Below are 57,671 nucleotides of genomic sequence, written 5' to 3' on the forward strand. Positions count from 1 at the left end.
TGAGTGCCCAAAGTTCGTCGTCGAGTATGGGTTTAGCCATGTCCTTTTCGTCGTCGAAACAATGAAAAGGTTAACAGGATTCATCGAGAGTAAACAGCCCCTTTCTTTATTTTGTTAAGAGTTCTTAGGCTTAAACCACGGCCGGTCGCCATTTCAACAACCGCTGCTCGACGGCGGTCAGCAGATAGTCTGCTGCGAGAGCAACCACGGCCAACACGATCATCGCGGCGAACACGCCGCTTGCGTTGAACGCACCTTGTGCGGTTGAAATCAGCAAGCCGATACCTTGCTTCGAGCCCAGGAATTCGCCGACCACGGCACCGACCAGCGCGAAGCCGAAGCTCACATGCAAGCTTGCGAGAATCCAGCTCAGTGCGGACGGAATCACCACCGACGTCGTCACCTGACGACGCGACGCTCCGAGAATCTGTGCATTCGCGATCATGTAGCGATCGGCTTCACGCACGCCCTGAAACGCATTGGCGAACACGACGAAGAACACCATCACAACCGCAAGCGCCACCTTCGACGCCATACCGAGGCCCAGCGCAATCACGAACACCGAGCCCAGCACCACACGCGGAATCGAGTTGGCGATCTTGATGTAGAGGCTGAAAACGTCCGACAGCAGCTTGTTGCGGCCGAGCAGGATGCCGCAGAACACACCCGCGACCGAACCGATAAGGAAACCCAGCCCGGTTTCTTCCAGCGTGACCCACACCTGCGTGAGAAGCGGGCCTTGCGATGTGCCGTTCACGAACCAGTCGACGATCTGATCGAAAATCGCGGTTGGCATCGAGAAGAAGAACGGGTCGATCCACTTCAGGCGCGCGGACAGTTCCCAGCCGCCGAGCACGATCACCAGCACGGCGATACGCAGCGCAATCACCAGCGCCTGACGCTGCCGTATACGTTTTTGCGCGACCCGTTCGACTTGCGCGAGCGAAGCGGCGTCGAGGCCCGAGGGCATCATCTGTTGAGGGGTAGTAGACATATTGCCGTTCCTTGATTAACCGATCTGCACTTCTTCGCGCAGGTCGTGCCAGATGTCGCGCGAAATTTCGATGAAACGCGGGTCATAGCGAACTTCCGACGTGACGCGCGGACGCGGCAGATCGATTTCGTAGACCTTCTTCAGTGTTGCGGGGCGCGCGGTCAGAACGAACACGCGGTCGGCGAGTGCAATCGCTTCCTCGAGATCGTGCGTGACGAACACCACCGAGCCGGCGCCGCCCCACAATTGCAGCAGCTCGTCCTGCATCAACGTGCGCGTTTGCATGTCGAGTGCGGAGAAGGGCTCGTCCATCAACAGGATTTCCGGCCGGTTGATGAAGGTCTGCGCGAGCGCCACGCGTTTGCGCATGCCGCCGGACAGTTGATGCGGATAGTGCTTGCCGAACTTGTCGAGACCCACGCGGCGCAACCATTCGTTGGCTTCGTCGTACGCAGCCGATTTCGAGCGCCCGCGATACAGCGGGCCTGCCGCCACGTTGTCGATCACCGAGCGCCACGGGAACACGGCGTCCGCCTGGAACACGAAGCCGATGCGCGGATCGATGCCGTCCACGGGCGCGCCCATCACGCGCACCTCGCCGGTAGTGGGCGTCAGCAAACCTGTAATCATGCTGAGCGTGGTGGACTTGCCGCAACCCGTGGGACCGACGATCGCGACGAACTCGCCGCGCGCCACCGACATGCTGAAGTCGCGCAACGCAACGGTTGCCTTGCCGTCCGGAGAAATGAAACGGCAAGACACGTTGCGCATTTCGATAGCAGGCGTATCGCGTGACATGGGTTGGTTCATCGGCTGGTGCCTCGCAGTTCTCGTGATGGTGAAATGACGTTACTTCGCCGCGGTCTTGACCGGCGCCGCCACGAAGTCATTCGTGTAGGTCTTGGCGAGATCGATGTGCTTGCCCTTGACCGAAGGATTGAATGCCGAGAGCACCTTCAACACGGTTTCGGGGCCGTCGGCGGGCATCTTGCCGTCCTTCGTGAACATCGGCAGCGAAGCCTTCAACGCGCCGACGTACAGGTCCTTGTTGTTGCCGTAGTAGTCCTTCGGCATCTTTGCGGCGATTTCTTCAGCGCTATGCGTGGCGATGAAGTTCAGCGTCTTTGCGAAGGCGTGCGAGAGCTTGGTGGCGTCGCTCTTGTGCGACTCGGCCCACGCGCGTTGCACGTAGAAGCTCGAAGCCGGATAGGTGCCGCCGAGCGCGGCGCGCGTGCCTTCCAGTGTGCGCATGTCGACCAGTACCTTTGCGTCGCCGGTCTTCAGCAGTTGGGAGACGGTCGGCTCGGTCGTCATGCCGGCGTCGATACGGCTTTGCTTGATGGCCGCGATAAAGCTGTTGTCCGCGCCGACCGGCAGCAGCGTGTATTGCGTCGACGGCACGCCCGCGCGTTGCGCGAGGTATTGCGTGAGGAAGCTGGTCGACGAGCCGAGGCCGGTCACGCCGAGCGTCTTGCCCTTCGCGTCGGCCATGCTCTTGAACGTGTCCGCTGCTTTCGTGGCGACCATCTCCACTTCGCCCGGCACCTGACCGAAGATCACGAGCGCCTGCACTTCCTTGCCCTTGCTTTGCAGGTCGATGGTGTGATCGTAGAAGCCCACGACACCTTGCACCGCGCCCGCAAGCAGTTCGTTTTCCGCGTCGACGCCGGCCGGTTGCGAAAGGATCTCGACGTCGAGGCCTTCGTCCTTGAAGTAGCCGAGCTGTTCGGTGAGCTTGGCCGGCAGATAGATGATCTTGGTGGCGCCGCCGACCATGATCGTGAGTTTTTCGGCGTGAGCGGCGGCCGAAGCTGCGGCAAGGGCAAACGCAACACCTGACACAGCGGCAATCTGGCGCAAGGTACGCATGAAGCAGTCTCCTGGGGTTTGTTCGCGCCCAATGCAACAGGCGGCGCTTTCTGGGTGAATGACGCCGATTATAGAAATCGCAAACCTTCTGTTAGCTTTCTGGCCTGTTGGCAAATCATGGGTGTTAACCCGGAAATTGAGCCGGGCCCTGCACCGAAGGCGGTACGAGAAACATGGGGACGTATGCCGCAAACCGTACGGAATACGCGCAAAGCCTTTCTTTTACGGCACAATCGACGGCCTGACTTTCGTCGTTTCCGCCATGAAGCTGCTGCTTATCGAAGACAATCCCACGCTCGCGCACTGGCTCGCGAAGATGCTCGAGCAGGAGGCGTTCGCGCTCGACGCCGTGCAGGACGGCGACGCAGCGGACCGTTTGCTGCGCACCAATCATTACGATGTGATCCTGCTCGACCTCAATCTGCCGAAGCTGTCGGGCAAGAACGTTCTGCGCCGCCTGCGTCAGCGAGGCGACGCGACGCCCGTGCTGATCCTGACGGCGAGCGGCTCGATCGACGAGAAAGTGGAATTGCTCGGCGCCGGCGCGGATGATTACCTGGTTAAGCCATTCGAAGTGCGCGAGCTTGTCGCGCGAATCAAGGTGGCGATCCGTCGTCAGTCACCTTCGAAGGCGAGTGAAGTGGTCTGCGGCGACCTGACATTCGACATCGACACCCGCCAGTTCACATTGAAGGGCGCGCCGCTGAACGTCACGCCGCGGGAGCGCTCGGTGCTCGAAACGCTGATCCTGAGGTTAGGCAAAACGGTGACCAAGCCGGCGCTGGTCGACGCCATCTTCACGCTCGCCGATGAACCGAGCGAAGATGCGGTCGAGATCTACATCTCGCGTCTGCGCAAGAAACTCGACGGCAGTTCAGCGGCTATTGTCACGCTGCGCGGACTCGGTTATCTGCTGCGCAAGAAAGAAGATGACCAATAGTTTGCGGGTCCGTTTGTTGTGGTGGTTGCTGGTGCCGCTCGCACTCTATGTGTTCGTGACCGGCAAGGCCGAATACGACAACGCGCGGCGCACGGCGGATCTCGTGCAGGACAATCAGCTCATTTCGTCCGCGCGGATGATCGCGGGCGAAGTGGAATGGGTAGACGGTTTCCTGCGCGTGGATGTACCACCTGCCGCACTCGAAATTTTCGCGTCGCCCTATCACGATCAGGTGTTCTACAGCGTCAATGTCGACGACCGGCGGCTGCTCGCGGGTACGCCGGATTTCCCGTCGCGTCCCGTGCAAACGGCCGATACGCCCGATCACTACGACACCGCACTGTACGGCCAGGACGTGCGCGCCGTGGGCCTCGTGCGGCTCATGTACGACAACGGCGCGACACGCCGCGTGCGGGTGACTGTAGGGAAAACGGTGCGCTCGCGCGACGCCATGGCCGAGCAACTATGGCAACCGCAACTCGTGCGGCAGATCGAAATGATCGTGCTTGCCGTCGCGCTCGTGTGCATCGGTCTGACCTTCGAACTGCGTCCGCTGATGAAAGTGAAAGAGGACGTCGCGGATCGCGACCCAATGCAACTCGAACCGATTCGAGTCGAACGTCTTCATACGGAATTGCGGCCTATCGTCGAAGCGATCAATCAGTGCATCGCGCGGCTTGGCGTGCAGGTCGCCGCGCAACGCCGTTTTATCGCCGACGCTGCGCATCAGTTGCGCACGCCGCTCACGTTGCTTGGCACACAATTACAGTTCGCACGCCAGCAGGACGGCCTCAATCCGGCGCTCGACGAAGCGCTTGCCGCCATGCATCGCAGCAACCGGTCGATGGTGGGGCTCACGAACAAGCTACTCCTGCTCGCTCAGGCGGAGGCCGCGGATAACAGACAGGTCGTCGTCGAAACGGTGGATCTCGTGTCGTTGGCGATGGAAGTGGTGGAAGACCTGGCGTTGCTCGCACAGGGGCGCGAAATCGATCTTGGTGCCGATTTGTGCGGCATTGCGCCAGTGGCGGGGCACCGCGGCCTGCTCCAGGCGTTGATCGCGAACCTCGCAGAGAACGCAATCCGCTATACCGGCAGTGGCGGGCACGTTACGGTAACTGTGAGCGCCGATGCGAATACCGTCACCGTGAGCGTGCTCGACGACGGACCAGGTATTCCAGCCGAGTCTCGCAGCCGCATATTCGAGCCGTTCTTTCGCGCGTCGACGGATACGGAGGGCACTGGTCTTGGACTTGCCATCGTGCGCGAAATCGCGGATGCGCATCAGGGTGAGATCACGCTCGAACCGGGCGACGGCGGCAAGGGCGTGCATATCAGCGTGTCTTTTCCGCGCGCCGCGCCCGGCGGCGTTTAAGACTTAAAACGCAGCGTTATAAATCGCCAGCGCATCGGCCTCGCTGACTGGCCGGGGATTATTCACGAGCAGGCGCGTTTGCAACATCGCATCTCTCGCCATCCGTTCAAGCCCCTCTCGCTCGATGCCGACATCGCGCAATCGCGCCGGAATTGCTGTAGCGGCAATCATCTGTTCCAGACTTTCGATTAACGCGAGGGTTCTGTTTTCAGCGCTGCCCGTCACGCCCGGCACGACGACATCGGCCAGTTCCGCATAGAGATGTGCCGCCGGGTCAGCGTTGAAACGCAATACATGCGGTAGCACGAGTGCATTAGAAAGCCCGTGTGGCACGTGATAAATGCCGCCGATCGGATATGCAAGCGCATGCACTGCAGCCACCGGGGAGTTGGCAAAGGCCTGTCCTGCGAATGTTGCACCAAGCAGCATCGCTTCACGTGCCTCACGATTGCCGCCGTCTTCGCAGGCGCGCAGCAAGTTGCGCGACAGCAGTTCAAGCGCTTTTATCGCGAGCATGTCGGACACGGGGTTTTTCAAATGCGCGGACGTATAGGCCTCGATGGCGTGAACCATCGCGTCGATGCCCGTTGCCGCCGTGGCTGCAACGGGAAGCCCAAGCGTGAGTTCGGCGTCGAGAATCGCGACGTCGGCGATCAATTGCGGCGCGACCACGCCCATTTTCTTCGCCTCGCCGACTGTCACGATGGACACAGCCGTGACTTCCGAGCCGGTTCCCGCCGTGGTCGGCATCTGCACGAGAGGCAAGCGCGAGACGTTCACCTTGTTCACGCCGTACATCTCGCTGAGTTCCTGCTGTTCCTGCGGAGCGAGAATCGCGATCAGCTTGGCCACATCCATCGACGAGCCGCCGCCTAGCCCCAACACGATTTCGGCACCGGCAATCCGCGCGCGAATGGTCGCATCCAGCACGACGTGTTCGGGCGGATCGGCGATCACGTCGTCGATCACGGTGGCATCCCAACCATGCGCCGCAAGATCGGCGAGCGCGGGAGCGAGCAGTCCGCTCTTGTGAAGGAAGCTGTCCGTCACGACACACAAGCGCTCGAGCGATTGATATTGCGCGCGCAACAAAGCGCCGAGACGGCGCGCCGCGCCGAATTCGACCACCAGTGTCGGCACCGTTTGAAAGCGGAATGCGTTCATCATGCCGCGTCTCCCGACACCATATGACTCGACACTTCGCGCCGCTCGAGCAGTGGAATGATCGTGCCGAAGCCAAGACGCTGAAAATGTTCCGTATCGCGATGCTCGGCGAGACCGCCAGCATCGCTGTACTGCTCGAGGATCACGAAGTGGTCAGGCTCAAGCGGCGAGCGGAAAAATTCGTAATAGAGGTTCTTGGGCTCCGCGCGAGTTGCCGCGGCGAGTTCCGTGAGAGGCTTGACGAGCGCATCGCCGTTGCCGCGCGTGGCGTAATAATGCGCGATCACCTGCAGGTAGGCATTAGCCATCAGTTACTCCAGCAAGACAGTAGTCGAGGTTTTAGAGCGGAAAGCTGATTGCGCTATTCGCTGCCGCATTGCGCATGCAGTGTGTCCATGCAGCAAAGGCGCGGCGCAGGACATCAGTTTTACCAGATTTGGGCCGGTTTGCTCATTGCATCAATTACCTAGGTTGTCGGCGCGCAGCCCGTGCGAATAATATGGATTACTAATGTTGTCGCATGAAACTGACGCGGCCATGGAAATCGATCCACCGCCGATCTTCTACGCGCTCCCCGGATATGCGCCGCGAATTTATCCGACAAAACTATCGGACGCGTAGGGTCATTCCAAATGTTGATTGAGAATGATTCGCGTTTACGTTAGATTGGCGCCCTGTCTTTTGTGAAACGGAGCGATCCATGGCTCAAGTGCTCGTCCGGCGGGAATCCTCAACAGCAATACCGATGTCGGTTCTCGGCGCTGGCGGAGTGTGTCCGCCGGCGCCGCGACATGCACGGCGCCGCGCTCGTCCCGCAGATGGCGAAAATGGCGCGCTGCTCGAGGTCCTGATCGCCAACCGGCCGATGTTGGTCAATCTTGCGCGCGGTTTTGCCGGCTGTGCGAGCCTCGCCGAAGATGTCGTGCACGATGTGTTCATCAAGCTGGTCGGCTTCCCTGATCAGGATGCCGTGCGTCAGCCGGTGGCCTATGTCACGCGCATGGTGCGCAACGCGTCCATCGACGCCTTCCGGCGTCAAAGCCTGGAAAACACTTATTACGCCGACGAAAATGACGGTCTGCACGTGCCGTCGCCCGAGCCTTCGCCCGAAGCGGCGCTGCTCGTGCGCGACACGCTGCGGCATGTTTATAACGCGCTCGAACAATTGCCCCCGCGCAGCCGGGCCGCATTCGAGATGGTGCGTCTGCGTGAAGAAACGCTGCAAAGCACGGCACGCGCTCTCGATGTCTCTCAGACGCTCGTGCACTTCATGGTGCGCGACGCCGAGAAGCATTGCGCGGATTGCTTCGACGCCTGCAACCGCGGCGTCGCGAGGCCGGCATTTTGCAGCGGCCGTGCGCGTCGCCGCTAACGCGCCGCCGGTCGTCGGTAAAAAAGCGAGCGCGCCAAACGTCAACTGAATGGAAGCGCTGCGCAGGGGTATGCGGCGCCCGCATTTTCCGACGACCATCATCGACACAGTCTTCAACCGGGTCTTTCACCATGACGCAAGCACAGCAGACATCCACCGCGGCATCAGGCGACGCGGACGACCTCATCTACACCGTCGTGATCAACGACGAAGAGCAGTACTCGATCTGGCCGACGTTCCGCGCGGTGCCGGCGGGCTGGCGCGAAGTGGGCATACGCGGGCTGAAGGCCGAGTGCCTCGCTCATATCGACGCCGTGTGGACCGACATGCGCCCGGCCAGTTTGCGCCGTCACATGGACGAGGCCGCAAAGGCGCATACCGCCTGACCGGGCGCGCCCGAACCACCTTCGGCGCGCCGCTTCCGCAAAAGGATTCCGTATGACCATCCCTTCGATGCCGCGGCCCGCGCTCGCCGATCTGTCCATCGAGCCGGGACTGCCCACTATCGTTTCGCCGCGCGCGGGCGCGGAGATTTCACTGGACGAAGCGGCGCTGCTGCTGCATGCGATCGTCGACGATACGCTGGAGCGCGCCGGCGGCATGCTGTTCACAGACTTTCGAGTCGAATCGATCGACGCGTTTCAAAGTTTTGCGGCTTCGTTCGCACATCCGCTGATCGGCTATGAATTTGCGTCGACGCCGCGCAGCCAGGTTGAGGGTGCGGTGTATACGTCGACGGAATATCCGCCGCATCGCTCGATTCCTTTGCATAACGAACAATCTTACACGCGCGAGTGGCCGTTGCGGATCTGGTTTCACTGCGCGTTGGCCGCGCGTTCTGGCGGTGCAACGCCGATTGCCGATAGTCGAGCGACTTACCGCGCGCTCGATCCGGCGCTCGTTGCACGCTTTGCGAGCCGCGAACTGCTATACGTCCGCAACTTCGGGCAAGGGCTCGATTTGCCGTGGGAGCAAGCGTTCGGCTCCGACAATCCGGCCGTCGTCGAGCGAATTTGCAGGGCGCGCGGCATCGAATGCCAATGGCGCGACAGCGGAGACGGCGAACTGCTTCTGCGCACGCGCGAGCGCTGCCAGGCGGTGGCGCGGCATCCTCGCACGGGCGAGCGCGTGTGGTTCAATCAGGCCAACCTGTTTCATCTTTCGTCGCTCGATGAAGACATGCAGGACGCGCTAATCGATTCTGTCGGCCTGGAGAACGTGCCGCGCAATGTGTGTTACGGCGACGGCGCGCCGCTCGAAGCCGACGCGCTCGCGGAAATTCGCGGCGTGCTCGATCAGCAGCGTATTGTGTTTCCGTGGTTGACCGGCGACGTGCTGATGCTCGACAACATGTTGACGGCGCACGCACGCGATCCATTCGAAGGACCGCGCAAGGTCGTCGTCGCGATGGCGCAAAGCTACCGCGAAGGGCATGTCGTCGAAGGCGGAACGAGGACGTCCGCGCAATGATAAAAACGCAGGGCGCGGCGCTCGCGGCACATTCGCTGACGGTTGGCTATCGCGATCACATCGTGCTCGATAAGCTCGATCTGGCTATCGCAGCGGGGCGCATCACGGCGCTGTGCGGTCCCAACGGCTGCGGCAAAAGCACGTTGCTGCGCACGCTCGCCGGTTTGCAGCCGGCGCTTTCGGGCAGCGTTGAGATCGACGGTGCACCGCTTGCTTCTTATCGACGGCGCGCTTTGGCGCGCACGCTGACCATGCTCGCGCAATTCAACCAGATTCCCGCCGGGCTGACGGTGCGCGAACTGGTTGCGTACGGCCGCTATGCCTACGGTGGATGGCTGCGCGGCCTCTCGCACGAAGACCACATTGCAATCGACGACGCGCTCGCCACGAGTGGCCTAGCCGCCGACGCCGCACGCGACGTCGCGGCTCTTTCGGGCGGCGAACGGCAACGCGCGTGGATAGCGATGGCGCTCGCGCAGCAAGCGCCAGTCGTGTTGCTCGACGAACCGACGACTTACCTCGACATCCATCATCAACTGGACATTCTGCGCGAGTTGCGGCGCCTGAATCGCGAGCGCGGACTGACTATCGTGTGGGTGCTGCACGACCTGAACCAGGCCGCCGCGTATAGCGACGAGATCGTGTTGATGCGCGCGGGCCGAATCGTCGCGCAAGGCTCGCCGGATGCGATGCTGGATCCCCGTCATCTGAACGAGGCGTTCGGCGTGCGGATGCTGAAGATCGCGCATCCGCAAACCGGTGCGCCGATGTGCGTGCCCGCTTACGAGTACCACGCCGATGAAATAGATGCCGCGCTCCGTCAGCGTCATGAGAGCAAGGATCTCGCCGCATGACGACGCTTGCAGCGCGCAAACGTCTGCGCCGTGAAGGACCGGCGAGGTCGAACGAACGCGTGCAGGCGGAGAGTCGCGTCGGAATGATCGGCGTCGCGCTCGTCGCGTTGATCGTTGTCGTCGCCGCGCTGCGGCTCGCGCGCGGCTTCGATGCGTGGCTCGCCGCGCCCGCAGGCACCGCCGCCGCGCAACTCGCCGGCATTCTGCTGTTCGACCTGAGCATGCCGCGTGTCGTCGCGGCGCTGGTGGCAGGCGGCTGTCTCGCGGTGGCAGGGACATTGTTCCAGTCGCTCACGCGCAATCCGCTCGCGTCACCCGACTTGCTCGGCATTACCGGCGGCGCGCAACTCGGCCTGCTTGCCGCAATGCTCTTGCCCTCGCTCGCGGGCGTGGCGTCTGTACCCTTGCTGTTTGTTTGCGGGCTCGCCGCCGCCGGGTGCGTGGCAGCGGCAGCAGGCGGCTGGCGCGCGACGCCATTGCGTCTCGTGCTCGCGGGCAGCGTCTGCATGCTGCTGTTTTCCGCGTTGACCACGCTGATTCTCGCGTTCTTCGAGCAGAGCATCGTGGGCGTGTCGTTGTGGGCGAGCGGCAGTCTTTATCAACCAGGCGCGGCCGGCCTCAAGACGGCCGCTGCCTGGCTCGTGTTGCCGCTCCTGGCGTTGCCGTTCGTCATTCGTCCACTCGACCCGCTTGTACTCGGCGACGATGCCGCTGCAGCAGCGGGTGTGCGCGTGGATGCCACGCGGCTTGCGGCGATGATCGTCGCCGTGGGCTTGGCGAGCGTCGCCGTCAGCGTGGCGGGGCCGCTGTCTTATATCGGACTGATTGCGCCCAATCTGCTGCGGCATATGCGCGGCGCGCGCGCCTCGCGCCTCGCCGCGCTGGTGCCTCTGTCCGCATTAGTCGGCGGCGCGCTGGTGCTCGTCACCGACAGCGCCGTGCAGGCTCTCAACCTCGACGCGACGCTTTCCACCGGCGTGGCCATTGCGTTCGTCGGCACGCCGTTGATGCTGGCGATGATCCGAAGCGGCGCCGCATGGTCGGGCGCATTACATGGCGGCAATGAGCGCAGCATGGCACGCGCCGGCACGCGTTTCGTGCAGATGCTCGACGCGTGGCCATGGCCGCTGACCGCAACCCTATGGCTGACGCTCGGCATCGTAATCGTGTGTGCGGGTGCTTCGTTTGGACCGACTACGATAGGCGTGCATCGCTGGTTCGCCGCATTCGAGCATCGTGACGATCTCGCGAGGATGTTGCTCGATCTGCGTCTGCCGCGCCTCATCTGTGCGTTGCTGGCGGGCGCATTGCTCGCCGCAAGCGGCGTGCTGATGCAGAGCATCGTGCGCAATCCGCTGGCCGGTCCTGAAGTGCTCGGCGTGACGCAAGGCGCTGGCCTTGCCACGCTCGTTGCACTCGTCGTGTGGCCGCTTGCAGCGCATTCGACGTTGGCGCTCGCGTCGCTCGTCGGCGGCGGCGCGACGCTTGCGCTTACGCTGCTGCTCAATCGCAGGCACCGTTATGCGCCGCTCGCTGTTGCGTTGACAGGCATCGTGATCGGCACGTTGTGGACGACGTTGTCGCAATGGCTCATCACGCAGCAAAGCGTGCAGCCCGCGCGTTTCGTCGTATGGTTGGTGGGCGGCACGTATGGGCGAAGCTGGGGCGAAGTGATGACGTTGCTGCCTTGGTGCGTGTTGGCCGCGCCGGTGTTCGCGCTACTCGCTCGTCCGCTGGATCTGCTCGCACTCGGCGATGACCAGGCCGCCGCGCTGGGTTTGCCGATTGGTGTACTGCGTCCGCTGGTGTTAAGCGTGGCGACGTTGGCCGCGTGTGCCGCGGTCGCGGCGGTGGGGCCCGTTGGCTTCATTGGATTGATGGCGCCGCATCTGGCGGCGATGCTCGGCGCGCGCGCTCATCGAACGCGCTTGTGGCTCGCCGGCGCATGTGGGGCATTGGTGCTGGTCATTGCCGATATCGCGGCGCGCACGCTGCTCGCGCCACGCGAAGTTCCCGCTGGCGTGCTGACTGCGCTGATCGGTGCGCCGTATCTGCTTGCGCTGCTGATCATGGAGGCGCGGCGCGAGAAGCGGGGCAAACGATGATGACGATGCGGCTCGCGCAAGACGTTGCCAACGTTTATCCGAATGACGAGCGCGCGCGATGCTTCGCCGCCTTTGTGCCGGAATCGATCGCGCATTATCTGGAAAATGTGTGGCTCGGCGTCCCGCATGCAAGCGGCGCCCCGTCTCCGCTGGCTAACGATCAGGTGCGGCAATTAGATGTGGTCCCCGTTGCGGAGTTGCCCCGTCATCGAGCCGAGTTGATCGATGCAATGGTCACGCTTTACGGCGGCGAACGGGAAACGCACGCACGTGCGCTGCTTTCGCAGTGGAGCAAGTACTACTTCGGCTTTGCAGCGACGGCGGGCTTTGTCGCGGGGGCGTTATTGCGCCGGCCGCTCGACATGTCGCCGGAAAAGAGCCACGTCATGCTGCGTGACGGCTTGCCCGTCGCGTTCTATTTCGCTCGCGACGCGTTGGGCCGCAACGAGTGCGACCCCGCAAAACGCTATGCGCCGCTCGTCGCGCATCTGAATACAGTGATCTGCTTTGCGCGATGACGAAAATCGCGCCACGCGTGTTGTGGAGCAACGCGGGCAATCTGCTCGACTATCTGTTCGAACAATGCGCGCCCCAATGCGACCTCGCCGAGGACGCCGCCTGGCTATTCGGCCCGCTCACCGCTGACGGCGACGTCAATCCACTGCGTATGCCGATCCGACAGGCCACACCGCGCGCCGCGAGTTTGCCGAATCCGTTCAGTGCACGCCGCGTCTGCTGCGTGCGATATGAAATTCCTGGAGAGATGCAATTGTGTGGACGCTGCCCCCTACTGTTGACAATGAGCGAGGCGGAAATCGCGTTGCAGAACGGTTTACGTTAGAGCGCCGTATGAAGAAAATGCCTTGCCTGAAGCAACCTTGTGTTGCTGTCGCGCTTGCCAGCGCATTCTTAGCGAACCCCTGGTCGTCAGCACAGGCAGCAGGCGACGCCAATTCTGCGCAGCAGACTTGCGGACCGCTTTCCGGCAATCCGATTGTGTCGCAAGCGAGTTCATCATTGCCGGCGCGGCCCAAGCGCATTGTCGTACTCGAATTCATGTTCGCCGAAGATCTCGCCGCCCTCGGCACCACGCCGGTCGGCATGGCCGACCCTGAGTATTACCCCGTGTGGATCGGTTATGACAATGCGCGGCTCGCGTCGGTGGCGGACATCGGCACGCGGCAGGAGCCGAGTCTCGAAGCGATCGCGACCGCGAAGCCCGATCTGATTCTCGGTGTTGGCTTACGTCACGCGCCGATTTTCGCGGCGCTCGAACGCATCGCGCCAACAGTGCTGTTCAAATACAGCCCGAACTTTACCGAGGACGGCACGCAAGTCACGCAACTCGATTGGGGCCGCAGGATTCTGCGCGCCATCGGCTGTCTGACGGGGCGCGAGCAACAGGCGCGCGCAGTCGAAGCGACAGTCGAGGCGGGCTTTGCTCGCAATGCACAGCGCCTCGCCCAAGCGGGTCGTCGCGGCGAGCAGATTGCGTGGGTCCAGGAATTGGGACTGCCGGATCGTTACTGGGCATTCACGGGCAACAGCACCGCGGCGGGTGTCGCTCACGCGCTCGGGCTACGCTTGTGGCCCGCTGAGCCGACACGCGAAGGCACCGCCTACGTAACTTCAGAGGAACTGCTGAAGAAGCCCGATTTGACGGCGCTATTCGTGAGCGCGACGGAAGCGAACGTGTCACTCGCGACCAAGCTCGATTCGCCGATCTGGCGTTTCGTGCCGGCGCGCGCTGCGGGACGCGTGGGCCTCGTCGAGCGCAACATCTGGGGTTTTGGCGGACCCATGTCGGCACTGCGTCTCGCGAATACGATGACCGACACGTTGCTGTCGCTTCCCGCGCCGGCAGCTACGAAGAAGTAGTCATGCAACGCGGCTGAGCGCCTGAAGCGCGGCGCTCAGCTTGAAAAATCAATATGCAATCAACTAGCGATCAACTAGCACTCAACCCAGCGTGCCGTTCGCGGCCCGCACATCCTGCACCGCCTGCGCCGATCCATACGTCTCGCTCACAATGCTGCCGTTATCCAGCTTCAACACACGGTCCGCGAGATGAAAGTAGCGGTCGTCGTGACTGATGACCAATACCGTCTTGCCCCGCGAACGCAGTTCCGGCAACAGCTGTTCATAGAACACTGCCTTGAATTGCGGGTCCTGATCCGCAGCCCATTCATCGAAGAGATAGAGCGGCCGGTCTTCCAGATACGCGACTACCAACGCGAGACGCTTGCGCTGTCCAGTGGATAACGCGCGCGTGGAGAACGCCCCGTTGAGGACCTGCACCTTGTGATCGAGCGCGAGCTTCGCTACCAGCGCATTGGCGCGGGCATCGGCCTGCGCGCGCGATGCATCGTTCGGATCGACGATTCCAAGCAGCGCATCGAACAGATGGAAGTCGTTGAATACCGCCGTAAAACGTTGACGATAGGCGGCGCGCTCCGCCAAACCAATTGGCTTGCCGTCGAGTTCGATCGTGCCGTCTTCGGGTTCGTAGAGACCCGTCAGCACTTTCGCGAGCGTAGTCTTACCGCTGCCGTTACCGCCCACGATAAACACCAGTTCGCCCGGCGTGAACGTGAGATCAACCGGCCCGACGCGAAACATGCGTTCGTCGCGTTCATGGAAATACGAATGCGTGACGTTGCGGAACGTGAGTGTTCGATACGGCGCATGCGACGCGTTTTCGTCGGGCGGCGGCGCGGTGCGCAACGCGCTGAATTCACCCATCAGCTTCTCGATACGGTCGAGGGACACGCGTGCCGCGTTCAGCGTGGGCACGTTGTTCAACAGGCCGTCGAGCGGCAGTAGCATGAACAGAAACACGACGACATAGCCCGACGCCGATGGCGCGCCGGCATCAATGCCCAGCGCGGGCCAGAACGTCGCGACGCCGAGGAACACATAGAACAGAAACACGATCCAGCCGACACCGACCGCATACGCGCTAAACGCGCGGCGCCGATGGTCGCGCACTTCGTCGATCGCGGAGCCGAGTTGACCGTCGACGAATTGGCGCGACCGCGCCTGATGCAGCTTCAATTCCTTCGCGCCAGTGAACAGCGCGCCGAGATAGCCGAACAGTTTGTCCTGCGAGCGGCCCGCGGCTTCGAGCGACGCGATAGCGCGCTTGTCGCCTGCATGGTAGCCGAGCGAACCGACCAGAATCGCGGCCACGGCCACCAGGCACACGGGCCATGACAGCCACGCGAGATAGCCCAGGCAGCCGAACACGATCGAGCCGTGCATCACGAGATTGGGTAACGCGAAAAACAGCATGGAGACGTTGGTCGCGTCGTCGGTGAGAACGGACTGCACGGGGGCCGCGCCAATCCGCTCGACGTCGCGCAATTCGGCTTCGGCGACGCGTCGCGCGACATGTCCGCGCAATTGCGCCATGGTGTCCTGCGAGAGCCGCGCGAACAGCACGCCGGTAATCACACGCGTGACGAGTGCGGTGACCGCGCACAACGCGAAGCGCAGTGCGAGCGACATATCGGCGGCGCCCGGTTGCGATAGTGCGCGGCTCAACGTCGCGACCAGCAGCACACTGGCGATGCCGTTCAGCACGCAAGCAACCAGCGCAATCGCGAAGGAGCCGCGCGAGCGCTTGAGCAAGGCCACGATCAGCCGCATCGCGGGCTTGCCCGTCGGTTGTTTCGAGGATGGAGAAGGCGAGGGTGGCGCGTGGTAGCGCTCGTGGGCAGCGGTCATCGGCAATGGGTCGCAGTGGTTCGCAATGGATCGGTGAATTGCAGCGGGTACGTGCAGTAGGCATTTGCAGTGCGCATTTGCGGTGCATACGCGCGGCAGGTCAGCGGGGCGCAAAAACACGCCCCTCGCCTGATAGACGAATGGGCGCGCCAAACATTTACCGTTGCATTGCTCTCTTTTGAGTCGTGAAGAAAACGAATGCACTCCGAACAAAAACTCGCAAGCGGTAAATATTTGCGATCGCGGATCGTCACACCAATGAAGCGGCCCATTGCGGCCTGCGACTTGGCCTAGCTGCCGGTTCTAACGGATTTCACGCCCATGACGAGCTTCCCGATTGCGTTGCACCATCAAATCCGCGCGCTGGCGCGCCTTGATCCCGATGCGCCCGCGCTGGCATCGTTCACCCCGCATACGGTGAGGTTGACGCGTGGCGAACTCGACGGTCGCGCGTCGCGGCTCGCGGCGCAGTTGAAAACGGCGGGCGTTACAACGGAAGTGCGCGTTGGCGTCTGCGTCGCGCGATCGTGCGATCTGTTTGTCGCGTTGCTCGCGGTGTTGAAAGCGGGCGGCGTGTTCGTCGCGCTCGACCCGCGCCATCCGGCTGCGCGTCTCGATTGGGTTGTGCAGGACGCGGGGCTCGCGCACGGTATCGTCGACGGTTCGGCCGATGCCACGATGCGTGCGCGTTTCGAGCAATGTTTCGACGTCGCAAGCGCTGCTGCGGCAGACGTGCACAGGTTCGCACCCGATAACGACGACGCGCCCGTGCATCCGCGCGCGGCTGCCTACATGATCTATACGTCGGGCTCGACTGGCACGCCGAAAGCGGTCGCGGTCGAACACGGCCCGCTGGCTGCGCATGGCGCGGCGCTCGCCGCTTCATTGCCGATCGATGCGAGTGATCGCGTGCTGCATTTCGCGTCGGTCAATTTCGACGTGTCGATCGAGGCATGGCTCGTGCCGCTCGCGGTCGGCGGCAGCGTGGTGATTACCGACCCGCCGCCGTTCGCGCCCGACGCCACGCATGCATTCATGATGCGCGAAGGCGTGACCAATACGACGCTGCCGCCCGCCTATTTGCGCGAGTTCGCCAACGTTTGCGAGCGGCTCGGCGTGCCGCCGTCGTTGCGCGTGTTGCTGTTCGGCGGCGAAGCGATGTCGCAAGACAGCTTCAACCACATTCGCCGCGTGTTCCCGGCCGTGCGTCTCGTGAACGGTTATGGACCAACCGAGGCGGTGATCTCGCCGATGCTGTGGCCTGTCGATCCGGGCACGACACCAGCGCTCGATGCGGGCAATGGTTATGCGTCGTTGCCGATCGGCTGGCCGATTGGGCGGCGCGTGGCTCGCATCGACGGCGCGGCACAGCGCGACGAAGCAGGCGAATTGCTGCTCGGCGGCATGTGTCTCGCGCGCGGTTATCACGGGCGCGCGGCGCTGACTGCTGAACGTTTTCTGCCGGATCCGAACGGCGAACCGGGCGAGCGCATCTACCGCACGGGTGATCTCGCGCGTGAACGCGCGGACGGTTCGTTCGACTACCTTGGCCGCATCGACGATCAGGTCCAGGTGCGCGGTGTGCGAGTGGAGCCTGCTGAAATCGCCGCATGCCTGCTCACGCATCCGGCGATTGCCGACGCGGCGGTGCTCGCTGAACTGTGCAATGGAAGAACGCAATTGATTGCGTGCGTGGTACTGCAACATCCGCTCGACGATGCCGCGTTGCAGGCGCACGTGGCTGCGCATTTGCCGCAGGCCTGGCTGCCGCATCGCATCGCGCGCTTTGAACGTCTGCCTTATACATTGAACGGCAAGCTCGACCGCGCCGCGTTGCGTGACGCGCTCGCTGCCACGTCCGCAGTGACGGATGCCGCATATATCGCGCCGTGCACGTCGCCGGAGTTGCGCCTCGCCGCGCTGTGGCAAACAGTGCTGGGCGATTCCGCCCCGGTAGGCTGTGCCGACTGCTTCTTCGCGCGCGGCGGCGATTCGCTTGCGGCAATGCAATTGCAGGCGGCGATCCGCGTCGAATGGCGCGTGAATTTGCGGCTCGACGCGTTGTTTGACGATCAACCGCTCGAAGCGCTTGCCCAGTTGATCGATAGCAGCGAGCGCGAAACATCGGCTAATGCGGGTCAAGCAATGACCGTGGCGCGGGCCTCGAATGATGCGCCGATCGTGGACCGCGCCGCGTCGTTCGCGCAACAGCGCTTCTGGGTTCTCGCGCAAACCGAAGATGCTGGCGCCGCCTATCACGTCGCCGTGCAATGGGACGTGCAAGGCGCGCTGGACATTGTCACATTGCAGCGCGCGCTCGATTGCCTGATCGAACGTCATGAGGCGTGGCGAACCACACTCGTGGAATCCGACGATGGCATTGTGATGCAGCGCATTCATGCCGCAATGCGCGTGAACATTGTGCCGATCGACTTGCGCCCGAGCGGTGAAGCCGAACGCGAATCGCAACTCGCAGCGTTGATCGAGAACCACGTCGGCGTGGCTTTCGATCTTTCGAACGGCCCGCTCGTGCGCGCCGGGCTCGTCACGCTAACCGAGAACACGCAGCGCTTCCTGCTGACGACTCATCACGCGATCAGCGACGGCTGGAGTTCGCGCTGTGCGTTCGAGGAACTGCGCGCGGCGTACGCGGCTCTCGCAACGGGACGCACGCCGCAATTGCCCGCATTGCCGGTGCAGTACGCCGATTACGCGCAATGGCAACGCGATTGGCTGGCAGCCGGAGAAGGCGAGCGCCAACTCGCCTATTGGCGCGATACGTTGCGCGATGCACCTGAAGCGCTGGCGTTGCCGCTCGATCGCACGCGTGCCTCACAGCGTGATTATCGCGGTGGGCGTCTCGTGCTGCGTTTGCCGGCGTCGGTCTCGGACGCTGTGCGCGACATGGCGCATCGAGCGCAGGCGTCGACGTTCACGGTGCTGCTCGCTGCATTCGACGCGTGGCTTTATCGATTGACGGGCGCGACTGACATTGTCGTGGCCGCGCCGATTGCGCATCGTCAGCGAGCGGAGACTACGCCGCTTGTCGGCCTTTTCCTCAATACCCTTGCATTGCGCGCGCGCGTCGCGCCAGGTCAGCGGTTCGCTGCGTTGCTCGACGACGTGCGTCGTGCGGCCTTCGATGCGTTCGCGCATCAGGACGTGCCCTTCGATCAGGTGCTCGACGCGGTGAAGCCGCCCGTGCGGCGCGGCGACGCGTGGCTCAAGGTCAAGTTCGCGCAGCAATTCGATCTGGAATTGAAGGCGGAATTGCCGGGTGCATCCGTGAGAATGTCGCCGGGACTCGATCTCGCCGCGCGCTTCGACTTCGCGCTCGACTTCACGGACGACCCGCGCGGCATTGAACTGGTTGCCGCCTACGCGCTCGACGGCATCGACGCGGCCACCGCGCAGGCGTGGCTCGACAGCTACGCCACGCTCGTCGCCGATGCAGTGCGCGATCCGCAGCGCACGATTGCCGAACTGGATTGCACGGATAGCGACGAGTATCGCGCGGCGCGTCACGGTCGCGTGTTGCACAACACCGCTGACACTGTGCTCGCGCTGTTCGCCCGCCATGCGCGCGAAACGCCGCATCGCGTGGCGCTCGCGGACGCCGATACGCAAATGACCTATGCAGAACTGGACGACGTGTCTGATCGCATCGCATATGCATTGCAGCGACGCGGCGTAGGCGCTGAACAACCGGTTGCGGTATGTATCGAGCGTTCCGTGCGTTTTGCGGCCGCGCTGCTCGGCGTGATGAAGTCGGGCGCATATGTGGTGCCGCTCGATCCGGCCGCGCCGCAAGAGCGGTTGTCGTCCGCGATCGAAACATGCGGCGCGCGATGGATGCTGACGAGCGAGGCGACGAAGAACCTTCAAGCCTTAGGTAATGCGACCACGCTCGATTTCGATGCACTCACGCGAAGCCCGGCGCCTGCAAATGTCGACAGCAACTGCAACGGCAATCAGGCCGCGTATCTGATTTTCACATCGGGCTCGACCGGCATGCCGAAAGGCGCGGTGATCTCGCACCGCGCGCTGGCCGATTATGTCGAAGGCATGCTGAACGAGCTGGCATTCGCCGACGACGCTTCGATGGCGATGGTCTCCACCGTCGCCGCCGATCTCGGCCACACGACGTTGTTCGGCGCGCTTTGCTCGGGCCGCACGTTGCATCTGCTGCCGGCATCTTGCGCGTTCGATCCGGACCGCTTCGCGCATGAGATGCGCACGCGCGAGGTCGGCATTCTGAAGATCGTGCCGAGCCATTTGCAGGCATTGCTCGACGCACAGCATCCCGCCGATGTGCTGCCATTGCATGCACTCGTAACCGGCGGCGAGACGCTGCCGTGGTCGCTGGTCGCACGGATTGCGGCGTTAAAGCCTGCGTGCCGCGTCATCAATCACTATGGTCCGACAGAAGCGACTGTGGGCGCGTTGACCTGCGATACGTCGGCGCCGAAACAAACCGCGTTGCGCGCGCAGAACCTGTATGCAGTGCATGGCGTTCCGCTCGGTCAGCCATTGCCGAACGCATATGTGTGCGTGCTCGATGCGCATGGTGCAAGTGTGCCGCCAGGCGGTATCGGCGAACTGCATCTCGGCGGGCCTGGCGTCGCGCGCGGTTATCTGGGGCGCGCGGCGGCGACCGCGGAGCGCTTCGTGCCGCATCCATTCGCAGACGGCGAGCGTCTTTATCGAACGGGCGATCGCGTGAGGTTGCGCGCCGATCGCAGGCTCGATTTTTTGGGGCGGCTCGACGATCAGGTCAAGATTCGCGGCTACCGTTTGGAGCCGGGTGAAGTGAGTGCGGCACTGCGTGCAATCGAAGGCGTTGAGCAAGCCGAGACGCTCGCTGTGGAGCATGACGGGCGCTTGCGGTTGGCTTCGTTCGTGGTGTGGTCCAAGCAGGCGCGCTGCGGTGAATCCGCGCTCCAGGCGGCATTGAGCGAACGTTTGCCTGACTACATGGTGCCGGCGGTATTGCGCTGCGTGGCCGCTTTGCCCGTGACCGCGAACGGTAAGGTGGATCGTGTGGCATTGCGCGCGCTGGCCGCCGCGGCGCCAGCGCAAACCGCAACGGAAGGCGACGCACCGCAAGGCGTCATTGAGGAAACGCTTGCTGCTGTCTGGCAGGAAGTTCTCAAAGCGAAGCGTGTAGGCCGCGACGACAATTTCTTCGAGCTGGGCGGCGATTCGATTCTGGTGTTGCAGGTGATCGCGCGTTCACGCAAGCGCGGTGTGCGCTTCACGCCGAAACAATTGTTCGACGCGCCGACGCTCGCGCAGCTAGCGCGGGTTGCAACGGCTGTGGAAGCGGCAACGCCGGGTGCATCGGTCGCATCGACTTTGAAAGAGCGGTCGGGATCATCGCACGACGAGCAGACTGCCATTCTCACGCCCGCACAGTTGCGTTTCTTCGCACTCGAAATTCCGCGGCGCGGTCACTGGAATCAATCGATCGAACTCGGCACGCAAGCGCCGCTCGATTTCGACGCGTTCGCGCGTGCGTTCGAGACGCTGCTCACGCATCACGAAGTATTCCGGCACCGTTTTTCGAACGACGGCGCGCAAGGCGAATGGCGCATGGCGCTGGCCTCCCAGGCGTTCGAAACGTTGCCGCTCGCGTCGGTCTCCGCGCGCGACGAAGCAGATGCCCTGTCGCATTTCGACGCGTTCCAAAGCACGCTCGACGTGACGCACGGCCCGCTCGTTTGCGCGATGGCTGCCATGCTGGCCGACGGTACGACGCGGCTTTATATCGCGATTCATCACATCATCGTGGATGGCGTGTCGTGGCGCGTGCTGCTCGACGATCTCGACGCGGCCTATCGCGCTGCGTGCGAGCGCCGCAATGTACGTCTCGCCTCAACGGGGACGAGTGCGCAGCAATGGGCGGCGCGGCTCGCTCGCGCGGCACTGGACGCTACTCATTCGCCGTTCGCAGCCGAACTGCCGTATTGGAGTGCCCTCGCCACGCAGCATGACGACTTGCCGCTCGATCACCCGCAAGCGCTGGCCACCAACGCCGACGCGCAAACGGTCGTGCAAACCATCGACGCCGATCTCACGCGCGCCGCGTTGACCGAAGCGAACGCCGCCTACCGCACGCAAACGGTCGAGGTGCTGATTGCCGCATTGGCGATGTCGTTCGGCATGCCGGTGTGCCGCATCGAACTCGAAGGACACGGCCGCGAAGCGCTATTCGACGACGCCGATGTCGGCCGCACGCCGGGCTGGCTGACGAGTCACTATCCGGTGCAGTTCACGTTTGAGAGCACGCCTGCAGGCACGCTCGGCGCGGTGAAGGACACGCTGCGCGCGGTACCTAACAAGGGGCTGGGCTTTGGCGTGCTGCGTCACTATGGCGACGCGGCGACGCGCATCGCTCTCGCGGCGGTGCCGCGTCCGCGCGTCACCTTCAACTACCTCGGCCAGTTCGATGCGCCGCGCGAAGCAGCGCTAATTCCGCGCTTTGGCGGCGCGGGTTGCGAGCGCGATCCGGCTGGCCCGCTCGGTAACGCGCTCGCGATTCACGCGTTTATCGACGGCGATGCTGTGCGCACGCTCAAGGTCCATTGGGTTTATGGCGCGACGCAGTTCGAGCGCGCGACGATTGAAGCATTGGCGCAGCGCTTCGAACGGGCGTTGGTCGAATTGACCGCTGCGTGTGCCGCGCGTCTTTCGCAGCGCGGTGGCGGTGCCACGCCGGCTGACTATCCGCTCGCTCGTGCAGGTGGGCTGACGCAGGCTGCATTGGATCGCTTGCCGCTCGATCTTCGCGGCATCGACGATATCTATCCGCTTTCGCCGATGCAGCATGGCATTCTGTCCCACTCGCTGTTCGCGCCTGAGCAATCAACGTATGTGAATCAACTCGTCGCAACGTTGATTGAACCGGACGTGGAGCGTTTGCGTGCCGCATTCGAAGCTGCCGTGCCGCGTCACGACATTCTGCGCACGAGCTTCACTGCCGATGAAGCGGTGCCGATGCAGATCGTGCATCGCCAGGCGCGCATGCCGGTCGAAATACTGGATTGGCGCGATCGCGGCGCTAATGTTCGCGACGACTTTCAAACGTGGCTAGGCGCCGACCGCGCACGCGGTTTCGATCTGACGTCGCCGCCATTGATGCGCGTCGCGCTGATCCGCATGACGGATGACGCGTGGCAGCTTGTGTGGACGCGCCATCACTTGCTGCTCGACGGCTGGAGCACCGCGCGTTTCTTCGCGGACGTGCTGCACGATTACATCGAGCCGCCGCGTCCGCAACCGTTCGCTGCCCCCGCGAAAGCCCGTTACCGCGATTTCATCGCGTGGCTCGCGGCGCGCGACGTCGAAAGCGATCGTGCATTCTGGTTGCAGCGTCTTGCGTTGCTCGATGAGCCGACGCTAGTGGCCGAAAAATCGCGACATCAAGCGCAACACCTCACGTCGCGTGAATCGATCGACAGCGCAAGCACCACGCGCCTCATCGAAACGGCGCGTCGCCTGAAGGTCACGCTTAACACCATCGTGCAGGGCGCATGGGCGCTCGCGTTGCAACGGATGACCCATCGCACGGCGGTCGCTTTCGGCGCAACCGTCGCCGGCCGTCCCGATGCGTTGCCCGATGTCGATACCGTGCTGGGTCTTTTTATCAACACGCTGCCGGTGATAACGGCGCCCCTGCCGCAACGCCGCGCGTCAGAGTGGTTGCATGAATTGCAGCGCGACAATGCCGCCGCTGCCGAGCACGCGCACACGCCGCTGTCGGAGATCCAGCAATGGGCGCGTCAAGGCGGAGGGGCGCTGTTCGATACGTTGGTCGTATTCGAAAACTATCCGGTCGATGAAGCCTGGCAAGGGCGCGATGAACGCGCGCTGAAGCTGCGCGAACTGCGCAACATCGAGTCGACCGACTTCGCGCTGACGCTCGTGATCGAAGCAGGCGCGACGCTCACAATTGACTACGGCTACGACGCCGCGCAACTCGATGAAGCACGTGTCGCCGCGTTGCATCGCGCGTTTGCTGCATGTCTGGATGGCTTGATTGCGAATCCGGATGCGCCGCTCGGCACGTATTCAATTGCAACCACTGACGACCTCGCCGCGTTAACGCGTGCCAACGCGACGAAGCAGCTTTGGCCGCACATGCAAGAGCAAGCGCTGCATCGCCAGTTCGAGCAAATGGTGATAGCGTTGCCGGAAGCAATTGCGCTCGAATTCGCGAATCCGCAAGGGCATGTCGAGCAGATGACCTACGCCGCGTTAGACGCGAACGCGAATCGCGTGGCCGGCGCACTCATCAGAGCGGGCGTGCGCGCCGATACGGCGGTCGCGTTGTGTGTCGAGCGCTCGTTCGACATGGTGATCGCGTTGCTCGGTGTGCTGAAGGCCGGCGCCGCATATTTGCCGATCGATCCGGACTATCCGACCGGGCGCATTGCCTATCTGCTGAAGGACGCAAAGCCGGCGGTGGTCCTCACCCAGCCGCATTTACGTGAACGCGTCGCGCAGGCCGTTGGAACAATTGACGTAACAACGCTGACCGTCGGCGAATTGAACAACGCAAGGGCGACGTTGTCGGCGCCGATAGACGTCGCGCCTGAACAGCTTGCGTACCTGATCTATACGTCCGGGTCGACCGGCAAGCCGAAGGGCGCGGGCAACACGCACCGTGCGCTGGCGAACCGCATCGCGTGGATGCAGCAAGCGTACGCGCTCGATCCAAACGACGTCGTGCTGCACAAGACGCCGTTTGGCTTCGACGTATCGGTGTGGGAATTCGTGTGGCCGCTTTCTGCCGGCGCGAAACTCGCGATTGCGGCGCCTGGGGATCATCGCGATCCGGCGCGACTCGTCGCGACAATCGAAGCGCATCGTGTGACCACGCTGCATTTCGTACCGTCGATGCTCGCGGCCTTCGTTGCGTATCTGGAAGACTTCAATGCGGCGGCGCGCTGTGCAAGTGTCGAGCGGATCGTCGCAAGCGGCGAAGCGCTCGCGCCCGAACTCGTCGCGCGTGTTGCGCGCTTGTTGCCTCAAGCGCGGCTTCACAATCTGTACGGTCCGACCGAAGCCGCGATCGACGTCTCGCGTTGGACTTGCGATGCGAGCGACGCTAACGCGGCCTCCATACCCATCGGTCATCCGATTGCCAACCTGCAATTGCATGTGCTCGATGCGGCATTGCAGCCGCTGCCGCACGGCGCGATCGGCGAACTGTATCTCGGCGGCGTGGGGCTCGCGCGCGGCTATCTCGGCCGTGCGGCGCTGACTGCCGAACGCTTCGTTCCCGATCCGTTCGTGGAAGGTGCGCGGCTTTATCGAACCGGCGACCTCGCGCGTCGTCGGGCGGATGGTGCGCTTGACTATCTCGGCCGTATCGACACGCAGGTGAAATTACGCGGCCAGCGTATCGAGCCGGGCGAAATCGAAGCGTTGCTGCGTGCGTCGTCAGGTGTGCACGACGCCGTGGTGGTCGTGCGCGACGAGCAATTGATCGGCTATGTCGCGGCAGGCGCGGATCATGGGTTGGACACGTCCGCACTACTCGACGGTTTGCGTGCGCAATTGCCCTCCTACATGGTGCCGGCGCAATTGATTGCGATGGATGTATTGCCGGTCACGCCGAACGGCAAGTGCGACCGTCATGCGTTGCCCGCGCCCGTGCGTGACGTTGCTGCTGGAAACGCCGAGGCATCGCTCATCACGGAGACCGAGCGCGAACTCGCGGAGATTTGGAAGCGCGTGTTGCGCGTCGACATGATTGGCCGCGATGACGACTTCTTCACGCTCGGCGGTCACTCGCTGCTCGCCACGCAGGCGAATGCGCAGGCCAATCTTCACTGGACATTGATCCTGCCGCTACGCACGTTGTTCGATGAACGCACGCTGCAACGCTGTGCCGCTGCAATCGACCGCGCGCTAACGGAGCGCGATTCGCATGCGGGAACCGACACCGCGAGCGCAATCGACGCGCTGCTCGGCGAGTTCGAACTGCAATAAGCCGCTCGCCGCTATCACTGAGACTACCCAGCATGACCACAGCCAAACCGGACCTGCTTTCACTCGCGTCGCGCTTCGCGCTGTTGCCCGACGCGCAACGCAAGGCCTTTCTGACGAAGCTCGACGCGGCCGGCATCGACTTTCGCGTGCTGCCCATTGCGCCGCGTACCGACCGCACCGCCAGCGTGCCCGCTTCGTTCGCGCAAACGCGTCTCTGGTTGCATGCGCGCATGATCGACGAACCCGCGGCGTATCACATCACCGAGCGTCTGCGGCTCGAGGGCGCGTTGGACGAAAACGCACTGCGTCTTTCGTGCGATGCACTGATCGCGCGGCACGAAGCATTGCGCACGACCTTCACCGAAAGCGCGGACGGCGTGTTGCAGACCGTGCATGCGCCGTCGCGTTGCCCATGGCATGCGAGCGACGTAAGCACGTTGCCTGCGGCTGAGCGACAAACTCGCGCGGCGGCGATCGCGCAAGCGGACGAAGCGCAGGCGTTCGATCTATCGCTTGGACCGTTGATGCGCGCGCATCTGATCCGTGTCGACGGGACCACACATTGGCTCGCGTTGACGACGCATCACATCGTGTCGGATGGCTGGTCGGGGGACGTGGTGCTGGGCGAGCTTGCATCGTTCTATCGCGCGTATGCGAAAAGCGAAGCTGTGTCGCTCGCGCCGCTGCCGATCCAGTACGCCGATTTTGCGCTGTGGCAGCGGCGCTGGCTCGATGCCGGTGAGCGCGAGCATCAGCTCGAATTCTGGCGAACGCGACTCGACGCGAATCGCGACGTGCTGATGCTGCCAGGTGCGGCGCCGCGTCCGGCGCAGCGCAGTGCACGCGGCGCGCGGCATCGCTTTGTTATCGATGCAACGCTCGCGCTGCAGGTCAAGTCGCTCGCGAATGCGCAGCGCGCGACGCCGTTCGCGGTGCTGATCGCAGCGCTCAATGCGTTGCTCGCGCGTGCGTCGGGCGAAACGCAGATACGGATCGGCGTGCCCGCTGCGAATCGCGAGCGAGGCGAGGTGGCCGGTCTCGTCGGCTTCTTCGTGAACACGCTGACACTTGCCACGCCTGTTCCCGCGACGCAACCGTTCGCCGCGCTTGTCGGCGCGACACAGCGAACGCTCGTCGATGCGCAATCGCATCAGGACGTGCCTTTCGAACAAGTGGTCGAAGCGCTCGGCGTGGTGCGCAGCGCGAGCCATCATCCATTGTTTCAGGTGATGGCCGCCTATGGCGCGCGTCGCCGTTTGCCCTCGCTGGCGGGGGTGCGTGTAACCGAACTGCCTTCGGGGGCGCCGTTCGCGAAGTTCGACCTGACGCTGACTTTCGAGGAGCGCGACGACGGCTCTATCGACGCCTTTCTGATCTATGCGCTCGATCTGTTCGACGCCGATGCAGTCGAGCGTCTTGCCGCGCGATACATCGAGTTGCTGACTCATGCGACGCAAGCGCCCGCGACCGAAGTCGGCGATCTGCGATGGCTGCCGCATGCCGAGCGCGCGCAACTGGATGCCTGGAACAACACGGCGCGCGAGGACGAAGCGCAATTCAGGCCGGTTCATCAGCGCGTGGCCGATCATGCGAAGGCCCGGCCGGACGCGCGTGGCGTTGCGGATTTGAATCGCTCGCTGACGCGCGGTGAAGTGGACGCACTCGCCGCGCGCCTGGCGCGGCGGCTCGTGGCGGCGGGCGTGAACGCAGAGATGCGAGTCGGCGTTGCGCTGAGCCGCTCCGTCGATCTGCTTGTTGGGCTGATTGCTGCGCTGAAATCCGGTGGCGCGTTTGTGCCACTGGACCCGAGTCATCCGCGTGAACGTCTCGCGCAGATTCTGGACGATGCGCAAATCACGCATGTCATCACCGAACACGCGAACCTGGTGGCGCTGCCCAGGTCGGACCGTTTGCGCCTCTGGCTGATCGACGACGAAACGCAATTCGACGATACGTCCGCGACTTCCGTCGAATTGCCGGTCGTGTCGCCGCATCAGGCGGCTTATGTGATCTACACGTCAGGGTCCACCGGCAAGCCGAAAGGCGTCGTGGTGGATCATGGTTCTTTTGCATTGCACTGCGCGGCGATTGCCGAGCGCTACGGCGCGGGCAAGAAGGACGTGTTCCTGCTGTTCCAGTCGGTCAATTTCGACGGTGCGCACGAGGGCTGGTTTTCGCAGTACATGTCCGGCGCGGCGGTGGCGATCACCGCCGACACGTTGTGGCCGCCCGCGCAAACCTGCCGGATGATGGAGCGCGAAGGCGTGACGATGACCTACGTGCCGCCCGGTTGCGCGACGCAGCTTGCCGAATGGGCGCTCGCGCATGGTGCGCCGCCAAGTTTGCGGTCATTGACCGTGGGCGGAGAAGCAACCTCGCGTGAAGCGTTTTCGCTGATGCGCAGGGCGTTTCCGAACGCGCGCATCGTCAACGGTTATGGGCCGACTGAAACCGTGATTACGCCGATGCTCTGGATGTTCAATCCAACCGACGACCCCGCGAAGTTCGCGGATAGTGCTTATTTGCCGATTGGCACGCTGGTCGGCGCGCGCTCTGCGCACGTGCTCGATGCACGCTTGAATCCGTTGCCCGTGGGTGTGATCGGCGAGCTATACCTGGGCGGCGAAGGCGTGGGTGTCGCACGAGGTTATCTCGACAGGCCGGCGCTTACCGCCGAACGCTTTGTGCCCGATCCGTTCGGACCGCCTGGCGCGCGGCTTTATCGCACTGGCGATCTCGTCAAACGACGCGCGGATGGCGTGTTCGATTTTATTGGCCGCGTCGATCACCAGGTGAAGCTGCGTGGCCTGCGTATCGAGTTGGGAGAGATCGAAGCGCAACTCGCCGCGCATGATGATGTACGCGAAGCAGTCGCGGTGATCAACGGGACTGGCGCACATGCGGCGCTCGTCGCCTATGTCGAATTGAATGCGGAGGCGCGCGAGCGCAAGACACGCGCGGACGCCGCCGCACTCGATGCGCATTTGCGTCACACATTGCCTGATTACATGGTGCCGGCGCATATCATCGTGCTCGATGCATTGCCGCGCAATGCGAACAGCAAGGTGGATCGCGCGGCGTTGCCCGAACCGCAGCGTGTTGCGCGAGTTTACGAGGCGCCGGCGCCCGGGGTCGAGACGGCGGTCGCGCAAATCTTCTGCGAGGTGTTAGGCGTGGATCGCGTTGGCCGTGGCGATCATTTCTTCGAACTCGGCGGACATTCTCTCGCCGCGGTTCGTGTGGTGACACGCGTGGCCGAACGGCTCGCGCATGACGTGCCGGTGCGTACGCTGTTCGAAGCGCCGACGCTTGCGCAATACGCGCAGCGCGTGCGGGCATCGGCGCGTAGCGGTGCCCTAACCGATGGCAACGACACGTCGGATCGTAACTCGGCCAATTGCATGCGACCCGACGCGAATGGCGTGATGCCGCTCTCCGCCGCGCAGTTGAGCTTGTGGTTCCTGTGGCGCTCGCAACCGGATAGCGCCGCGTACAACATTCCTGTTGCATTGCGTCTGCGTGGGCCGCTCGATGTCGGTGCGCTGCGCGAAGCATTTGCGCAAGCGGCAGCGCGGCATCCCGCATTACGTACCCGGCTGCTGGAACGCAGTGGTGAACTGCCCGGCCAACGGGTGATGGAATCCGTGCCATGCGCGATGCCGCTTATCGATCTGTCCGATGAAGCGGAACTTGCAAGCGCGGAAGCCGCTGCTGTCGCACTGACCGATGAAGACGCGCTCACGCCGTTCGATCTGCTCGACGACTCACCGTTCTGGCGTGTGCGTCTATTGCGTCTGGACGAGCAAGATCATGTGCTGTCGATCGTCGTGCATCACATCGTGTCGGATGGTCAATCGATCGACCTGTGGCTCGACGATGTGCGCACCACCTATGTCGCAATTCAGCGCGGCGCTTCGCCGGCGGCTGTGCGCTTGCAATTGCCGTTGCATGGCGAACTCGTGTTGCCGGTTGCGGCGCCGCGAACGCGTCTGTCGTTCTGGCGCGATGCACTGGCCGACACGCCCGCGCAAATGCTGCCCGCGCCGCCTTGCGGACGGTCAGCCGCGCCGAGCTGGAGCGCGGGCCGCGTCGCATTTGAAATCAGTCCCGCGCTCGTGCAGTATGCGCGTTCGATGGCGCTAGAGCGTCACGCCACGTTGCCTATGCTGCTGCACGCCGCGCTCAACGTCGCGCTCTATAGAGCGACGGGCGCCGTCGATCAACCTGTCGGTGTGCTCGCTTCGACGCGCGAGTTGACCGGCGAGGGCGCGCGTCGTGCGCTGGGGCTCTTTATCAATGCGGTGGTCGTGCGTACGCGGCTCACGAAAACGGACACGCCCGCTGCATTGCTCGCCCACGTCCGCGATGCCGCGCTCGCCGCTTACGCGCATGCCGACACACCGTTTGCCGACGTGGTAGCGGCGTTGCGCACGCCGCGCACGGAGGCCGGCAATCCGCTTTTCTCCGTGATGTTCAACTACCTTCGACCTGCGGGAACGGCGCAGCGCGATTGGGCCGGTCTCACACTGGACGATTTCAACGACGTGCGGCATCGCGTCGTGTTCGAGCTGGAACTCGATGTGGTCGAACATCACGATGGCCGCGTGACGGCCGCGTTTTCCTACGCGAACGAACTGGTCGACGCCGAGTTCGTCGAGACGCTCAGTGTGGATTATCTGCATATCGTGCAGCAGTTCGTCGACATGCCGCATGAGCGATTGGGTGCATCGCCGGCACCTTTCGCAGTCGATGCACAGCGTGCAGCCGCCGACGCAAAAACCACTGCCGGATCGAACCACGAAGCCGTGAATAATGCCGGCGCGCTCGAACGCGTGTGGAGCGGTCTATTCGAAGGCAATACGCCGGCGCAACACGACGATCTCTTCGAAGCGGGCGCGAGTTCGTTCGACGTCGTGCGTTTTGTGGATGCCGCGCAAGCGGCCGGTTACGCGTTGTCGATTGCGGACGTTTTCGCTGCGCCGACTTTTGCGCAACTGGGGGCACGGATCGCCGCGCGTGAATCGGCGGTTACCGGGTTGCGCGATGCCGGCTGAGAGATGCACGAGCGGTGCAAGTGCAGCGCACCGCAGCGCCATCATGCAAAAAAAGCCCGTTAAAAACTGCTTTAAATCAGCGAACAACATTTTTTCGCGGCCGCGCGTTGAGTGCGCCGTCTCATACCGATAAGGACCTGCGATATGCATAGAGACCCCGTATTTGATCTGATCGGCATCGGCTTCGGACCGTCCAATCTCGCACTTGCCGTGCGCCTCGCTGAAGAAGCCGGAGTGCACAACCTCGCCCATTGCTTCATCGAGCGCCAAGCGGAATTCGGCTGGCATCGCGGCATGCTGCTCGACGATTGCCGGATGCAGATTTCGTTTCTGAAGGATCTGGTGACACTGCGCGATCCGAAGAGCCGGTTCACCTTCATCAACTATCTGTTCGAGCGTGGACGTCTGGCGGATTTCGTCAATCTGAAGAGCTTTTACCCGACGCGCGTGGAGTTCCACGACTACCTGAGCTGGGTAGCGTCCTCTTTCGACGACCGTGTGAACTACGGTCAAACGGTGATCGGCATCGAGGCGGTGAAGGGCGGCGACAACGCGAGCGGCGTTGAAGCGCTGCGCGTATTTTCGCGCGACGCCGAAGGCCACGAATGGCAGCGTGTGACGCGTGCGCTGTCGGTCGGCGTCGGCGGCGGTGCTCAGATTCCGGAAGCGTTCGCCGCGCTCGGCTCGCACAATATTGTGCACTCGTCGCAGTACCTCACGTCGATTGATCGTGTGGCCGGGCCGGCGAACGGTCAGCGCAAACGCATTGCGGTGATAGGCGCGGGACAAAGCGCGGCGGAAGTGTTCGCCGACTTGACGCGCCGCTATCCGCATGTGGATGCAAGCCTCGTGATTCGTTCGAGCGCGCTCAAGCCCGCCGACGACAGCCCGTTCGTTAACGAGATTTTCAATCCGGCGTTCACCGACATTGTCTTTGCGCAGCCGCGCGACGGCCGTCGTTCGTTGATCGAACGCTTTCGCGACACGAACTATGCGGTGGTCGATAGGCCGCTGATCGAGCAGATCTACGAGATGCTTTACCTGCAGAACGTGTCGTCGGAACCGCGGCATCGGCTGCTGGCGAATACCGCGATTGAAACGGCGGCGCGCACGGCAAGCGGACAGATCGAACTCACGCTGCGCGACCGGCTGAACGGCCGCGCTCGCTCCGAACAATTCGATGCGCTCGTGCTGGCCACCGGCTATCGCCGCGATACGCATCTGGACTTGCTGAATGATCTCGCCCCGCATCTCGGCGATGCGCCCGAGCAAGGCAACGTGGAGCGCGATTACCGTCTCACTACGCCGGAGAACTTTAAACCGCGTATTTATCTGCAAGGCTGCTGTGAGGATAGCCACGGTCTTTCGGACACGCTGCTGTCGGTTCTCGCACTGCGCTCGGATGAAATCGTCGCTTCGCTTGCGAGTCAATCGTCGCTGGAGCGGTCGGGGAACCGAACAGCAGAGACGCGTGACGATACGGCAAAAGCGGGCAGCATGGCTTTCGCTCTTTGATGATCCGTCGCAGATGCGACCACACGAACTAGAGGAGGCGAGTATGCCGAAGAAGAAACTCGTTTATATCTGGTCGCTGAGAAACGCCGCCGCCGACAAGGCGGGTCAGGACATTGCGTACAAGAGCGGCACGCGTTACATGAAGTCGGTGCTGGAATCGCTTGTCGAGGCGCTCAATGAAACAAGCCTTGGCGACCAGTATTCGCTCGAAAAAGTGATCTACGACGACGATGCGGGCTCCGCACGGGATTGCGAGAAGCTCGGCGAATACGGCTTTGCGTATGAGCGGGGCAAGCGCTGGTTCTATCCGCCTGGGTTGCGCGTGCAGGGCAAGCTCGTCAACGATCTACTGCTCGCCATTCCGTCGACATATCGGCGGGAGCCGTTGGTCGCGCCAGGGCGTGCTGCGGGCAAGAGCGGTTTCGAAAAGCACTTGCTCGATACGCTGATCGAATTGAAAGCCGACATTGTCGTGCTCGACGGTTTGCTGATCATTCTCGATGAACTCGTTCGGCCTGGTGCGCCGTTCTATCGGAAGATCGTGAACATTCATCCGGGCGTGACGCGAGCCGAATCGCCGTATGAGCGACGCGGCGCGTATGCGACGCTGGATGCGCTTTACGGCGCGCGTGGCAGAAAAGTGCTCAACTGGAAAACCATGGAGACCGTGGCTGTCGAGCCGCTGCATCTGACGGGGGCGTCGTTTCATTACGTCGACAACGGCATCGATTCCGGCGAAGTGATTTTCGATGTGCTGAACACGGAAATCGACAAGGACGACACGATTCTCGAGTTGCGCTGGAATAATTTCAATCGCAGTCTTTTCCCTGCCTTGCATGAAGGGCTCGCGATCATGGCCGGGCAGACAATGCAGATGGAAGTGTAGCGTTTTGTCAGCGGCGCACACGCGATTCAACAGGAATCGCAATGCGCCTCATGCTGCGCTACATGCATTCAATCATTACACTCGTTGCGCAAATTCCCGCGATGCTCGGAGCGCCTGAGCCAGGCGCTCCTCCTTCGACAAATACCTAGAATTGCAAAGTAGCGCTGGCTACCGCGGTGCGGGTCGGCGACGGTGCAACGTAATAGCCCCATGCAGTCGTCCAGTAGCGGCGGTTGAAGAGGTTGTTGATGCCCGCGCGGAACGTCACGTCCTTGCCCGCGATCTTCGTTTCATAACGGCCGCTCAAATCGTAGGTCACATACGCCGGCACGAATTGGGTGTTGGCTGCGTCGACTGCCTGGTTGCTCACATATTTGCCGCCGAATGCCAGCGTCAACGGACGCAGATAGGACGGGTTGTATTCGACGCGGCCCGTCACCGTGAAGCGCGGTGCGCCATATATGCGCTTGCCTTCGACGGAGGCATCGTCCACATCGACGGCCTTCGTGTTCAGCCACATCACGCCGCCGAGTACACGCCATTCGCTCGTGAGCGCGAGCCAGCCGCTTGCATCGACGCCGGTATAACGCTTGGTGCCGTCCTGCACGAAAATGTTCGCGGAGTTCGTGTAGTTGTAGCCCTGATCCACGCGGAACAGCGCGAGGTTGGCGCCCCACTTGCTATGGTCTGTTTTGAAGCCGATTTCATACTGCTTGCTCTTTAGCGGACCGAACGTTTCCGGGTAATTCAGATTGGTATTCGACGCCGCGCCGCCTTGCTCCAGCGATTCCACATAACTCGCGTACAGCGTGGAATACGGGTCCGTCTTGAACATCAGCGCGAAAGTCGGCGTGACCGGGTCCGCGCTGTATTGCGACGACACCGCGCCCGACGGGTCGTACACGTGCTGGCGATATTGCGTATAGCGCAGGCCGACGAGCGCGGAAAGACGCGACGTAAGCTGTACCGTGTCGCTCGCGTACACGGCGGCTTGCGTCGTGCGCTGCTGACGGTACAGCTCGGAGCCGATGCTCACTTCATCATTGGTCAGCAAGGTGCTGCTATACAGATTACCGTTGCCGAGGAAGTAGCCGTTGTTCCAGCCTTCGCTGTTGCTGTATTCGCTGGTCTGCGTGGAGAAGCCGGCGCCGACCACCACGTCGTGCTTGATGCTGCCGGTGCTGAATTTGCCGTGCACCATTGCGTCGACGTTCTGATAGAAGTAGCGCGTCATGGCCGCGTAGAGCGTGTTGGAGTAGTTGCCCGCGTCGTCGGTGACAAACAGCATGCTGTCCGAATTCGTGCGGTTTTCTTTCGCGAAACGGTACTTCACACTCGCATGCCAGTTCTCGGAAAGCCGGTAGTCGAGGCCCGTGCCGAACGAGGCCATCTCCGTCTGATAGTAGTTTTGTGGCTGGGTCAGCGCATGCGTGACGGTGCTTGCGTCGGGAATGCCGAGTCCCGAGCCGAACATCATGCCGAAGAGCGTGCCGTTGGTCTTGCGCTTCTGATAGAACGCGTCGACGCTCCACGTGAGGTCCGGTGTGATGCGGAAGTCGAACGCGAGCGACGCGACCTGGCGGCGCACATGTCCGTTCTGCTCGGCCGTGTTGCCGTCTTCGTTGACGAGATTCAGGCGGTAGCCGAGCCGGTTGTCGTTGCCGAAGCGGCCGCCCAGATCCACGGCCTCGCTGAACACGCCGGCCGATTTATAGCCGGCGGTGATGCTGCGATACGGCGTGTCGGTGGGGCGCTTCAAAACATAGTTGACGATGCCGCCCGGCGCGCCGAAGCCATACATGAAGCCCGACAGGCCCTTAAGCAATTCGACCTGCTCGAACGGCTCGAGCGAGAGGTCGGTGTCCCACGACGGGAAACTCTGGCCGTCCACCTTGATGCCGTTCAGCGTGTCGATCGGCATGCCGCGCACCGTGAACATCGAGTTTTCGCTGACCGAGTTTTCGCTGATCACGGACACGGCCGGGTCGTACTTGAACAGATCGTTCGACGTGGTGGCGAACAGATCCTGGCCTTCCTCGCTCGTCACGGTTCGCGTGGAGAACGGCGTGTCCACCTGCTTGCGCGTGCCGAGTGCGCCCGCGCTGACCGTGTCGGCCTGCGCGACGGGCGCGTCTTTCGACGCGGACACGCTCACGGCCGGCAGGGTGGCCGTGGCGTCGCTTGCGGCGACCTGCGCCCATCCGGACGACGAAAGCGTCGAAAGCGACAGACCGACGCTAACCAGAAGCCCCGCGCTGAGCAGCGATGGAGTACGGCGGTGGCCGCGCGCGAACGGCGGGCGGCTGGCGACAAATGATTTCTGCATGTTCTTTGAATTGGGCAGGTTGGCGCCGACGCGCATCAACGGTGTGCGCAACGGCAACGGGCGAGCGAGTGGTTGTCAAACGAGGGTGAAACGGGTGGTTTCACACGAATGGTAATGCATATGATTCGCATTCACAATACGGCAGAGCCACGAGTCATCTATAAGACACATGTATTCAGACATTGGCGAAATCGCGGAAAGCCTTGTCGGACGGGAATCCGGACAGTTCCGCAGGGTTGCTCGGCATGTTTGTTTAGCAGCGGCCGGAGAAAAACCCGCATATACTCACGGTCGGGCCGTAAAAAGTAGTGCCGTGGGTCGCGCTGCGTTTTGCCGCTTCGTCGCAAATCGCTGGCTCAGCGCTCTCCACGCTCTGTCTTCCACTTCACCTAGCAAAAGCATCAAACATGTCCACACCGCCGAAGATCATCTACACCCTGACCGACGAAGCGCCTGCTCTGGCGACTTATTCGCTGCTGCCGATCGTCAAGGCGTTCACGCGCTCGTCCGACGTGATCGTTGAAACGCGCGATATCTCGCTTGCTGGCCGGATCATCGCTGCATTTCCGGACTACCTGACCGCGGAACAGAAGGGTTCCGACGATCTGGCGGAGCTCGGTGGGCTGACTACGCGTCCCGAAGCGAATATCGTCAAGCTGCCGAACATCAGCGCTTCAGTGCCGCAACTGAAGGCCGCAATCACCGAATTGCGCGACCAGGGCTACAAGCTGCCGCCTTATCCGGACGTCGCCACGACGGACGCGGACAAAGACGTCAAGGCACGCTACGACAAGATCAAGGGCAGCGCGGTCAACCCGGTGCTGCGTGAAGGCAACTCTGACCGCCGCGCGCCGCTGTCGGTCAAGAACTATGCGCGCAAGCATCCGCACAAGATGGGCGCGTGGGCCGCGGACTCGAAGTCGCATGTGGCGCACATGAGCGGTGGCGATTTCTACGGCAGCGAAAAATCGGCGCTGATCGCAGCGGCCGGTGCGGTGAAGATCGAACTGACGGCGGCCGACGGCACGAAGACGGTCCTGAAGGAAAAGACGGCGGTGCAGGCGGGCGAGATCATCGACGCATCGGTGCTGAGCAAGAACGCGCTGCGCAGCTTTATCGAAGCCGAAATCGCCGATGCGAAGGCGAAGGGCGTGCTGTTCTCGGTGCACCTGAAAGCCACGATGATGAAGGTGTCCGATCCGATCATCTTCGGTCACGTGGTGTCGGTGTTCTACAAGGACGTGCTGACCAAGCACGCTGACGCGCTGGCGCAGGCCGGCTTCAACCCGAACAACGGTATCGGCGATCTGTATGCGCGCCTGAAGGACCTGCCGGCTGAAACGCGCGAAGCGATTGAAGCCGACATCAAGGCTCAATACGAACAGCGTCCGCAACTGGCCATGGTCAACTCGGACAAGGGCATTACCAGCCTGCACGTGCCGAGCGACGTGATCGTCGACGCGTCCATGCCGGCCATGATTCGCGAATCGGGCAAGATGTGGGGCGCGGACGGCGCACTGCACGACGCGAAGGCTGTGATTCCGGACCGTTGCTATGCGGGTGTGTACCAGGCTGTGATCGAAGACTGCAAGAAGAATGGCGCGTTCGATCCGGTCACGATGGGCACGGTGCCGAACGTCGGCCTGATGGCGCAAGCCGCCGAAGAGTACGGTTCACACGACAAGACGTTCCAGATTCCGGCAAACGGGGTGGTCCGCGTGACCGACGCAAGCGGCGCGGTGCTGATCGAGCAAGCGGTGGAAGCGGGCGACATCTGGCGCATGTGCCAGACCAAGGACGCGCCGGTGCAGGACTGGGTCAAGCTCGCGGTGAACCGCGCGCGCGCCACCAGCACGCCGGCCGTGTTCTGGCTGGACGCGGCTCGTGCTCACGACGCGCAGATCATCAAGAAGGTCGAGCAGTACTTGAAGGACCACGACACGAACGGTCTGGACATTCGCATCATGACGCCGGTCGAGGCAACGAAGTTCTCGGTCGAACGCATTCGCGCCGGCAAGGACACAATCTCGGTCACAGGCAATGTGCTGCGCGACTACCTGACCGACCTGTTCCCGATCATGGAACTCGGCACGAGCGCGAAGATGCTGTCCATCGTCCCGCTAATGGCAGGCGGCGGCATGTTCGAAACGGGCGCGGGCGGTTCGGCGCCGAAGCACGTTCAGCAACTGGTCGAAGAAGGTTTCCTGCGTTGGGACTCGCTGGGTGAATTCCTGGCGCTGGCCGCGTCGCTCGAACATCTGAGCAGCGCGTATCACAACCCGAAGGCACAGGTTCTCGCGAAAACGCTGGACCAGGCAACCGGCAAGTTCCTGGACAACGACAAGTCGCCGGCGCGTAAGGTTGGCAGTCTCGACAACCGCGGCAGCCACTTCTATCTCGCGATGTACTGGGCCGAAGCATTGGCCGCGCAAACGGAAGACGCCGCGTTGCAGACGCAGTTCGCCGGTGTGGCGAAGGCAATGGCCGACAGCGAAGCGAAGATCCTCGAAGAATTGCGTGCAGCGCAGGGCAAGCCGGTCGATATCGGCGGTTACTATCGTCCGAATGTCGAACTGACGAGCAAGGCTATGCGCCCGAGCGCCACGCTGAACCGGATCGTGGACTCCATCGCCTGATGTGCTCGGCCTTGTGTGGAGCGGCGCACGAAAGAGCGCGGCTGCGAACGCACTAGCAAAGGCATTAGCAAACGCATTAGCAAACGGACCCAAGGCCGCACAGAAGTAAGCGGTAAGCATGACGATGGCGCTCTCGAGCGCCATCGTCGTTTCTGCGATTACGTGGACGCGCGTCATGCCGTCCATCAAACGTGAACGATTTCCCAGTCGCTCAGTTTTTCCGGAATCTCCAGCGTCGACGTGTCGACTTCGGACAGATGCGGGCAGGTCAAGCCGCGCGCGAGATCGTCGGCCGCTTGTTGCGGGCTCGAAAACTCCCCGAGCGTGTCATTGCCGTAGGTTGCTTCCCAACCGTCTTGGCCCGGCAAAATGTAGAACGCTCCCTGAGTCGATCCAAAGCGAAAGCCTTTCATTTTTAGTCTCCCAATTGCCAATAAAAACCGCGGTGCCGTGGCGGCTTCGTGCGTGGGATTCGGGGACCAGCGAGACAGCGTTTCGTCCCATCCAACCGGCTTCACCACATGAAGCGCCTGCTCTTGTAAAAGAGTCTACGTCAGCAGGCAGCGGCGCAAGCCATTGTTAGACGCTTCGTTTGAGCGAAAAATGTCCTTTAAAAACAGTGAGATGCGAGCTGCGTTTTGCGATGTGCAACGTGGGGCGGCATTGCGAAATGGCGGATTTGTGCCCTGCACCACGATTTTTTACGAAGCAAGGGTGCGTGTCACATCGTGAAATCTTTAGGGTCCCAGAGATACGGCGCTGTATGTGTTCGAGGCACGTCTTCACAAAAGCGCGCGCTGAATAAACGCGAGCATCGCCTGATTGAACAGTGCCGGCCTTTGCAGCGGCGCGAAATGACTGACGCCGGACAGCACGGTCAATTCCGCGCCCGGAATACTGCGCGCGAGATAGTCGGCGTGCTCCGGCTTGATGAACTCGTCATGCTCGCTGTGCACGATCTGAACCGGCACGCGGATGAGCGCCAGATCGTGCGCGGCATAGTTGGGTTCGGTTCGCATCATTTCGCTGACGGCCGCGACGAAAGCATCGAAGTCGTCAGGCGTAGCGGAGATCCGCGCATAGTCTTGCCGATGCCGGCTGAAACAGCGGTCGATAACCGGCGTCCCCATAAACGCCTTCGTGCCGCTCGGGTCCATATTGCAGCCGAAGAAGAACACGCCGGCAACGCGCTCGGGCGCCACGAGGCCCAGCACCATCGCCACGCACGCGCCGTCGCTCCAGCCCACCATCGCGGCACGCTCGAGCGTGAGCGAGTCCATCACCGCGAGCACGTCCGAGGCCATCAGTTCGTACTTGTAGGGTCGTGTGTCCCGCGTGCTTTGGCCGTGGCCGCGGCTGTCGATCGCCACCACCCGATAGCCCGCGTCGAGCAGCGGCGGTATCTGATAACCCCAATTGCCGCTATGACCAAGGCCGCCGTGTAGCAGGACGACCGGGGCGCCGCTGCCGTAAGACGCGTACCAGATTCGCGCGCCTTCGTGCTCCACCCAGCCGGACTCGTTCGACGCGGGCAACGGCGGCGCGCCGTGCGCCTCGAAATGTTCGAGGGTGTCGTCGCGCGGTTCGGTGGAAGAGGTCATGGCCGTTGTCCCATGCAAGGCGGTTGCTATCGGATTCGCTAGGGTGCCAGCCTGGGGGCGCGGAAAGCAACACCCTACGAGATTTTGCCAGCCGGCGGCCCATAGCCCATGGCCCATGCAAGCGCCCGATCGCCCTTCAATCCGCTTCGAGCTTCTCAATCAGCATTGCAACGAAGATCTCCGTGACGGGCGGCAAGGTGCGGCCGCGTTTCTTGATAAGCGCGATGGGACGCGTGAACGCGGGATCGTCGACGGGACGCACCACCAGTTCTGGCTCGGCTCTCACTTCGCGCGCCGACGCCGGCAAGATCGTCACGCCGAGCCCCGCGCGGACCATTGCGACGGCGCTCATCATGTAGGTCGGCTCACAAGCAATCTCCGGCACGCAGCGCGCCTTTGAAAACGCGCTATCGACCACCGCCCGCACACTCGTGCCTTGCGCGGTCAACACGAGCGGCGTGGCGCCGAGATCGGCAAGCGTGATGCGCCGCCGCTTCGCCAGCGGGTGGCGCTTCGGGCAAACAACGACCAGTCGGTCGATGCCCGCATGCAGCATTTCAAGACTTGCATCGTCGAGATCGCCGCCGGTCAGTCCTATGTCGGCCTCTTCATTGCGCACCAGCGTATTGACCATGCTCGCGACCACATCCCGCACCTGAAAGCTCACGCGCGGCACGGCTTTTTTCAGGTTCTGCACGAGTTCGGGCAACGAGCTTGCCGCGAATGTCGGCAGACACGCGATCCGCACGGTGCCGCTTGCGCCGTCGCCGAGTGCGCGAGCATCGATCAGCACCTGCTCCATGTCGTGCAGCGACTTTTGCAAAAGCGGCAGCAGATCGCGACCGGTTGGCGTCAGCGCGACATTGCGGCTGTTGCGGTCGAACAGACGCAGCCCGAGCGTGTCTTCGAGACGCCGGATCTGCACGGTCAACGCCGGTTGCGAAAGATGCAGGCGCGTCGCCGCTTGCGTGAAGCTGCCCGTTTGCGCCACCGCGATAAACGCGCGAATGTCCCGAAGATTCAGATCCATGACGTTCCGTAATTGCTGCGATCAATTCATTTCAATTGATTTATTGCTGCCCAGAACTTACGCTGGATCGCAGTAAAAAACAACATCGGAGACAAGCACATGCTGCCATTGCTGGGGCTGGCTACCATCGTCGTGCTGCTCGGCGCCATTCTGTCGAAACGCATGTCGCCGCTGGTGGCCCTCATCATCGTGCCGATTGCCGCGTCATTGATCGGCGGGTTCGGCTTTCAAACAAGCAAGTTCGTGATCGACGGGCTCAAGGGCCTCGCGCCGGTCGTCGGTATGTTCGTTTTCGCGATTCTCTATTTCGGCACCATCACCGACGCGGGCACGCTCGATCCGATCATCGACCGCATTCTGCGCGCGGTCGGCACTCGGCCCACGCGCATTGTGATGGGTACTACGCTGCTCGCGCTGCTGATTCACCTCGACGGCTCCGGCGCGGTCTGCTTTCTCGTCACGATTCCCGCGATGCTGCCGCTTTACGACCGTCTGAAAATGGACCGGCGCGTGCTGGCCGCGGCTGTTTCGATGGCGGCCGGCATTAACTTCCTGCCATGGACCGGGCCGATGATTCGCGCGTCCGCTTCGCTGCATCTGCCGATTTCTGCGCTGTTCAATCCGCTGATTCCGGTGCAGGCAATCGGCCTCGTCTTCGTGTTCGGCGTCGCATTCTGGCTCGGACGTCGCGAGGAAAAGCGGCTAGGCCTCGGCGCTGGTAGCGGTTCGCTGCCGATGCCTAAGCGCGAACTGACACCTGAAGAACAGGCATTGCGTCGACCCAGGAATTTCTGGTTCAACATTGTGCTCACGCTTGTCGTGCTCGGCACGATGGTCGTGATGGGCGAGAAGATTCCGCCCGCAATCATGTTCATGGTCGGCCTATGCGTCGCGCTGATGGTGAACTATCCGAACGTGGACATGCAGCGCAAACGGATCGACGCGCATGCACGCGCAGCGTTGATGATGGCCGGCATTCTGCTCGCCGCGGGCGTGTTCACCGGCGTCATGCAGGGCAGCGGCATGCTCAAGGCGATGGCGCAAGCAGCGGTCGGCTTCGTGCCGCCCGCGATGGCGAGCCATATTCCCGTCGCGCTCGGCATCATGTCCATGCCGCTTAGCATGCTGTTCGATCCCGACTCGTTTTATTTCGGAGTACTGCCGGTTATCGCCGAAGTGGCCGGGCAGCTCGGGGTGCCCGCGGTGCAAGTCGGCCAGGCCGCGTTGCTCGGCCAGATGACGACGGGCTTTCCGGTCAGCCCGTTGACGCCCGCCACTTTTCTAGTGGTCGGCTTGTGCGGCATCGATCTCGCAGACCATCAGAGATTCACGTTCCCCCTGTTGTTCGGCGCATCGATCGTGATGACGATTGCGTGCGTCGCGTTGGGGATATTTTCACTGTGAGCCTTACCGAAACAGGTGTGAGCAGCATGACAGCCACTCAGCATGGACGCCTTGTGCGAATCGGCGCGGGCGCGGGCTATTCGGGCGACCGTATCGAGCCCGCGGTCGAACTCGCGGAACACGGTGCGCTCGATTACCTCGTGTTCGAATGTCTCGCCGAACGCACCATCGCAATCGCGCAGCAGGCGCGCAGCAAAGACCCCGATCTCGGCTACGACCCGCTCCTCGAAACGCGCATGAAGGCGGTGCTGCCCGCCGCGCTGCGCAACGGCGTGCGCATCATCTCGAACATGGGCGCGGCCAACCCGCTCGCGGCGGCGCGCAAGACGGCGCAGATTGCGCGCGTGCTCGGTCTCGGCGACATCAAGATTGCGGCCATTACCGGCGACGATGTGCTCAACGCCGTGCTTGACGGCGATTTCCATTTCGAGGAATCCGGCGAGCGCGTGGCGGACTATAAGACGCGGCTCGTCTCCGCGAACGCTTATATGGGCGCGAGCGCGATCGTCGACGCGCTCGCAGCCGGCGCGCAGATCATTCTGACGGGGCGCGTGGCCGATCCATCGTTGTTCGTCGCGCCGTTGATCCACGAGTTCGGCTGGCGCATGGACGACTGGCGGACGCTGGGCCAGGCGACCGTGATCGGCCATCTGCTCGAATGCGCGGGGCAGATCACCGGCGGCTATTTCGCGGACCCCGGTTTCAAGGACGTTCCCGCGCTGGCAAGGCTCGGCTTTCCCATCGCGGAAGTCGGGCAGGACGGCGCCGTGGTCATCACCAAGCTCGCGCAAGCTGGCGGACGCGTGACCGAGGCGACGTGTAAGGAGCAACTGCTGTATGAGATCCACGATCCCCGACGTTATTTGCAACCGGACGTGGTCGCTGATTTTTCACAGGTGCGCGTCGAGCAGGAAGCACCGGATCGTGTTCGCGTGACGGGTGGCAACGGCACGCCGCGCACGGGCACGCTCAAGGTCTCCGTCGCGTATTTCGACGGCTATATCGGCGAAGGGCAGATTTCATATGCCGGCCCGGGGGCGCTGACGCGTGCTCGCCTCGCGCTCGACATCGTGCGCGAGCGGCTTGCGCTGACCGGAGTTCAGACGCATGAATTGCGTTTCGATCTGATTGGCGTGAACGCATTGCACGGCGAAACCCTGGCTGCTGATTTTGCCGAGCCGTACGAAGTGCGTGCGCGCGTGGCGGGACGCACGGCATCGTTGAACCAAGCGGTACACATCGGCAATGAAGTCGAGACCTTGTACACGAATGGTCCGGCGGGCGGCGGTGGGGTCACGAAGTCGGCGCGGGAAGTCGTTGCGGTGCAATCGGTCCTTCTGCCGCGCGAGCATGTGACGCCGGCTTTCACCATGGTGGAGGCTTGAAATGAAACTACGCGAGCTTGCTCATTCCCGAACCGGCGACAAAGGCAACACGTTGAACATCTCCGTGATCTGTTACGACGCGCGGCACTACGAGCATTTGCGAGCCGTCCTGACGCCGCAGCGCGTCAAGGCGCATCTTGCGGATGTGGTGCGCGGCAATGTCGTGCGCTATGAATTGCCCGCGATTGCCGCGTTCAACTTCGTACTCGGTGATGCGCTCGGCGGAGGCGTGACGCGCTCGCTCGCGCTCGACGCGCACGGCAAATCGCTGAGTTCCGCGTTCATGGGCCTGGAGATCGAGCCGCCGCCGACGGCCTGACCGTCGACCGTTATTCGCCCGCTTTACTCAACTCGTGCGCGCGACGCAGCCGTTCGCGGCTGTTGCTCAGATGCATGCGCATCGCGGCGCGGGCGTCGTCGGGATCCTGCCGCTCGATCGCCCGATAAATCAATTGATGCTCGTTGAGCACGTTGCGCAAAGTCTCGATCTGATCGAGCTCCGCGATCTCTGCTGAGCCGAGCCGCGTGCGCGGACTCACCGCGCGTCCCAACTGGCTGAGCACGTCGAAAAAATAGCGATTGCCGCTCGCCCGCGCGATCTGCAAATGAAACTCGACATCGTGCGCGAGCGTGTCGGTGCTGCCGCGCTCCAGCTCCAGTTCGAAGCGCTCCAGCGCGGCGCGCATCTGCTTGAGACTCTGCTCGGTGCGCCGCGCGGCTGCGAGCGCTGCCGACGCGGCTTCCACATCGATACGGAATTCGATGATCGCCATCACGTCGAGCATGCTCGACAGATCCGCGGCGGGTAGCTCCATGGCCTTCTCGGGAGCGGGCGCAAGCACGAACGTGCCGATGCCATGGCGGGTTTCCACTACTCTCGCCGCCTGCAGGCGGGAGATTGCTTCGCGCACGACGGAGCGGCTCACCGAGAGCTGCTTCATCATCGCGACTTCGGTCGGTATGCGGTCTCCCGGTCTCAGGACGCCGCGGCGGATTTCGTCGGAAAGGGTGGCCACCACCTTCTCAGTTAGGCTGCTCATTTCTGGGGCTTGTTGGGCTAATCGGCTGAAAACGCGCGCCACGCGGGCGCGCGGGACGTCTGGTGACGTCTGGACATTAGCCATCATAACGTCTGTCGTAAAAAGCCATGGCGGATTCGCTGGCGCGGAGAGTTGTGACTGCCGGGCCGCCCGGCGTTACGGGCTCAATGTGTCATCAGACGTCTTAATTGAACGCGAGGCGGCCCATCTAAAGCTGGTTGGTCGGCGCTTCAGCGCCGCAATGCGCCTAAAGTAGCGGGAAACAAGGGTAAACACCGCATTGGAAACTCCCTTCGAACGACGGTAGACTGTCATCAGACAACATATCTCGTGTGTCCTTACCGTTTATCCTTCGACGACGGACGGTACCCGGCGCACGCGACGTTCGATCAAGGCCGCTCGACGGCCGATACTGGAGACCTCCGTTGAACTCAGCTCTCACCACGGCAATCGATCCGCTAGCATCCGCCGTCTCGAAAGTGAAGCGGCACGTGCTGCCGCTTTTCCTGATCATGTTTATCGCGAACTACATCGACCGCGTGAACATCGGTTTCGTCAACGCTCATATGAAAACCGATCTCGGCATCGGCGCGGCGGCGTACGGCCTCGGGAGCGGTTTGTTCTTTATCGGCTATGCGCTGTTCGAAGTGCCGTCCAACGTGCTGATGCAGAAGTACGGCGCGCGCGCGTGGCTGACCCGCATCATGGGCACATGGGGTGTCGTGGCCGCGGCCATGGCGTTCGTGTCGAACGAAACGTCGTTCTATGTGCTGCGGTTTCTGCTTGGCGTCGCCGAGGCCGGTTTCTTCCCGGGCGTGGTGTTCTACTTCACGCAATGGCTGCCGCAGAAAGAACGCGGCAAGGCCGTGGCGATTTTCCTCTCGGGCTCGGCAATCGCGTCGGTCGTGTCCGGGCCGATCACCGGCAGCCTGCTGTCCGTTCGCGGACTCGGCCTGCACGGCTGGCAATGGATGTTTCTGATCGAAGGCGGCTTTTCGATTGTGCTGTGCGCGGTGAGCTGGATCTTCCTGAAGTCGCGCATTAGCGACGCAACCTGGCTGACCACGGAAGAGCAGCGCATTCTCGAAAGCTCGATCGCTGCGGAGCAGGCCGAGCGCGTGGCGCATGGCGGCGCGCATGTGCCGGCCATCAAATTGTTGAAGGACCCGCAAATCGCGCTGTTCTGCTTTCTCTACTTCGCGATCCAGTTGACGATTTACGCGGCCACGTTCTGGCTGCCGACGATCATCCGCAAGATCGGCGGCCTCTCCGATTTCGAAGTCGGCATGCTCAATGCGATTCCGTGGCTCATCGCAATGGTCGCAATGTACTGCTTCGCGTTACTCTCGGCAAAATGGCGTTTCCAGCAGGCTTGGCTCGCTGTGGCGCTCGTGATCGCGGCGTGCGGCCTGTTTGCGTCGACGTCGGGTAATCCGGTTCTGTCGTTCGTCGCAATCTGCTTCTCGGCAATTGGATTCAAGGCGGCAGCCTCGCTGTTCTGGCCGATTCCGCAAGGTTATCTGGATGCACGCGTGGCCGCGGCGGTGATCGCGCTGATCAATTCCATCGGCAATCTGGGCGGTTTCTTCGCGCCCGCCACCTTCGGCTATTTGCAGCAGCACACCGGTTCGATCACTGGCGGCTTGTACGGTTTGGGCGTGGCCTCGCTGATCGCGGCGGCAGCGGCCTTCCTCGCGCGCAATCGACGCCGCGATGGCAACGTGTTACGCGATCCGCTGCAAGGCGGTGCACACTGAACGCTCGTTTCCATAGCCGCCGCTCATGAGCCATGCGCGCAACAGTTTCCGTCCGGCACAGGTGTTGAGCGCGTTCGCATGACGCGCCGCTCTGCACCGTCCGGCTCACTTACTCACCTGGTCTAGTCCACATGTCCACCAAACCATCTAGTTCGAACGACACGCCCACCGTCACCGAGTTGCGCGTCGTGCCCGTCGCAGGCCGCGACAGCATGTTGATGAATCTGAGCGGCGCACATGGCCCGTTCTTCACGCGCAATGTCGTGATTCTGCGCGACAGCGCCGGTCACATTGGCGTGGGCGAAGTGCCGGGCGGTGAGAATATCCGCAAGACGATCGACGACGCGCGGCCGTTCGTCGTCGGCCAGTCGATTGGTAATTTGCAAGCTATCCTGAACAAAGTGCGCACGCAATTCGCCGACCGCGATGCCGGTGGCCGCGGTCTACAGACGTTCGATCTGCGCACCACGATTCACGCGGTGACCGCGCTCGAAGCCGCCTTGCTCGATCTGCTCGGCCAGCATCTCGGCGTGCCTGTCGCCGCGCTGCTCGGCGAAGGCCAGCAACGCGACGAAGTGGAAATGCTCGGCTACCTGTTCTATATCGGCGATCGCAACAAAACCGATCTGCCGTACGCGAGCGGCGCCGACGGACGCGACGACTGGGACCGCGTGCGCACCGAAGAAGCGCTGACGCCCGAAGCCGTGGTTCGTCTCGCCGAAGCTGCGCAAGCCCGCTATGGCTTCAACGACTTCAAGCTCAAGGGCGGCGTGTTGTCCGGCGACGCTGAAATCGAAGCGGTGACCGCGCTCGCTGAACGATTCCCCAAGGCCCGCGTGACGCTCGATCCGAACGGAGCGTGGTCACTTGCCGAAGCCGTGCGCCTGTGCCGCGACAAGCACGACGTGCTCGCGTATGCGGAAGATCCATGCGGCGCCGAGAACGGCTATTCGGGCCGCGAAGTGATGGCGGAATTCCGCCGCGCGACCGGCTTGCCGACGGCGACCAACATGATCGCGACCGACTGGCGCCAGATGGGCCACGCAATCCAGTTGCAGTCCGTTGATATCCCGCTTGCCGATCCCCACTTCTGGACCATGCAGGGCTCCGTGCGCGTCGCGCAGATGTGCAACGACTGGGGCCTCACGTGGGGCTCGCATTCGAACAATCACTTCGACATCTCGCTTGCGATGTTCACGCAGGTGGCCGCCGCCGCGCCCGGCAAGATCACCGCGATCGACACACACTGGATCTGGCAGGACGGCCAGCGTTTGACGCGCGAACCGTTGCAGATCGTCGGCGGCAAGGTGAAGGTGCCGCAGAAGTCGGGGCTCGGCGTCGAAGTGGATATGGACGAGCTCGAAAAGGCGCACGCGCTGTATCAACAGCACGGTCTCGGCGCACGCGACGACGGCGTCGCGATGCAGTACCTCATTCCCAACTGGAAGTTCGACAACAAGCGCCCGTGCCTCGTGCGCTGAGAGTTGCGATCCAGCCCACCGCGCGCTCATTCACATTTGACGATATTCACGCCACCCACTCATGACTTCACCGCAAGAACTCAAAGCGATCGTATCCGAAGGCCTGTTGTCCTTTCCCGTGACCGACTTCGATGCGAAAGGCGACTTTCGCGCCGACACGTACGCTGAGCGGCTCGAATGGCTCGCTCCTTATGGTGCCACCGCGCTGTTCGCGGCGGGCGGCACGGGCGAATTCTTTTCGCTGACCAAAAGCGACTACACGAACGTGATCCGCACGGCGACCGAAACCTGCAAAGGCAAGGTGCCGATTCTCGCGGGCGCGGGCGGCCCGACGCGCGTCGCAATCGAGTATGCGCAGGAAGCGGCGCGCCTTGGCGCAAGCGGCGTGCTGCTGATGCCGCATTATCTGACCGAGGCTTCGCAGGAAGGCATTGCAGCACACGTCGAACAGGTGTGCAACGCGGTGAAGAACGTCGGCGTGATCGTGTATAACCGCGCAAATTCGAAGCTCAATGCCGATATGCTCGAACGGCTCGCGGATCGCTGCGCAAACCTGATCGGCTTTAAGGACGGCGTGGGCGAAATTGAAGCGATGGTGACGATCCGCCGGCGCCTCGGCGATCGCTTTTCCTATCTCGGCGGTTTGCCGACAGCGGAAGTTTATGCGGCGGCTTATAAGGCGCTGGGCGTGCCGGTGTATTCGTCGGCGGTGTTCAACTTCATTCCGAAGACCGCGATGGCGTTCTATCGCGCGATTGCCGCTGACGATCATGCGACCACGTCGCGTTTGATCGACGAGTTCTTCCTGCCGTATCTGGCGATTCGCAATCGTCGCGCGGGTTACGCGGTGAGTATCGTGAAGGCGGGCGCGAAACTGGTCGGCCGCGATGCGGGTCCGGTGCGCGCGCCGCTGACCGATCTGACCGACGAAGAGTTCACGCAACTCGACGCGCTGATCAGGAAGCTTGGCCCGCAATAAACGCTGCCTGTCTGTATGTCTCGCCCGCGGCCGGATGTCTAGCCGCGGCGAAACACTACATGCGAAATCCGCTGCACAAGCAGCGCCGCAGCCAGCGCCGCGACGGCGGTGAGCCACACGCCGATATGAATGGATTGCACCAGCGCATCGCGCGCGGTGTCGATCAATGCGAGCGTGTCGAGCCCTGACGGCTTCATGTCCGCGATCAGTTTCAGGCGCGATGCTTCGTCGATCAGAATGCGCAGATCGACGAAGCGTGGCCGCCATTGCGATGCGGCCGGCTCACCGAGCACGCTGATGGTTCGCGTGACCACATCGCGATAGTGGTGCTGCACGACAGTCGCCACGATGCTCGTGCCCAACATGCCGCCCACCATTCGCGTGGATTGCAGGAGCGCCGTCGTGATGCCGAAGCGCTCACGGCCTGCAATCTCCTGGCCGAACACATTCAGATTGTTGAGGATGAAGCCGAGACCGATGCCGACCGCGGCCATCGGCAATTCGATCCACAGGTGCGGTGTTCCCGGATTTGCGAACGCGAGCCCGATCGACGCGAACAGCAGCAGCGTGAAGCCGATCGACAGAATGCGCGTCGGCTTTTTCATGTGAATGACGATGCGCGTGTTGAGCACGCTGCCGAGCGCAATGCATGCGGCGATCGGCGTGGCCAGCAGGCCGGCCTGTTGCGGGGAGAGTCCGAAGCCGCCTTGCAGCAGCAGCGGCGCGAAGAAAATCAGCGAGAACATCACGAAGCCGGACAGCATGCCGAGCGTGAACAGCGTGACGAGCTGCGAGTCCTTGAAGAGATCGAGCGGAATGATCGGATGCGTGGCGCGCTTCTCGCACACGAACAGCGCAATCGCGCCGACGATCACACAGACCGCGAGCGTGATGTTGCCGGCGGTCAAGCCGTCTTTCGGCACAGCTTCGATGAAAGCCTGCAGACCGCCCAACACCGCGGCCACGAGCCCGGCGCCGAGCCAGTCGATTTTGACCTCGCCGTCATGCGGACGCTGAAAGCTCGGCAGATGCACCCAGATGAAATAGAGCGCCGCCGCACCGACCGGCAGATTGATCAGAAACGTGGAGCGCCAGCCCAGATGCTCGCTCATCCAGCCGCCGAGCGACGGCCCCGCCGCCGTGCCGATGCCGTAGGCCGCGGCCATCACCACTTGCCAGCGCACGCGTGCGCGCGGATCGGGAAACAGGTCCGGTATCGACGCGAACGCCGTGCCGACCATCATCCCGCCGCCCACGCCTTGCAAGCCGCGCGCGATCACGAGAAACAGCATGTCGTTCGCGATGCCGCATAGCACGGACGCCACCGTGAACGTGATCACCGCGGCGATCACGAAGCGCTTGCGGCCGAAGTAATCGCCGAGCCGCCCGAACACCGGTACGGTCACCACCGACGCCAGCAGGTAAGCGCTCGCGATCCACGCGTAATACTCGAAGCCGTGCAGCTCCGCGACAATCGACGGCAGCGCGGTGCTGACGACCGTCTGGTCGAGCGCCACGAGCATATTGACGAGACCGATGCCGAGCATCGCGAAGAGGGCGTTCCGGAAAGGCAGCGCGGTTGCAGCGGCAGTGGAAGTCACGGATCAGGGCAGGAGAGCGTTTTAAGAAAAGCGCCGGCCGGGCAGGACGGCGCAGGGTCTCGACAACGTGTGTGGGGTAGTTGTCTGACCTCTTGCACGGCGATTATACGGGTTTGCCCTTAGCTGAAACTATTGTCCTGGCCGGTTTGTGGCTTTCGCTCGTTTTGCCGGAAAAGAAGGTTGCGGGCGAGAGTTGCCTTTTCGGGGCTGCGTTGGCAACCAACAGAGGGTTTGTCTCTACAAATGCCGTACGCATCGCTGCCGATAAATAGGTCGAGTGGTCATAGTGATGGAGCGGTGCCGCCAAACCATGGGCGGCCTTCGCAGTCATCAACTGACCTCGTTCGATCGTACGAAACAGGGGCGGCGCATGCACCGATTGAATTTCACGCAGAAGCTCTGGTTGCCGCTTGTCGTCAGCCTGCTGGCACTCCTTGCAGTGTCGGTGTCGGCGGCGTGGTTGGCGCGTGAGACGCGCATCGAAGAGCGCAAGCATGACCTCGTGAACGTGGGCCATGTCGGGCTCAGCATTGTGAAGGAATACGCGGCGCTTGCACAAAGCGGTGCGCTCAGCGAGGCCGATGCGCGCAAGCAGGCGCTCGAGCGTCTGCGCGAGGTCCGCTACGGCGAGGACGGCTACTTTCTCGTGCTTGACTCGAAGCCACGCATGATCATGCATGCGATGAAACCCGCATCCAACGGTAAGGATCTCGCGGGCACCGCGGATGCCGACGGCCGCCACCATTACGTGACGTTCGCCACGGTGGCCCAGGCGCCAGAGGGCGGTTTCGTCGACTACGTGTTCCCGCATCCGAACAATCCGCCGTCCGCCGCGGTCGACAAGATCGGCTACGTGGTGCGTTACGCGCCGTGGGACTGGATCATCGCAACGGGCGCTTACGTCGACGATATCGACGCCGCGTTCCGGGTGTCGTTGTATATCCTCGGCAGCGTGTTCGGCGCGCTCGCGCTGCTGCTGTCGGCGCTCGTCGCCTTCACCAACCGCAGCATTCAACGCACGATTGGCGGCGATCCGGCTTACGTCGCGCAGGTCGCCGGCGAGATCACGAAGGGCAATCTCGTCATCCCGATCGACATTCGTCAGGGCGATCATTCGAGTCTTCTGCACACCATGCAGCAGATGCGTGACGCGCTTGCCAACACCATCGTGCAGATCAGCGGCGCGGCCGACAAGGTGGCGACGGGCGCGCGAGAGATTGCAGCGGGCAATACGGATCTGTCCTCGCGTACGGAGAGCCAGGCGGCTTCGTTGGAGGAGACCGCGGCCAGCATGGAGCAGATGACCGCGATGGTCAGGCAAACGTCGGAGAACGCGCAAACGGCGAGCCAACTGACGGCGAGCGCGGAGCAGATCGTCAATCACGGCGGCGAGATGGCGGCCGACGCAGTCTCGACGATGAAGGAGATATCGACCGAATCGCACAAGATGGTGGAGATCATCTCGGTGATCGAAGGCATCGCATTTCAGACCAACATTCTGGCGCTGAACGCGGCCGTTGAAGCGGCTCGCGCAGGAGACGAAGGGCGCGGCTTCGCTGTCGTGGCTGGCGAAGTGCGCACGCTCGCTCAGCGCAGCGCGTCCGCGGCGAAGGAGATCCGCACGCTGATTAGCCGCGCGGTCGGCCGCGTGGAGAACGGAGTCGAACTCGTCGATAAAACCGGCGCGACGATTCAGGCGGCGAGCGAGGCGATTGCGAAGCTCTCCGGTGTGATGCGCGACATTGCCGCCGCTGCTGCCGAGCAAAGCGCGGGCATCGATCAGGTCGGCGATGCCGTCACGCAGATGGACAGCGTGACGCAACAGAACGCGGCGCTCGTCGAGGAGGCCGCCGCGGTGGCGCAGACATTGACCGAGCAGGCGAGACTTCTGGAAGCGTCGATCGATACCTTCAAAGTGCAGTCCGATCTGAGCGACGGCGTTGTGGATGCGCCGGTTGTGCGTGGGGTGGCCAAACAATCCCGCGGTTTTGCGGCTGCGGTTTGAATTCGGCAGGCGAGGGCTCAGCGGAATTCGCCCTGGTGGCGCTATGCTAGCGATTTCGCTCGGAGACTCGCATGCCTATAGCGATGCGCAACGCGGCCCTCGCGCTCTTGTCTTGTCTTGCGTTGAGCGTCGGCTTCTCAGCGCATGCCGATTCGTCATGCGATGAAGCATGCCGTGCACGCGGCCAGCTTCTCGATCATCGCGTCACGTTGCGGCTTAGCGCAGCGGCATTGTCCGAGTTGCTTGCATCGAGCCCGTCCGGGCAGCAACTCGCACGGTTGGCGGGCACGCCTGTTTGCGGCGTGGACATTGTGTATTTCCGCTATCGGACCATCGGCGGCGCGGGCGAACCGGCCACCGCAAGCGGCGCATTGATGATCCCGCAGGGACAATCCTCTGCCTGCAGTGGGCCGCGTCCGCTGATGCTATATGCGCATGGCACCACTGCGTACCGCAATTACAATCTCGCCGATCTCACGCAAACCGACCCGAACAACGGTGGCGCCGGGGAGGGTCTGAGTGTGGCCGCGATGTATGCGGCTCACGGCTACATCGTGGCGGCCACCAACTATGCGGGCTACGCCGGGTCCGATCTCCCGTACCATCCTTATCTGAACGCCGACCAGCAATCCGCCGATATGACCGATTCGCTGCGGGCGGCGCGCGCCGTGTTGAACGACGGCGGTTCGCGAGCCACAACGCGCGAGAACGGCAAGCTGTTTGTCACCGGTTATTCGCAAGGCGGTTTCGTTGCATTGGCGACGCATCGCGCGCTGCAAGCAGCGGGCGTCAAAGTGACAGCGTCCGCGCCGGGATCGGGACCTTATGCGCTCGCCGCCACCGCTGACGCGATCATTGCAGGCGAGGTCAATCTTGGCGCGACACTCTTCACGACATTGGCCGTGACGGGTTATCAGCACGCTTATAAGAACCTCTATCGCAAGCCGGCCGACTTCTTTGAAGCCGCCTATGCGCCGGGTATCGAAGAACTTTTGCCGAGCACGGAACCTCTCAATACCCTTTTCTCGCAAGGAAAATTGCCGTCGACGCATCTCTTCAGCCGTAGTCCGCCCGCTCCGCAATTCGCTTCTATGACTCCGCCTGCGGCATCTCCTGCATCGCCATCCTTCACGCCGCCCGCGTTTGCCTCGCTGTTTGCCACAGGGTTCGGTGATGCCAATCTCGTACGCAACGGCTATCGCCTCGGTCTTCTCGAAGATGCGACGGCGAATCCCGATGGCGCTTTCCCCACCGCGACGGCAAGCCTCGCACCCGCAGCGAATCCCACGCATCCGCTGCGGCAGGCATTCAAGCGTAACGACTTGCGTAACTGGGTTCCGAAGGCGCCCGTTCTGCTTTGCGGCGGCGGCTCAGACCCGATGGTGTTCTTCTTCAACGCGCGGATTGAGCAGACCTACTGGCTGAACGCGAAAGCGCCTGCGGGACTGACTTCGGTGCTGGATGTCGACTCGCCTGTGACGGGTCCTGACGATCCGTTCGCGCCGGTCAAGCAGGGCTTTGCCAACGCGAAGGCTGCGGTTGCGAGCGAGGCCGTTGCCGGCGGCGCAGCAGACGGTGGGGCGTCCGCGGTGTTGCGGTCCTATCACGGAGGGTTGGTCGCGGGCTCATGCATGGTTGCCGCGCGAGCATTCTTCGCGAACTTCTGAGCGTGCGTGCTGGCTTGTCGCTTCACATCACGCGGCTAACTGCATCAATTGCCGAACAACGAGCTTTGCATTCCGCGAGCAGGCGCGGGGCGTGCGCGTTTTGCATCGACGTTGGCCGCGTCTGTGGCTCCTTGCGTTGGCTTGTCCGCAGCCGCTGCCAATGAAGTTTGCCCCGCTTCGAGCGAGAGCAGCAGCATCTTGTTCGCGAGGCCACCCGCGAAGCCGGTCAGGTCGCCGGATGCGCCGATCACGCGATGACACGGCGCCACGATCGAAATGGGATTCCTGCCGTTCGCCGCGCCGACTGCCCGCACTGCTTTGATATTGCCGATCTGTACGGCGATTTGCGCGTAAGTGCGAGTCTGGCCGAATGGAATCGTCAACAGCGCGGCCCACACCTTCTTCTGAAACGCAGTGCCCTGAAAGTCGAGTGCGAGGTCGAAAGTCTGTCGCTTGCCCGCGAAATATTCATTCAACTGACGCTCGGCTTCGATCAGGATGGGTCGATCATCGGCTTGCATTAAGTCTGCAAGACGCACCCGGTTTGGCCTATCGTTCTCCCACAAAATGGCGGTCAATCGTTCGCCGTTGGCAACGAGTTTTAGCTTGCCGACCGGGGAATCCATCAGCGTGTATGCGTAAGTCACTTGTCTGCTCCTGCGAATTGAAGTGAGGCGCGGTGTTACGGCAAAGCGAGTCTGCCAATCCATGAATGCCGCGCGCTCGGCGCTTGGCGATGAACAGAGTGTGGACTTTGCGCTTGCAGGCGGCGCTTCGAATCTTGCTGTTTATTTCGTCGTCAAGTATGAAGGATAGGTGCGCGAGACGGTGAGCAATTCCGGCTAACGGCACAGCTTCACGCTGCAAGAAGCGCTTCACCGCGCGACTCAGTAGAATTGACACCTTCGCGCACGACTTGCGCCGGCCACCGGATATTTCTACCACTGTGACAACGACACTTGAGCAACTGCGAGCCGGACAGCTATCGGGTGCACGTCATCTTAAACTCGCGTGCGGACTGACCGAATTCCCGCGCGAGATTTTCGATCTCGCCGACTCGCTCGAAATGCTCGATCTATCGGGCAATGCACTCTCTGCGTTGCCCGACGACTTCGCGCGGCTACGCAAATTGCGCATTATGTTCGCGTCCAATAACCCGTTCACCGAGTTGCCGGAAGTACTCGGGCAGTGTCCGCAATTGAGCATGGTCGGCTTCAAGGCCAATCGAATCCACAGAGTCGCCGGCAATGCATTGCCGCCTCAACTGCGTTGGCTGATCCTCACTGACAATGAAGTCGATGCGCTGCCGCCGGAAATTGGCTGCTGTACTCAATTGCAGAAGCTGATGCTGGCGGGTAATCGTCTGCGGTTTCTTCCCGATGAGCTGGCCGCCTGTTCGCGGCTCGAATTGCTGCGGCTTGCCGCGAATCAGCTCGGCGAATTGCCTGCATGGTTGCTTCGTATGCCGCGGCTCGCATGGCTCGCCTACGCGGGCAATCCATTTAGCGAAGCATTGGAAGCCGCTGCATGGGTCGATACGCCCATCGCCGACATCCACTGGGACGATCTGTGCCTGCAGCAGCAACTGGGCGAAGGCGCCTCGGGCGTTATCTATCGGGCGAAAGTATCCGAGCATGGCGGCGCGTCGCGGCCCGTCGCGGTCAAACTGTTCAAAGGCGCCGTCACGAGCGATGGTTTGCCCGACTGTGAAATGGCGGCCTGCATTCGAGCCGGCGATCACGCGAACCTGATTTCAGTGGCCGGAAAAGTGAAGGACCATCCGGCGAACACACACGGCCTCGTGATGGAACTGATCGAGCCGCAATTCCGCAATCTGGCGGGGCCGCCCAGTTTCGAGTCGTGTACGCGAGATGTCTACGATGCAAACGCGCGTTTCGATACGGCCGATGTTGTGGACATGGCGTACGGCATTGCATCGGCCGCGTGTCACTTGCATCGACGCGGCGTCATGCACGGCGATCTATACGCGCACAACATTCTGCACGATGGCCGGGCACGTGTATTGTTAGGGGACTTCGGCGCCGCGTCTTTCTATTCGGCGGACAGCCCCGGTTTGAGCGATGCGCTTGAACGCCTGGAGGTGCGGGCGTATGGTTGTCTGCTTGAGGAACTGATCGACCGTTGCGGCCGGTCCGTCAGGCCCGCTTCGGCTGACCAATCCAGCGTCGCCGAAAAGCTGGTGAAGCTGAAGGATAGTTGTCTGAGCGAAGACGTTCAAAGCCGGCCACTGTTCGAGCAGATCGCATCGGATCTGTTCGCGCTGAAGGCTCGCTGATGTCGACCACGCGAGCCCTTTGCGGGCGAGCCAGTCCGCGTTCATTCGTTGGCGTTCGTTCCATTCACGAGCGCTGCCACGAAGGAGAGGAACCATGACGCAGAGCATGCGCCGCCGCGTGTTGATCGCCGGTGCACTGGCTGCGGCCGGTCTCACGCGTGCGGCCGGCGCGGCAATCGTGCAAGGCCCGCCGAAGATCGCGCTTGTGCTGAAGTCGCTTGGCGATCCGTTTACCATCGCGATGGCCAACGCCGCGAAGAACTACCAGCAGCATTACGCGTCGCAATTTGCGCTGACGGTTCGCGGAACCACGACCGAGACCGATACGGCCGGGCAGATCCGCATCGTCGAGGACATGATCAAGGCGAAGGTGAACGCGATCGTGATTGCGCCGTCCGGCTCGAAAGCGCTGACGTCGGTCGTCGCGCGCGCGATCAAGGCGGGCATGATCGTGGTCAGTATCGACAATCCGCTCGACGACGCATTGCAGGACGCTGCGAAGATTTCAGTGCCGTTCGTGGGCCCGAATAATCGCAAGGGCGCGACGCTGGTGGCGAACTATCTCGCGGAGCGGCTCAAGGCGGGCGACCAGGTGGGAATCATCGAGGGCACTCGCGCGGATCGCAATGCACAGCAACGCACAGCGGGTTACAGGGAGGCAATGAACGCGGCGGGCATGGACGTGGTCGCGACCCAGAACGGAGATTGGGAGTACGGCAAAGGCCGCGACGTCGCATCGAAAATGCTGGGTCAGTATCCGCAGATTCGCGGGCTGCTGTGCGCGAACGACAACATGGCAATGGGCGCAGCGGATGCCGTTCGTGATGCGGGCCGAACCGGCGGCGTCTATATCACGGGCTATAACGCCATTGACGCAATCAAACCATTGATCGCGGATGGCCACGTGCTTGCCACGGTCAATCAGTTTGCCGAGCGGCAGGCCGTGTTCGGCATGGATGTCGCGTTGAAAGCGGTAACCGAACAGAGGAAGCAGAGCGAGTTGTCGAGAACCATAGAGACGCCGCTGCAATTGGTGACTGCTGCGAAACGGTGAGGGGCTTACTGTCTCTTGGCGCCTGCGGGGTTTCGTCGTTTTTTTCGAACGTGTTGTTCTACTTTAAGTCAGGCATGGGCGCTAGCGCG

General features: G+C 62.5%; 36 protein-coding genes and 1 pseudogene. 24 read left to right on the forward strand and 13 right to left on the reverse strand.

Going from position 1 to position 57,671, the window contains the following annotated elements; all coding sequences use genetic code 11:
• Nucleotides 1-130: 130 nt before the first annotated feature.
• The 3 genes from C0Z16_RS25720 to C0Z16_RS25730 are packed head-to-tail and all read right to left on the reverse strand — an operon-like array spanning nt 131 to nt 2,863.
• Complete coding sequence (locus tag C0Z16_RS25720; RefSeq protein ID WP_102634884.1) at nt 131-994, reverse strand: ABC transporter permease; 864 nt, start codon at nt 992-994, stop codon at nt 131-133.
• A 15-nt stretch (nt 995-1,009) separates the two neighbouring features.
• Nucleotides 1,010-1,804, reverse strand: coding sequence for an ABC transporter ATP-binding protein (locus C0Z16_RS25725; RefSeq protein WP_102634885.1), 795 nt, complete (start codon nt 1,802-1,804; stop codon nt 1,010-1,012).
• 39 nt (nt 1,805-1,843) lie between these two features.
• Entirely contained in the window at nt 1,844-2,863 is a 1,020-nt protein-coding gene (locus C0Z16_RS25730) for an ABC transporter substrate-binding protein (protein ID WP_102634886.1), read from the reverse strand.
• 262 nt (nt 2,864-3,125) lie between these two features.
• Here C0Z16_RS25730 and C0Z16_RS25735 point away from each other — a divergent pair, with 262 nt between their 5' ends.
• Both C0Z16_RS25735 and C0Z16_RS25740 read left to right on the forward strand, forming a co-directional pair.
• The gene (locus C0Z16_RS25735) at nt 3,126-3,803 is read left to right on the forward strand and encodes a response regulator (RefSeq protein WP_102634887.1); all 678 of its coding nucleotides are present in this window, start codon (nt 3,126-3,128) and stop codon (nt 3,801-3,803) included.
• Nucleotides 3,793-5,178 (forward strand): sensor histidine kinase, encoded by a 1,386-nt coding sequence (locus C0Z16_RS25740; RefSeq protein WP_102634888.1) that lies wholly within the window; start codon nt 3,793-3,795, stop codon nt 5,176-5,178. Before C0Z16_RS25735 ends, C0Z16_RS25740 begins: the two co-directional genes overlap by 11 nt.
• 3 nt (nt 5,179-5,181) lie before the next feature.
• Here the strand turns inward: C0Z16_RS25740 and C0Z16_RS25745 are convergent, their stop codons facing one another.
• The gene (locus C0Z16_RS25745; RefSeq protein WP_102634967.1) at nt 5,182-6,342 is read right to left on the reverse strand and encodes an iron-containing alcohol dehydrogenase; all 1,161 of its coding nucleotides are present in this window, start codon (nt 6,340-6,342) and stop codon (nt 5,182-5,184) included.
• On the reverse strand, nt 6,342-6,650 hold the full coding sequence (locus tag C0Z16_RS25750; protein ID WP_102634889.1) for a putative quinol monooxygenase: 309 nt from the start codon (nt 6,648-6,650) through the stop codon (nt 6,342-6,344). The genes C0Z16_RS25745 and C0Z16_RS25750 overlap by 1 nt, the downstream gene beginning before the upstream one ends.
• Nucleotides 6,651-7,042: 392 nt before the next feature.
• On the opposite strand from C0Z16_RS25750, the gene C0Z16_RS25755 reads away from it, so the two are divergent.
• The 7 genes and pseudogenes from C0Z16_RS25755 (at nt 7,043) to C0Z16_RS25785 (ending at nt 14,021) form a co-directional block, all read left to right on the forward strand.
• On the forward strand, nt 7,043-7,714 hold the full coding sequence (locus tag C0Z16_RS25755; RefSeq protein WP_102634890.1) for an RNA polymerase factor sigma-70: 672 nt from the start codon (nt 7,043-7,045) through the stop codon (nt 7,712-7,714).
• Nucleotides 7,715-7,845: 131 nt separating this feature from the next.
• A complete protein-coding gene (locus C0Z16_RS25760) occupies nt 7,846-8,100 on the forward strand; it encodes an MbtH family protein (RefSeq protein ID WP_102634891.1) in 255 nt (84 codons plus the stop codon).
• 52 nt (nt 8,101-8,152) lie between these two features.
• Nucleotides 8,153-9,184, forward strand: coding sequence for a TauD/TfdA family dioxygenase (locus C0Z16_RS25765; protein ID WP_102634892.1), 1,032 nt, complete (start codon nt 8,153-8,155; stop codon nt 9,182-9,184).
• The gene (locus tag C0Z16_RS25770; protein ID WP_102634893.1) at nt 9,181-10,038 is read left to right on the forward strand and encodes an ABC transporter ATP-binding protein; all 858 of its coding nucleotides are present in this window, start codon (nt 9,181-9,183) and stop codon (nt 10,036-10,038) included. Before C0Z16_RS25765 ends, C0Z16_RS25770 begins: the two co-directional genes overlap by 4 nt.
• The gene (fhuB, locus tag C0Z16_RS25775) at nt 10,035-12,143 is read left to right on the forward strand and encodes a Fe(3+)-hydroxamate ABC transporter permease FhuB (RefSeq protein ID WP_102634894.1); all 2,109 of its coding nucleotides are present in this window, start codon (nt 10,035-10,037) and stop codon (nt 12,141-12,143) included. Before C0Z16_RS25770 ends, fhuB begins: the two co-directional genes overlap by 4 nt.
• Nucleotides 12,144-12,148: 5 nt before the next feature.
• Nucleotides 12,149-12,984: pseudogene (gene fhuF, locus C0Z16_RS25780) on the forward strand (siderophore-iron reductase FhuF).
• A gap of 8 nt (nt 12,985-12,992) precedes the next feature.
• Entirely contained in the window at nt 12,993-14,021 is a 1,029-nt protein-coding gene (locus C0Z16_RS25785; protein ID WP_244201363.1) for an ABC transporter substrate-binding protein, read from the forward strand.
• An 81-nt stretch (nt 14,022-14,102) separates the two neighbouring features.
• On the opposite strand, the gene C0Z16_RS25790 is transcribed toward C0Z16_RS25785, so the two are convergent.
• Nucleotides 14,103-15,791, reverse strand: a complete 1,689-nt coding sequence (locus tag C0Z16_RS25790; protein WP_175130732.1) for a cyclic peptide export ABC transporter — start codon at nt 15,789-15,791, stop codon at nt 14,103-14,105.
• A 399-nt stretch (nt 15,792-16,190) separates the two neighbouring features.
• Here C0Z16_RS25790 and C0Z16_RS25795 point away from each other — a divergent pair, with 399 nt between their 5' ends.
• The 4 genes from C0Z16_RS25795 (at nt 16,191) to C0Z16_RS25810 (ending at nt 33,320) form a co-directional block, all read left to right on the forward strand.
• Nucleotides 16,191-25,865 carry a non-ribosomal peptide synthetase gene (locus tag C0Z16_RS25795; protein ID WP_102634896.1) on the forward strand — a complete coding sequence of 3,225 codons (9,675 nt, stop codon included), beginning with the start codon at nt 16,191-16,193 and terminating at the stop codon, nt 25,863-25,865.
• A 32-nt stretch (nt 25,866-25,897) separates the two neighbouring features.
• Nucleotides 25,898-30,919 (forward strand): non-ribosomal peptide synthetase, encoded by a 5,022-nt coding sequence (locus C0Z16_RS25800; RefSeq protein ID WP_102634897.1) that lies wholly within the window; start codon nt 25,898-25,900, stop codon nt 30,917-30,919.
• A 144-nt stretch (nt 30,920-31,063) separates the two neighbouring features.
• On the forward strand, nt 31,064-32,434 hold the full coding sequence (locus C0Z16_RS25805; protein WP_102634898.1) for a lysine N(6)-hydroxylase/L-ornithine N(5)-oxygenase family protein: 1,371 nt from the start codon (nt 31,064-31,066) through the stop codon (nt 32,432-32,434).
• A gap of 43 nt (nt 32,435-32,477) precedes the next feature.
• The gene (locus C0Z16_RS25810; protein ID WP_102634899.1) at nt 32,478-33,320 is read left to right on the forward strand and encodes a N(5)-hydroxyornithine transformylase PvdF; all 843 of its coding nucleotides are present in this window, start codon (nt 32,478-32,480) and stop codon (nt 33,318-33,320) included.
• Nucleotides 33,321-33,465: 145 nt separating this feature from the next.
• On the opposite strand, the gene C0Z16_RS25815 is transcribed toward C0Z16_RS25810, so the two are convergent.
• The gene (locus C0Z16_RS25815) at nt 33,466-35,646 is read right to left on the reverse strand and encodes a TonB-dependent siderophore receptor (protein ID WP_102634969.1); all 2,181 of its coding nucleotides are present in this window, start codon (nt 35,644-35,646) and stop codon (nt 33,466-33,468) included.
• Nucleotides 35,647-36,053: 407 nt separating this feature from the next.
• Here C0Z16_RS25815 and C0Z16_RS25820 point away from each other — a divergent pair, with 407 nt between their 5' ends.
• Nucleotides 36,054-38,282, forward strand: coding sequence for an NADP-dependent isocitrate dehydrogenase (locus tag C0Z16_RS25820; protein WP_102634900.1), 2,229 nt, complete (start codon nt 36,054-36,056; stop codon nt 38,280-38,282).
• 185 nt (nt 38,283-38,467) lie between these two features.
• On the opposite strand, the gene C0Z16_RS25825 is transcribed toward C0Z16_RS25820, so the two are convergent.
• The 3 genes from C0Z16_RS25825 to C0Z16_RS25835 all read right to left on the reverse strand — a co-directional run bounded on the left by C0Z16_RS25825 (nt 38,468) and on the right by C0Z16_RS25835 (nt 40,913).
• Nucleotides 38,468-38,695, reverse strand: a complete 228-nt coding sequence (locus C0Z16_RS25825; RefSeq protein ID WP_102634901.1) for a hypothetical protein — start codon at nt 38,693-38,695, stop codon at nt 38,468-38,470.
• A gap of 369 nt (nt 38,696-39,064) precedes the next feature.
• Nucleotides 39,065-39,883, reverse strand: a complete 819-nt coding sequence (locus tag C0Z16_RS25830; protein WP_102634902.1) for an alpha/beta fold hydrolase — start codon at nt 39,881-39,883, stop codon at nt 39,065-39,067.
• A gap of 136 nt (nt 39,884-40,019) precedes the next feature.
• Entirely contained in the window at nt 40,020-40,913 is an 894-nt protein-coding gene (locus C0Z16_RS25835; protein WP_102634903.1) for a LysR family transcriptional regulator, read from the reverse strand.
• A gap of 99 nt (nt 40,914-41,012) precedes the next feature.
• On the opposite strand from C0Z16_RS25835, the gene C0Z16_RS25840 reads away from it, so the two are divergent.
• From C0Z16_RS25840 to C0Z16_RS25850, 3 genes are read left to right on the forward strand one after another with little or no spacing between them, the layout of a single operon-like run.
• Nucleotides 41,013-42,317 carry a CitMHS family transporter gene (locus tag C0Z16_RS25840; protein WP_102634904.1) on the forward strand — a complete coding sequence of 435 codons (1,305 nt, stop codon included), beginning with the start codon at nt 41,013-41,015 and terminating at the stop codon, nt 42,315-42,317.
• 26 nt (nt 42,318-42,343) lie between these two features.
• Nucleotides 42,344-43,702, forward strand: a complete 1,359-nt coding sequence (locus C0Z16_RS25845) for an acyclic terpene utilization AtuA family protein (protein ID WP_102634970.1) — start codon at nt 42,344-42,346, stop codon at nt 43,700-43,702.
• A 1-nt stretch (nt 43,703) separates the two neighbouring features.
• On the forward strand, nt 43,704-44,021 hold the full coding sequence (locus C0Z16_RS25850) for an AtuA-related protein (RefSeq protein WP_102634905.1): 318 nt from the start codon (nt 43,704-43,706) through the stop codon (nt 44,019-44,021).
• Between the two features lie 10 nt (nt 44,022-44,031).
• Here the strand turns inward: C0Z16_RS25850 and C0Z16_RS25855 are convergent, their stop codons facing one another.
• The gene (locus tag C0Z16_RS25855; protein WP_102634906.1) at nt 44,032-44,742 is read right to left on the reverse strand and encodes a FadR/GntR family transcriptional regulator; all 711 of its coding nucleotides are present in this window, start codon (nt 44,740-44,742) and stop codon (nt 44,032-44,034) included.
• 425 nt (nt 44,743-45,167) lie between these two features.
• Between C0Z16_RS25855 and C0Z16_RS25860 the strand changes: the two genes are divergently transcribed.
• The 3 genes from C0Z16_RS25860 to kdgD all read left to right on the forward strand — a co-directional run bounded on the left by C0Z16_RS25860 (nt 45,168) and on the right by kdgD (nt 48,959).
• Nucleotides 45,168-46,499: an MFS transporter gene (locus C0Z16_RS25860; RefSeq protein WP_102634907.1), complete on the forward strand. Its 1,332-nt coding sequence runs from the start codon at nt 45,168-45,170 to the stop codon at nt 46,497-46,499.
• Between the two features lie 131 nt (nt 46,500-46,630).
• Nucleotides 46,631-47,980, forward strand: coding sequence for a glucarate dehydratase (gene gudD / locus C0Z16_RS25865; RefSeq protein ID WP_102634908.1), 1,350 nt, complete (start codon nt 46,631-46,633; stop codon nt 47,978-47,980).
• 61 nt (nt 47,981-48,041) lie between these two features.
• Nucleotides 48,042-48,959, forward strand: coding sequence for a 5-dehydro-4-deoxyglucarate dehydratase (kdgD, locus tag C0Z16_RS25870; RefSeq protein ID WP_102634909.1), 918 nt, complete (start codon nt 48,042-48,044; stop codon nt 48,957-48,959).
• 38 nt (nt 48,960-48,997) lie between these two features.
• Here kdgD and C0Z16_RS25875 read toward each other — a convergent pair whose 3' ends face one another.
• Nucleotides 48,998-50,506 (reverse strand): MFS transporter, encoded by a 1,509-nt coding sequence (locus C0Z16_RS25875; protein ID WP_102634910.1) that lies wholly within the window; start codon nt 50,504-50,506, stop codon nt 48,998-49,000.
• 424 nt (nt 50,507-50,930) lie between these two features.
• Between C0Z16_RS25875 and C0Z16_RS25880 the strand changes: the two genes are divergently transcribed.
• Together C0Z16_RS25880 and C0Z16_RS25885 are read left to right on the forward strand one after the other, a co-directional pair.
• Nucleotides 50,931-52,565 carry a methyl-accepting chemotaxis protein gene (locus C0Z16_RS25880; RefSeq protein WP_102634971.1) on the forward strand — a complete coding sequence of 545 codons (1,635 nt, stop codon included), beginning with the start codon at nt 50,931-50,933 and terminating at the stop codon, nt 52,563-52,565.
• A gap of 71 nt (nt 52,566-52,636) precedes the next feature.
• Nucleotides 52,637-54,232 carry an alpha/beta hydrolase family protein gene (locus tag C0Z16_RS25885; RefSeq protein ID WP_102634911.1) on the forward strand — a complete coding sequence of 532 codons (1,596 nt, stop codon included), beginning with the start codon at nt 52,637-52,639 and terminating at the stop codon, nt 54,230-54,232.
• 44 nt (nt 54,233-54,276) lie between these two features.
• Here C0Z16_RS25885 and C0Z16_RS25890 read toward each other — a convergent pair whose 3' ends face one another.
• A complete protein-coding gene (locus tag C0Z16_RS25890) occupies nt 54,277-54,879 on the reverse strand; it encodes a methylated-DNA--[protein]-cysteine S-methyltransferase (RefSeq protein ID WP_102634912.1) in 603 nt (200 codons plus the stop codon).
• A 299-nt stretch (nt 54,880-55,178) separates the two neighbouring features.
• Here C0Z16_RS25890 and C0Z16_RS25895 point away from each other — a divergent pair, with 299 nt between their 5' ends.
• Both C0Z16_RS25895 and C0Z16_RS25900 read left to right on the forward strand, forming a co-directional pair.
• Nucleotides 55,179-56,528, forward strand: coding sequence for a leucine-rich repeat-containing protein kinase family protein (locus C0Z16_RS25895; RefSeq protein ID WP_102634913.1), 1,350 nt, complete (start codon nt 55,179-55,181; stop codon nt 56,526-56,528).
• A 94-nt stretch (nt 56,529-56,622) separates the two neighbouring features.
• Complete coding sequence (locus tag C0Z16_RS25900; protein WP_102634914.1) at nt 56,623-57,582, forward strand: substrate-binding domain-containing protein; 960 nt, start codon at nt 56,623-56,625, stop codon at nt 57,580-57,582.
• The last annotated feature ends 89 nt before the right edge of the window (nt 57,583-57,671 follow it).

The organism is Paraburkholderia rhynchosiae (genome assembly GCF_002879865.1).
Classification (GTDB): domain Bacteria; phylum Pseudomonadota; class Gammaproteobacteria; order Burkholderiales; family Burkholderiaceae; genus Paraburkholderia; species Paraburkholderia rhynchosiae.

What these genes read in the sequence shown, in the direction of transcription:
- C0Z16_RS25720 (WP_102634884.1), bottom strand. Translation starts at nt 994, where the DNA reads ATGTCTACTACCCCTCAACAGATGATGCCCTCGGGCCTCGACGCCGCT.
- C0Z16_RS25725 (WP_102634885.1), bottom strand. Translation starts at nt 1,804, where the DNA reads ATGAACCAACCCATGTCACGCGATACGCCTGCTATCGAAATGCGCAAC.
- C0Z16_RS25730 (WP_102634886.1), bottom strand. Translation starts at nt 2,863, where the DNA reads ATGCGTACCTTGCGCCAGATTGCCGCTGTGTCAGGTGTTGCGTTTGCC.
- C0Z16_RS25735 (WP_102634887.1), top strand. Translation starts at nt 3,126, where the DNA reads ATGAAGCTGCTGCTTATCGAAGACAATCCCACGCTCGCGCACTGGCTC.
- C0Z16_RS25740 (WP_102634888.1), top strand. Translation starts at nt 3,793, where the DNA reads ATGACCAATAGTTTGCGGGTCCGTTTGTTGTGGTGGTTGCTGGTGCCG.
- C0Z16_RS25745 (WP_102634967.1), bottom strand. Translation starts at nt 6,342, where the DNA reads ATGAACGCATTCCGCTTTCAAACGGTGCCGACACTGGTGGTCGAATTC.
- C0Z16_RS25750 (WP_102634889.1), bottom strand. Translation starts at nt 6,650, where the DNA reads ATGGCTAATGCCTACCTGCAGGTGATCGCGCATTATTACGCCACGCGC.
- C0Z16_RS25755 (WP_102634890.1), top strand. Translation starts at nt 7,043, where the DNA reads ATGGCTCAAGTGCTCGTCCGGCGGGAATCCTCAACAGCAATACCGATG.
- C0Z16_RS25760 (WP_102634891.1), top strand. Translation starts at nt 7,846, where the DNA reads ATGACGCAAGCACAGCAGACATCCACCGCGGCATCAGGCGACGCGGAC.
- C0Z16_RS25765 (WP_102634892.1), top strand. Translation starts at nt 8,153, where the DNA reads ATGACCATCCCTTCGATGCCGCGGCCCGCGCTCGCCGATCTGTCCATC.
- C0Z16_RS25770 (WP_102634893.1), top strand. Translation starts at nt 9,181, where the DNA reads ATGATAAAAACGCAGGGCGCGGCGCTCGCGGCACATTCGCTGACGGTT.
- fhuB (WP_102634894.1), top strand. Translation starts at nt 10,035, where the DNA reads ATGACGACGCTTGCAGCGCGCAAACGTCTGCGCCGTGAAGGACCGGCG.
- C0Z16_RS25785 (WP_244201363.1), top strand. Translation starts at nt 12,993, where the DNA reads ATGAAGAAAATGCCTTGCCTGAAGCAACCTTGTGTTGCTGTCGCGCTT.
- C0Z16_RS25790 (WP_175130732.1), bottom strand. Translation starts at nt 15,791, where the DNA reads ATGCGGCTGATCGTGGCCTTGCTCAAGCGCTCGCGCGGCTCCTTCGCG.
- C0Z16_RS25795 (WP_102634896.1), top strand. Translation starts at nt 16,191, where the DNA reads ATGACGAGCTTCCCGATTGCGTTGCACCATCAAATCCGCGCGCTGGCG.
- C0Z16_RS25800 (WP_102634897.1), top strand. Translation starts at nt 25,898, where the DNA reads ATGACCACAGCCAAACCGGACCTGCTTTCACTCGCGTCGCGCTTCGCG.
- C0Z16_RS25805 (WP_102634898.1), top strand. Translation starts at nt 31,064, where the DNA reads ATGCATAGAGACCCCGTATTTGATCTGATCGGCATCGGCTTCGGACCG.
- C0Z16_RS25810 (WP_102634899.1), top strand. Translation starts at nt 32,478, where the DNA reads ATGCCGAAGAAGAAACTCGTTTATATCTGGTCGCTGAGAAACGCCGCC.
- C0Z16_RS25815 (WP_102634969.1), bottom strand. Translation starts at nt 35,646, where the DNA reads ATGCAGAAATCATTTGTCGCCAGCCGCCCGCCGTTCGCGCGCGGCCAC.
- C0Z16_RS25820 (WP_102634900.1), top strand. Translation starts at nt 36,054, where the DNA reads ATGTCCACACCGCCGAAGATCATCTACACCCTGACCGACGAAGCGCCT.
- C0Z16_RS25825 (WP_102634901.1), bottom strand. Translation starts at nt 38,695, where the DNA reads ATGAAAGGCTTTCGCTTTGGATCGACTCAGGGAGCGTTCTACATTTTG.
- C0Z16_RS25830 (WP_102634902.1), bottom strand. Translation starts at nt 39,883, where the DNA reads ATGACCTCTTCCACCGAACCGCGCGACGACACCCTCGAACATTTCGAG.
- C0Z16_RS25835 (WP_102634903.1), bottom strand. Translation starts at nt 40,913, where the DNA reads ATGGATCTGAATCTTCGGGACATTCGCGCGTTTATCGCGGTGGCGCAA.
- C0Z16_RS25840 (WP_102634904.1), top strand. Translation starts at nt 41,013, where the DNA reads ATGCTGCCATTGCTGGGGCTGGCTACCATCGTCGTGCTGCTCGGCGCC.
- C0Z16_RS25845 (WP_102634970.1), top strand. Translation starts at nt 42,344, where the DNA reads ATGACAGCCACTCAGCATGGACGCCTTGTGCGAATCGGCGCGGGCGCG.
- C0Z16_RS25850 (WP_102634905.1), top strand. Translation starts at nt 43,704, where the DNA reads ATGAAACTACGCGAGCTTGCTCATTCCCGAACCGGCGACAAAGGCAAC.
- C0Z16_RS25855 (WP_102634906.1), bottom strand. Translation starts at nt 44,742, where the DNA reads ATGAGCAGCCTAACTGAGAAGGTGGTGGCCACCCTTTCCGACGAAATC.
- gudD (WP_102634908.1), top strand. Translation starts at nt 46,631, where the DNA reads ATGTCCACCAAACCATCTAGTTCGAACGACACGCCCACCGTCACCGAG.
- kdgD (WP_102634909.1), top strand. Translation starts at nt 48,042, where the DNA reads ATGACTTCACCGCAAGAACTCAAAGCGATCGTATCCGAAGGCCTGTTG.
- C0Z16_RS25875 (WP_102634910.1), bottom strand. Translation starts at nt 50,506, where the DNA reads ATGCTCGGCATCGGTCTCGTCAATATGCTCGTGGCGCTCGACCAGACG.
- C0Z16_RS25880 (WP_102634971.1), top strand. Translation starts at nt 50,931, where the DNA reads ATGCACCGATTGAATTTCACGCAGAAGCTCTGGTTGCCGCTTGTCGTC.
- C0Z16_RS25885 (WP_102634911.1), top strand. Translation starts at nt 52,637, where the DNA reads ATGCCTATAGCGATGCGCAACGCGGCCCTCGCGCTCTTGTCTTGTCTT.
- C0Z16_RS25900 (WP_102634914.1), top strand. Translation starts at nt 56,623, where the DNA reads ATGACGCAGAGCATGCGCCGCCGCGTGTTGATCGCCGGTGCACTGGCT.